Annotated in this window: 46 protein-coding genes and 1 riboswitch (2 of these 47 only partly in view); of the genes, 23 read left to right on the top strand and 23 right to left on the bottom strand. The window is 69.0% G+C overall.

Annotated elements, in window-relative coordinates:
• Positions 1 to 108, bottom strand: partial view of an AAA family ATPase gene (locus tag LY12_RS10740; RefSeq protein WP_253855607.1) — the 5' portion only. The gene continues 1065 nt to the left of window position 1, outside the view; the window shows 108 of its 1173 coding nt (coding positions 1–108); its start codon is at positions 106 to 108; the stop codon falls past the left edge of the window.
• 188 nt (positions 109 to 296) lie between these two features.
• Between LY12_RS10740 and LY12_RS10735 the strand changes: the two genes are divergently transcribed.
• Positions 297 to 1448, top strand: coding sequence for a putative hexosyltransferase (locus LY12_RS10735; protein ID WP_253855605.1), 1152 nt, complete (start codon positions 297 to 299; stop codon positions 1446 to 1448).
• A gap of 67 nt (positions 1449 to 1515) precedes the next feature.
• Here the strand turns inward: LY12_RS10735 and LY12_RS10730 are convergent, their stop codons facing one another.
• The gene (locus LY12_RS10730; RefSeq protein ID WP_253855603.1) at positions 1516 to 1659 is read right to left on the bottom strand and encodes a hypothetical protein; all 144 of its coding nucleotides are present in this window, start codon (positions 1657 to 1659) and stop codon (positions 1516 to 1518) included.
• A gap of 19 nt (positions 1660 to 1678) precedes the next feature.
• Complete coding sequence (locus LY12_RS10725) at positions 1679 to 3637, bottom strand: aconitate hydratase (RefSeq protein WP_253855601.1); 1959 nt, start codon at positions 3635 to 3637, stop codon at positions 1679 to 1681.
• Between the two features lie 126 nt (positions 3638 to 3763).
• A riboswitch (cobalamin riboswitch) is annotated at positions 3764 to 3944 on the top strand.
• Positions 3945 to 4229: 285 nt separating this feature from the next.
• On the opposite strand from LY12_RS10725, the gene LY12_RS10720 reads away from it, so the two are divergent.
• The 4 genes from LY12_RS10720 (at position 4230) to LY12_RS10705 (ending at position 8215) form a co-directional block, all read left to right on the top strand.
• Positions 4230 to 5123, top strand: a complete 894-nt coding sequence (locus LY12_RS10720) for an ABC transporter substrate-binding protein (protein WP_253855599.1) — start codon at positions 4230 to 4232, stop codon at positions 5121 to 5123.
• Between the two features lie 196 nt (positions 5124 to 5319).
• Positions 5320 to 6282 carry a FecCD family ABC transporter permease gene (locus LY12_RS10715; RefSeq protein ID WP_253855597.1) on the top strand — a complete coding sequence of 321 codons (963 nt, stop codon included), beginning with the start codon at positions 5320 to 5322 and terminating at the stop codon, positions 6280 to 6282.
• Positions 6279 to 7328: a FecCD family ABC transporter permease gene (locus LY12_RS10710; RefSeq protein ID WP_253855595.1), complete on the top strand. Its 1050-nt coding sequence runs from the start codon at positions 6279 to 6281 to the stop codon at positions 7326 to 7328. The genes LY12_RS10715 and LY12_RS10710 overlap by 4 nt, the downstream gene beginning before the upstream one ends.
• The gene (locus tag LY12_RS10705; protein WP_253855593.1) at positions 7325 to 8215 is read left to right on the top strand and encodes an ABC transporter ATP-binding protein; all 891 of its coding nucleotides are present in this window, start codon (positions 7325 to 7327) and stop codon (positions 8213 to 8215) included. Before LY12_RS10710 ends, LY12_RS10705 begins: the two co-directional genes overlap by 4 nt.
• A 178-nt stretch (positions 8216 to 8393) precedes the next feature.
• Here LY12_RS10705 and LY12_RS10700 read toward each other — a convergent pair whose 3' ends face one another.
• Positions 8394 to 9668 (bottom strand): helix-turn-helix transcriptional regulator, encoded by a 1275-nt coding sequence (locus tag LY12_RS10700; protein WP_253855592.1) that lies wholly within the window; start codon positions 9666 to 9668, stop codon positions 8394 to 8396.
• A gap of 137 nt (positions 9669 to 9805) precedes the next feature.
• On the opposite strand from LY12_RS10700, the gene LY12_RS10695 reads away from it, so the two are divergent.
• Together LY12_RS10695 and LY12_RS10690 are read left to right on the top strand one after the other, a co-directional pair.
• A complete protein-coding gene (locus tag LY12_RS10695; RefSeq protein ID WP_253855590.1) occupies positions 9806 to 10891 on the top strand; it encodes an S-(hydroxymethyl)mycothiol dehydrogenase in 1086 nt (361 codons plus the stop codon).
• Complete coding sequence (locus LY12_RS10690; protein ID WP_253855588.1) at positions 10888 to 11514, top strand: MBL fold metallo-hydrolase; 627 nt, start codon at positions 10888 to 10890, stop codon at positions 11512 to 11514. The genes LY12_RS10695 and LY12_RS10690 overlap by 4 nt, the downstream gene beginning before the upstream one ends.
• A gap of 75 nt (positions 11515 to 11589) precedes the next feature.
• Here the strand turns inward: LY12_RS10690 and LY12_RS10685 are convergent, their stop codons facing one another.
• Positions 11590 to 12273, bottom strand: coding sequence for a TetR/AcrR family transcriptional regulator (locus LY12_RS10685; protein WP_253855586.1), 684 nt, complete (start codon positions 12271 to 12273; stop codon positions 11590 to 11592).
• Positions 12274 to 12413: 140 nt separating this feature from the next.
• Here LY12_RS10685 and LY12_RS10680 point away from each other — a divergent pair, with 140 nt between their 5' ends.
• From LY12_RS10680 to LY12_RS10665, 4 genes are all read left to right on the top strand, one after another.
• A complete protein-coding gene (locus LY12_RS10680) occupies positions 12414 to 13640 on the top strand; it encodes an oxygenase MpaB family protein (RefSeq protein ID WP_253855584.1) in 1227 nt (408 codons plus the stop codon).
• A gap of 92 nt (positions 13641 to 13732) precedes the next feature.
• Entirely contained in the window at positions 13733 to 14965 is a 1233-nt protein-coding gene (locus LY12_RS10675) for an oxygenase MpaB family protein (RefSeq protein WP_253855582.1), read from the top strand.
• Between the two features lie 6 nt (positions 14966 to 14971).
• Positions 14972 to 17269, top strand: coding sequence for a molybdopterin cofactor-binding domain-containing protein (locus tag LY12_RS10670; protein WP_253855580.1), 2298 nt, complete (start codon positions 14972 to 14974; stop codon positions 17267 to 17269).
• Between the two features lie 11 nt (positions 17270 to 17280).
• Positions 17281 to 17757 (top strand): (2Fe-2S)-binding protein, encoded by a 477-nt coding sequence (locus tag LY12_RS10665; protein WP_253855578.1) that lies wholly within the window; start codon positions 17281 to 17283, stop codon positions 17755 to 17757.
• A gap of 78 nt (positions 17758 to 17835) precedes the next feature.
• Here the strand turns inward: LY12_RS10665 and LY12_RS10660 are convergent, their stop codons facing one another.
• A complete protein-coding gene (locus tag LY12_RS10660) occupies positions 17836 to 18228 on the bottom strand; it encodes a DUF5997 family protein (RefSeq protein WP_253855576.1) in 393 nt (130 codons plus the stop codon).
• Positions 18229 to 18369: 141 nt separating this feature from the next.
• On the opposite strand from LY12_RS10660, the gene LY12_RS10655 reads away from it, so the two are divergent.
• Entirely contained in the window at positions 18370 to 19077 is a 708-nt protein-coding gene (locus LY12_RS10655) for a LysR substrate-binding domain-containing protein (protein ID WP_253857286.1), read from the top strand.
• Between the two features lie 32 nt (positions 19078 to 19109).
• Here the strand turns inward: LY12_RS10655 and LY12_RS10650 are convergent, their stop codons facing one another.
• The 6 genes from LY12_RS10650 to LY12_RS10625 all read right to left on the bottom strand — a co-directional run bounded on the left by LY12_RS10650 (position 19110) and on the right by LY12_RS10625 (position 25411).
• Positions 19110 to 19484: an allophanate hydrolase-related protein gene (locus LY12_RS10650; protein ID WP_253855574.1), complete on the bottom strand. Its 375-nt coding sequence runs from the start codon at positions 19482 to 19484 to the stop codon at positions 19110 to 19112.
• Between the two features lie 32 nt (positions 19485 to 19516).
• Positions 19517 to 20983, bottom strand: a complete 1467-nt coding sequence (locus LY12_RS10645; protein ID WP_253855572.1) for an NCS2 family permease — start codon at positions 20981 to 20983, stop codon at positions 19517 to 19519.
• 209 nt (positions 20984 to 21192) lie between these two features.
• A complete protein-coding gene (locus tag LY12_RS10640) occupies positions 21193 to 21687 on the bottom strand; it encodes a nucleoside deaminase (RefSeq protein WP_253855570.1) in 495 nt (164 codons plus the stop codon).
• Positions 21688 to 21729: 42 nt separating this feature from the next.
• On the bottom strand, positions 21730 to 24072 hold the full coding sequence (locus LY12_RS10635) for a xanthine dehydrogenase family protein molybdopterin-binding subunit (RefSeq protein ID WP_253855568.1): 2343 nt from the start codon (positions 24070 to 24072) through the stop codon (positions 21730 to 21732).
• On the bottom strand, positions 24069 to 24539 hold the full coding sequence (locus LY12_RS10630; protein ID WP_253855566.1) for a (2Fe-2S)-binding protein: 471 nt from the start codon (positions 24537 to 24539) through the stop codon (positions 24069 to 24071). Before LY12_RS10630 ends, LY12_RS10635 begins: the two co-directional genes overlap by 4 nt.
• Entirely contained in the window at positions 24530 to 25411 is an 882-nt protein-coding gene (locus LY12_RS10625) for an FAD binding domain-containing protein (protein WP_253855564.1), read from the bottom strand. Before LY12_RS10625 ends, LY12_RS10630 begins: the two co-directional genes overlap by 10 nt.
• 160 nt (positions 25412 to 25571) lie before the next feature.
• Here LY12_RS10625 and LY12_RS10620 point away from each other — a divergent pair, with 160 nt between their 5' ends.
• Positions 25572 to 27143 carry a PucR family transcriptional regulator gene (locus tag LY12_RS10620; protein ID WP_253855563.1) on the top strand — a complete coding sequence of 524 codons (1572 nt, stop codon included), beginning with the start codon at positions 25572 to 25574 and terminating at the stop codon, positions 27141 to 27143.
• A gap of 94 nt (positions 27144 to 27237) precedes the next feature.
• Here LY12_RS10620 and LY12_RS10615 read toward each other — a convergent pair whose 3' ends face one another.
• From LY12_RS10615 to edd, 4 genes are all read right to left on the bottom strand, one after another.
• Positions 27238 to 27918, bottom strand: coding sequence for a CPBP family intramembrane glutamic endopeptidase (locus LY12_RS10615; protein ID WP_253855561.1), 681 nt, complete (start codon positions 27916 to 27918; stop codon positions 27238 to 27240).
• 91 nt (positions 27919 to 28009) lie between these two features.
• Positions 28010 to 28615: a hypothetical protein gene (locus LY12_RS10610; protein ID WP_253855559.1), complete on the bottom strand. Its 606-nt coding sequence runs from the start codon at positions 28613 to 28615 to the stop codon at positions 28010 to 28012.
• A 128-nt stretch (positions 28616 to 28743) separates the two neighbouring features.
• The gene (gene eda / locus LY12_RS10605) at positions 28744 to 29370 is read right to left on the bottom strand and encodes a bifunctional 4-hydroxy-2-oxoglutarate aldolase/2-dehydro-3-deoxy-phosphogluconate aldolase (RefSeq protein ID WP_308292097.1); all 627 of its coding nucleotides are present in this window, start codon (positions 29368 to 29370) and stop codon (positions 28744 to 28746) included.
• Positions 29367 to 31271: a phosphogluconate dehydratase gene (edd, locus tag LY12_RS10600; RefSeq protein WP_253855557.1), complete on the bottom strand. Its 1905-nt coding sequence runs from the start codon at positions 31269 to 31271 to the stop codon at positions 29367 to 29369. Before edd ends, eda begins: the two co-directional genes overlap by 4 nt.
• Before the next feature lie 259 nt (positions 31272 to 31530).
• Between edd and LY12_RS10595 the strand changes: the two genes are divergently transcribed.
• From LY12_RS10595 to LY12_RS10580, 4 genes are read left to right on the top strand one after another with little or no spacing between them, the layout of a single operon-like run.
• Positions 31531 to 31833, top strand: coding sequence for an Rv0250c family protein (locus tag LY12_RS10595; RefSeq protein WP_253855556.1), 303 nt, complete (start codon positions 31531 to 31533; stop codon positions 31831 to 31833).
• A gap of 18 nt (positions 31834 to 31851) precedes the next feature.
• The gene (sdhC, locus tag LY12_RS10590; RefSeq protein WP_372493493.1) at positions 31852 to 32670 is read left to right on the top strand and encodes a succinate dehydrogenase subunit SdhC; all 819 of its coding nucleotides are present in this window, start codon (positions 31852 to 31854) and stop codon (positions 32668 to 32670) included.
• Between the two features lie 24 nt (positions 32671 to 32694).
• Entirely contained in the window at positions 32695 to 34608 is a 1914-nt protein-coding gene (locus LY12_RS10585) for a fumarate reductase/succinate dehydrogenase flavoprotein subunit (protein WP_253855554.1), read from the top strand.
• A gap of 1 nt (position 34609) precedes the next feature.
• Positions 34610 to 35365, top strand: a complete 756-nt coding sequence (locus LY12_RS10580; protein ID WP_253855552.1) for a succinate dehydrogenase/fumarate reductase iron-sulfur subunit — start codon at positions 34610 to 34612, stop codon at positions 35363 to 35365.
• Between the two features lie 131 nt (positions 35366 to 35496).
• Here LY12_RS10580 and LY12_RS10575 read toward each other — a convergent pair whose 3' ends face one another.
• Entirely contained in the window at positions 35497 to 37221 is a 1725-nt protein-coding gene (locus LY12_RS10575; protein WP_253855550.1) for an AfsR/SARP family transcriptional regulator, read from the bottom strand.
• A gap of 1652 nt (positions 37222 to 38873) precedes the next feature.
• Here LY12_RS10575 and LY12_RS10570 point away from each other — a divergent pair.
• The 6 genes from LY12_RS10570 (at position 38874) to LY12_RS10545 (ending at position 50955) form a co-directional block, all read left to right on the top strand.
• The gene (locus tag LY12_RS10570) at positions 38874 to 39812 is read left to right on the top strand and encodes a TauD/TfdA family dioxygenase (protein ID WP_253855548.1); all 939 of its coding nucleotides are present in this window, start codon (positions 38874 to 38876) and stop codon (positions 39810 to 39812) included.
• 56 nt (positions 39813 to 39868) lie between these two features.
• Complete coding sequence (locus LY12_RS10565; protein WP_253855546.1) at positions 39869 to 40801, top strand: TauD/TfdA family dioxygenase; 933 nt, start codon at positions 39869 to 39871, stop codon at positions 40799 to 40801.
• The gene (locus LY12_RS10560) at positions 40798 to 41559 is read left to right on the top strand and encodes a thioesterase II family protein (protein WP_253855544.1); all 762 of its coding nucleotides are present in this window, start codon (positions 40798 to 40800) and stop codon (positions 41557 to 41559) included. Before LY12_RS10565 ends, LY12_RS10560 begins: the two co-directional genes overlap by 4 nt.
• Before the next feature lie 35 nt (positions 41560 to 41594).
• Entirely contained in the window at positions 41595 to 48158 is a 6564-nt protein-coding gene (locus LY12_RS10555) for a non-ribosomal peptide synthetase (protein ID WP_253855542.1), read from the top strand.
• Between the two features lie 55 nt (positions 48159 to 48213).
• Positions 48214 to 49467 carry an MFS transporter gene (locus tag LY12_RS10550; protein ID WP_253855540.1) on the top strand — a complete coding sequence of 418 codons (1254 nt, stop codon included), beginning with the start codon at positions 48214 to 48216 and terminating at the stop codon, positions 49465 to 49467.
• Positions 49468 to 49686: 219 nt separating this feature from the next.
• The gene (locus LY12_RS10545; RefSeq protein WP_253855538.1) at positions 49687 to 50955 is read left to right on the top strand and encodes an HNH endonuclease signature motif containing protein; all 1269 of its coding nucleotides are present in this window, start codon (positions 49687 to 49689) and stop codon (positions 50953 to 50955) included.
• Between the two features lie 237 nt (positions 50956 to 51192).
• Here the strand turns inward: LY12_RS10545 and LY12_RS10540 are convergent, their stop codons facing one another.
• The 6 genes in view from LY12_RS10540 to LY12_RS10515 are tightly spaced (at most 41 nt apart) and all read right to left on the bottom strand, a layout consistent with a single transcriptional unit that may run on beyond the window.
• A complete protein-coding gene (locus tag LY12_RS10540; protein ID WP_253855536.1) occupies positions 51193 to 51405 on the bottom strand; it encodes an MbtH family protein in 213 nt (70 codons plus the stop codon).
• Between the two features lie 41 nt (positions 51406 to 51446).
• Positions 51447 to 52790, bottom strand: coding sequence for an NAD(P)/FAD-dependent oxidoreductase (locus tag LY12_RS10535; protein ID WP_253855534.1), 1344 nt, complete (start codon positions 52788 to 52790; stop codon positions 51447 to 51449).
• A gap of 11 nt (positions 52791 to 52801) precedes the next feature.
• Positions 52802 to 53080 carry an acyl carrier protein gene (locus tag LY12_RS10530; protein ID WP_253855532.1) on the bottom strand — a complete coding sequence of 93 codons (279 nt, stop codon included), beginning with the start codon at positions 53078 to 53080 and terminating at the stop codon, positions 52802 to 52804.
• Positions 53077 to 54657: an amino acid adenylation domain-containing protein gene (locus LY12_RS10525; RefSeq protein WP_253855531.1), complete on the bottom strand. Its 1581-nt coding sequence runs from the start codon at positions 54655 to 54657 to the stop codon at positions 53077 to 53079. The genes LY12_RS10530 and LY12_RS10525 overlap by 4 nt, the downstream gene beginning before the upstream one ends.
• Positions 54654 to 55796 carry an acyl-CoA dehydrogenase family protein gene (locus tag LY12_RS10520; protein ID WP_253855529.1) on the bottom strand — a complete coding sequence of 381 codons (1143 nt, stop codon included), beginning with the start codon at positions 55794 to 55796 and terminating at the stop codon, positions 54654 to 54656. Before LY12_RS10520 ends, LY12_RS10525 begins: the two co-directional genes overlap by 4 nt.
• Positions 55786 to 57671: the final stretch of a non-ribosomal peptide synthetase gene (locus LY12_RS10515; protein WP_253855527.1), read on the bottom strand. Its footprint extends 3109 nt past the window's final position; only the last 1886 of its 4995 coding nucleotides appear in the window; its start codon lies off the right edge, out of view; it ends in the stop codon at positions 55786 to 55788. Before LY12_RS10515 ends, LY12_RS10520 begins: the two co-directional genes overlap by 11 nt.

The raw sequence follows: 57671 nt of genomic DNA, 5'->3' as shown, positions 1-57671 counted from the left end.
ATTCGACTTGCCGCTGCCGTTGGCGCCCGTCACTACGGTCAGCTGCGCCAACGGCAGCACGAGATCCCGCAGCGAACGGTAGTTCTGCACGGCCAGCGTCGTCAGCATGCAACCGACCGTAGCCGTGGCCACCGACACGAGCGCGCGCACGAGACGTCCGGGCGGCGTCCTCACCCCGTACGGCCGAGCGCCGACGCCGGCTTCACGCGCATAACGGATGAATGTCCCCGTTAACCCCGGGCCGATCACCGACGAATGTGCGGACGATCCCGACGAAGACGAGGACTGGACCGCACGTGACCCACATCGGCAGCAGATCGGCGAACACGGCCGCCGCCCGCATTCGCCGCGCCGCACCGCCCGTGCTCGTGTATCTCGCGCTGCGGCTCGTCGGCGTCGCAGTACTCGCCGCGATGTCCGCCGTCCACGACGCGAGTCTGTTTGACCGGATGACGGCGTGGGACGGCCAGTGGTACCTCGGCATCGCCGAACACGGCTACGCCGGTCACGGCGAATTCAGCCTCGACATCGACGGCGAGCCGTACCCCGACGCTCCGTACGCGTTCTTCCCGATGTACCCCGCGGCGATGTCGATCGTCGCCACGTTCGGCATCTCCCTCGACGCGGCGGGTCTCGTGGTGTCGACCCTCGCGGGCGTCGCTGCCGTGCCCGCCGTGATGCGCATCGCCGGCCACGTCGACCCGCGACGCCGCGTCGGGCTGCTGCTCGTCGCGCTGTGGGCGGGCGCCCCCATGTCGGGCGTGCTGTCGATGGTCTACACCGAGGCCACGTTCACCGCACTCGCACTGTGGGCGCTGGTCGGCGTCCTCGAGCGGCGTTGGCTGCTCGCCGGCGGTTGTACGCTGGCCGCCGGGCTGACCCGGTCGTCGGCGGCCGTGCTGATCGTCATCGTCGTCGTGGCCGCACTGCACGCGGCATGGACCCGGCGTGACAGGTGGCGGGCAGCCGCGGGTGCCATGCTCGCACCGCTGGGCCTGCTCGGCTGGTGGCTGGCCGTGTACCTGGCGACCGGGCACACGTGGCAGGAGATTCAACTCCGGGGATGGGGCGTGTCCTGGGACTGGGGCGTGGACACGCTCGACTGGATCACGGGCGCGTTCGGCGGCGAAGTGCATCCGTACGACCTGATCGGTGCGGCCGTGACCGTCGGCGCCGCTGTCCTCGCCGCCGTACTGGCGGCGCGGCCCGCCCCGTGGCCACTGACCGCCTTCGCCGCCGGAAGCGTCGTCCTCGCCGCCGGGTCGGGCGGGCTGGTGATCAGCACACCACGCCTGCTGCTCGTCGCCGTGCCCGTGCTGCTGTTGCCGGTCGCGGCAGGGCTCGCCGACAGGCGTACCGGTACGGCCCTCGTCGTGACGGGCGTGGCCGCGGCGGCAGGTTGTTGGTTCTCGGCCTACGCGCTCACCGTGTGGCCGTACGCGATCTGAGGTGCGGTCGTGAGACGTATCCGCCGCACCCTGCGCGTCCTCGCCGACTTCGCCGTCGCCGTCGCGGTCACCGTCGCACCGTGGCTGTTTCCCGGAGCCCTCGACGAACCATCCGCACGGCGACGAACCGTGCGACGTCGCCACCGTCGTCACCGCCGAGCGCGACACCGCCCCAGGCGGCGCCGCCGTGGCCGATGATGAACGAGGACATCCACCAACGAACCAGCCGCTCACGACACGGTCGCCGACCCCTGCGCCAACAACGGGATCTTCCCACCGGCGAGTACGGCGTCGCGTTGGCGTTGCGACAGGGTGTGCCGCACCTCGTAGCGCTGGTTCTTCGTGGCGTTCAACACCGACAGCGTGGCATCCGGCTCGCCCAGTAGCCGGCGCAGGTCTTCGACGACCAGCGTGTCGTCGGCGTCGATGCGGGCGTAGTCGTCCGGGCCGGCGAATTCGACCGGCAGGATGCCGAAGTTCGCCAGGTTCTGCCAGTGGATCCGCGCGAACGACACCGCGATCACCATGCGCAGGCCCAGATGCCGTGGCGTGATCGCCGCGTGCTCCCGTGACGAACCCTGGCCGTAGTTGCGGCCACCCACGATCACGTGCCCCGAACCGCCGGCCGTCTCCTGCGCCCGCGCCGGATAATCGGCGTCGATCCGCGTGAACGTGAACTCCGCCAGCGCGGGCACGTTCGACCGGTACGGCAACGCGGCGGCCCCGGCGGGGGAGATCTCGTCGGTCGACACGTCGTCGCCCACCTTCAGCAGCACCGGCGCCTCGACCCGATCCGGCAACGGCGGGAACTCCGGCAGCGACGAGATGTTCGGACCCTTTGTCAGCTCCGCGCGGCGCGACACCTCGGGTGGAGGCGGCTCCTCCAGCATGTCCGGGTTGATCGTCGCGTGCTCGGGAAGCGCCAGCGCGGGCTCCTCGATCCCCAGATCGCGCGGATCGGTGATCACACCCTTGAGCGCACTCGCCGCGGCCGTCTCCGGCGAGCACAGCCACACCGAATCCTCCGGCGTGCCCGAACGACCGGGGAAATTCCGCGGGAACGTGCGCAGCGAATTGTGCCCCACCGCGGGAGCCTGTCCCATCCCGATGCACCCCATGCACCCCGCCTGGTGGATCCGCGCACCCGCCGACACCAGATCGAACGTGGCGCCCATCTTCGTCAGATCCGCGAAGATCTCCCGCGACGTCGGGTTGATGTCGAAGCTGACCCCACCGGCCGTCTGCTTGCCGCGCACCATCGCGGCGGCGATCGCGAAGTCGCGCAACCCCGGGTTGGCCGACGAGCCGATGATCGCCTGCCCCAACGGCGTACCGGCCACCTCGCGCACCTCGACGACGTTGTCCGGCGCCGACGGCTTCGCGACCAGCGGCACCAGTGTCGACAGGTCGATCTCGTCGGTGACGTCGTACTCTGCCGCCTCGTCGGCGGCGACCTCCACGAAGTCCCGTTCCCGGCCCTCGGTGCGCAGGAATCGCCGCACCGCGTCGTCGGCGGGGAAGACCGTCGTCGTGGCACCCAGCTCGGCGCCCATGTTCGCGATCACGTGCCGGTCCATCGCCGACAACGTGTCCAGACCGGGTCCGTGGTACTCGATGATCCGGTTCACCGCCCCGGACACCGTGTGCCTGCGCAGCATCTCCAGGATCACGTCCTTGGCCGACACCCACGGCGGAAGCTCACCGGTCAGCCGCACGCCCCAGATCTCCGGCATCCGCACGTACAACGGCTCACCGGCGATTGCCGTGGCCACGTCCAGTCCACCGACCCCGATCGCCAGCATCCCGAGCGAGCCGGCCGCCGGGGTGTGCGAGTCCGAACCGACCATGCTCGCGCCCGGCACGCCGAACCGCTGCATGTGCGTCGGGTGTGACACGCCGTTGCCCGGCTTCGAGTACCAGATGCCGTACCGGCGGCACGCCGAACGGAGGAACGCGTGATCCTCGGCGTTGCGCTCGTCGGCCTGCAACAGGTTGTGGTCGACGTACTGGACACTCACGTCGGCGCGGGTCCGGTCCAGGTCGAGGGCCTCCAGCTCCTGCATGACCAGCGTGCCGGTCGCGTCCTGGGTCAGCGTCTGATCGATCCGGAGCGCGATCTCCTCGCCCGGCGTCATCGTGCCGGCCACGAGATGATCGGCGATCAGCTTCTGTGCAACGTTGCGGGGCATCCGTCCGCTTCTTTCACCCGGGGACTCTGCAGGGTGGAGGTTGCCGGTGCGGGGCCGGTCGAAACCTCGACCAGGGCATTCTGCGCCGTGTGGGTGCCGACACACCCCGGGTGGCGTGTGGGTCTGTTAGGTTCACACCGCCGTGGTGCACGGGAATCCGGTGGAAAACCGGAGCGGCCCTCGCCACTGTGATTCGGGAAGTGCTGTGCCGTTCAGCATGCAAGCCACTGGAACGAACGTTCCGGGAAGGCAGGCGCAGCGCGTACGACCCGTCAGCCAGGAGACCGGCCACGGCACCGTGCGACCCGCTCGCACACCGATGACCCGATCCACGAGGACCTGGAGGGGCGGGCTGACGATGTCATTGCCGCTGCGCCGAAGGCGCGATTCGTTCACTCTGCGCCGGAGGCGCACAATCACCCTGCGCCGGAGACGCCATCCTGTACTGCGCCGGAGGCGTAACCCTGGCGCGATCGTTTCCCTGTTCGCCGCGGTCCTGGTCGCCGCGACTGCCTGCGCGCCGCCACCACCGGACTCCGCCTCGGCCGAGGGGGGTGCGATCAGCAGGACCAACTGCGGCATCGACGTCTCCGTGGCCGATCCGCCGCAGCGCATCTACGCCGCCTACCAACCCGCCATCGAACTGGCCCACGCCCTCGGTGTGAGCGACCGGATCGTGGGCACGGCGTTCCTGGACGCGAAGGTGCTGCCGGAGTACGCCGACCGTCAGGCCGATGTGGACTACGTTCCCAGTCTTCCCAGCAGAGAAGCGCTGTTGCAGAAGAAACCGGACTTCGTGCTGTCGGGTTTCAACGGATTCTTCGCGGAACAGAGCGCGGACAGCTCGGTCGGCACACGTGCCAGTCTGCGGGGGGTCGGCGTGCAGAGCTGGATCCTCTCGCCGCTCTGCCCCAGCGAGGACGGCCTCACCGACCAGTCGATCGACCCGGCCACGGTGAAGGTCGAGAACATCTACCGCGACCTGCGCGACCTCGGCGCCCTGTTCGGCGTCGAGGACAAGGCGGACGCCGTGATCGCCGACATGCGGCAGCGGATCGCCGCCGTCGAGAAGCAGGTCGCCGACGCCGAGCGGCCGTCGGTCGCCATCGTGTCCCCGAACGAGGACGGCAGCTACAGCATCGCGAGCGGCATCGACTTCGGCTCGCACATCATCGAACGGGCAGGCGGCACGAACGCCTTCGCCGACCTGTCTAGGAAGCGCAACATCGACGTCGGCGCCGAGGAACTGGTCAAGCGTGACCCCGACGTCATCCTCACCGACGCGTGCTGCGACGCGAGCATGACCGAACAGGACGCCCGCCCCGAGGTCGACGCCATCCTGCGCGACCCGGCCCTCTCCGGCGTCACCGCCGTGCAGGACAGGGCGGTGCACCCGTTCCTGTTCGCCGACCGCAGCGCCGGAGTCCGCGCCGCCCACAGCATCGAACTGGTGGCGTCCGTGCTGCACCCCGCTCTCGTCGACTGAGGGAAACCCGGTGAACAAGGGGAGCTCCGCGACCGAGGCGGCGCGGCCGGTAGACAGCCCGTCGCCCGCCGCCGGGGACGCGTCGCCGAGCGGTGGCGTGCCCGGGACGGCGCCGGAACCACAAGCAGCGCCGGCACCGCAGGCAACACGGGTGCAGGGGCGCAGCTCCGGGCGTTGGTCCACAGTGGCCTGGGCGGTGTCGACGGTGGCACTGCTCGCCGCTGCGTGCGCACTGTCCCTTGTGGTCGGAAACTATCCGGTTTCGCCGGCGGGCGTGTTGTCGGCGCTCGTCTCGCCGGGACACGGGGACGTCGAGACGGTCGTGTGGCACGTGCGAATCCCGCGGACCGTCTCGGGCCTGCTGGCCGGTAGTGCACTGGGCGTAGCCGGTGCGGTGATGCAGGGCCTCACCCGCAACCCGTTGGCGGGCCCGGGAATCCTGGGCATCAACGCGGGCGCGTCGTTGGCCGTGGTGACCGCGATCGCACTGGGGGTGACCGCGGCCGGCGGCCACCTGTGGTTCGCGTTCGCCGGGGCCGGAGCCGCCGCCCTTTTCGTCTACGTCCTCGGATCGCTCGGCCGGGGCGGAGCGACGCCGGTCAAACTGGCGCTGGCAGGGGCGGCGCTCACCGCCATGGTCGGCTCGATGACCACCATCATCACCCTGCTCGACGCGGCCACGCTGGACGAGTACCGGTTCTGGGCCGTCGGCTCGCTCACCCGTGCCGGGGCGGAGGCCACAGCCGTCGGACCGGTCCTGGCGATCGGCCTCGTGCTGGCGCTGGCGGTCGGTGGCAGTCTCAACACGATCGCGCTGGGCGAGGACATGGCGCGCAGCCTGGGGACACGCTTGGTGGCGGTCCGCGTGCTCGCGGCGGTATCGGTGCTGCTCCTCGCCGGTGCGGCGACCGTGATCGCCGGGCCCATCGCGTTCGTCGGCCTGGCGGTTCCGCACATCGCACGCCTGCTGGTCGGCCCCGACTACCGGTGGATCATGCCGCTGTCGGCTCTGCTGGGCCCGGCCCTGCTGCTCCTCGCCGACGTCGCGGGCCGGTTGCTGGTGCAGCCCGAGCAACTGCAGGTGGGCATCGTGACCGGGCTCGCGGGCGGGCCGCTGTTCCTCTACCTGGTGCGCCGCCGGAAGGTGGCGCAGCTGTGACGGCCCGGGACACCGTCGTCGTGCACGCCGCCCGCGGAACCGTCGCGTTGCGGCTGAGCAGGCGCTCGGCGCTGTTGACGTCGGCGCTGTGGCTGGCTGCGCTGGCGCTCGCCGTGGCCTCGCTCGGCCTCGGCGAGTTCGACCTGCGGCTCGCCGACACACTGCGGGTGCTCGGCGGGGGAGGCACGCTCATCGAGTACGACGTGGTGGTCCGGGACCGGCTGCCCCGCACGGTGACCGGTCTCGGGGTCGGCGCGGCCTTCGCCTTGTCGGGCGCGATCCTGCAACGGATCGCGGCGAACCCGCTGGTGAGCCCCGACGTGATCGGGGTGAACGCAGGCGCGTCCTTCGGTGCACTGCTCGTGATGACCGTCGTCGGCGGCGCCGGGGCGTCGCTGGTGTTCGGGGCGCTGGCCGGGGCGATGCTGACGTCCGCGGCGATCGTGCTCGTCGCACTCAATCGCGGGCTGAACGGCTACCGGCTCGTGCTGGTGGGCATCGGCATCGCGGCGATGCTCTCGTCGGCGATCTCCTACCTCCTCGTGCGGGCCGAGTATCACCAGGTGCTCAGCGCCGCGTCGTGGCTCACCGGCAGCCTCGCCAACCGTGGCGCCCTGCACGTCACGATCATCGTCGCCACCCTGGCGGCGGCCGTTCCCGTGCTGCTGGTGCTGGGCAGGCACCTCCGCGTCCTCGAACTCGGCGACGACCTGGCCAGGACACTCATCGGCGGGGCACATCGGATCCGGCTCGCCCTGATCATCACCGCAGTGGCCCTCGCGGCCATGGCCACTGCGGCGGCGGGGCCGATCGGGTTCATCGCCCTCGTCGCCCCGCAGATCACGCGGCGGCTGCTGGCGGGCAGGTCGGCGGCGCTCGGCCCTGCGGCCGCGACGGGTGCACTGCTCGTGACCGGCGCCGACCTCGTCGCGCGGCTGCTGTTCGCACCCACCGAACTGCCCGTCGGCGCCGTGACCGGAGTCCTCGGCGCCCCCGTCCTGCTCTACCTGCTCGCTCGCGCCAACCGGATCGGACACACCGGATGAACCCGGACACGACCACAACCACGACCTCGACAACGCCCCCGACCTCGACCGCGTGCCCGGCGGAACAGCCGGCCACGACGCAGCCGGCCACGGAACTGTCGGCCGAGGGGCTCACCCTCGGCTACGACGCGGCGCCCGTCGTGCAGGACGTCTCCGTCGCCGTCCCACCCGGCCGGATCACGGTCATCGTCGGCGCCAACGGCAGCGGCAAGTCGACGCTGCTGCGCGGGCTGGCGCGGCTGATGACCCCGCGCCGCGGAACCGTCCTGCTCGACGGGCAGGACATCGCGCGGCTCGCCACCAAAACGCTCGCCCGGCGCCTCGGTCTGCTTCCCCAGCAGCCCCTCGCACCCGACGGCATCACCGTCGCCGACCTCGTCGGCCGCGGGCGGCACCCGCACCAGCGCTGGTTCCGCCACCACACCGACGCCGACGACACCGCGATCACGGCGGCGATGGCGGCCACCGGCATCACCGACCTCGCCGAACGGCCGGTCGACGAACTGTCCGGCGGTCAGCGGCAACGGGCATGGCTCGCGCTCGCACTCGCCCAGGACCCCGACGTCATGCTGCTCGACGAGCCCACCGCCCACCTCGACCTGACTCACCAGGTCGACCTGCTCGAACTGCTCACCGACCTGAACGCCACGCTCGGCCGCACCACCGTGCTCGTCCTGCACGACCTGAACCTCGCGGGCCGCTACGCCCACCACCTCGTGGCGGTCAAGGACGGCCGCATCGCCGCCGAGGGTCCGCCCGCCGACGTCCTGCAGCCCGGCACGATCGAATCCGTGTTCTCGCTCAGCTGCGCCGTCATCGACGACCCGCTCACCGGCACGCCGATCGTCCTGCCCCGGCCACCGTCGGGCGGCCGCCGGGCCGGCTGACTCCCGTTCGGCTGTCGGAAGACCGCGTGCCGGCCGCGCGCCTTCCTGGCGATGCTGATGCCGGTGACCGTGGGCGGATGCACGACGGTTCCGTGCTGGTTGCCGCGTTCGGGGCGCCGAGTGGCGAACCGGTGTCGCTGCTGACCGACCGTGGCCGGCGTAGCGCCGTGCGCGGGCGTTACGCGCGTACCGCTGAGTCGGCGCCCGCGGTGAGGGCCAGCGCGGCCGCCTCGCCGCGGGTGCTGACGTCGAGTTTGTGCAGCACCCGCGTGACGTGGAACTTGACGGTGCTCTCGGTGACGCCCAGGTCCGCGGCGATCGCCTTGTTGCGCTTGCCCTGCGCGAGCAGGTCCAGTACCTCGCGTTCCCGCCGGTTGAGGTCGGTCAGCCGGGTCTCCACACCGGTGTCGGCCGGTGGGTCGAGCGGTAGTTCGATCGTGACGCGGCTGCCCCAGCCCGGTGTGGCGTCGACGCCGACCGTGGCGCCGAGCGTCCGCGCGCGGCCCTGGAGCTGCCGATGCAGTCCCTCGGCGTCGAGGTTGCCCGTGCTCTGATCTCGCACGTCGACCAGCAGCGTCGCGTCGTCGCAGGTCCACGCGATGCGCAGCCGCGCCAACTCGGGATCGGCCGTGAGCGCCAGCACCGCCGTGCGGGTCATCGCGCGGGCGGCGTGCGCGATGTCGCCGGGCAGAGTTCTGCTGCCCGTGCCGGTCGGCGCGGCGAACTCGATCGGCGCCTGGTGGTGCCGCAATATCTGCCGGATCTCGTTGCGCAGCGCGGTGAACGCGGCCGAGGTGGCCTCATTGGACAGTGCCTGTTCGGATCGCTGCGCGGTGCGCAGCGAGACCAGGGCCGACGATGCGGCGTCCGTCGCCGCCACCCGCGCACGGGTGTCGTCCAGCTCGGTCGAGCGCAACGTCGTCAGCAGCCCGACCAGCGTGGACTCGTGCGCGGTGGCCAGTTCGGTGATGGTGCGTTCACGTTCGAGCGCGGCCGCGCGGGACTCGGCGAGGTAGTCGGGGCTGGCCTGGGCCACCTGCTGGCGGATCGACGTGGCGACGATGCCGAACAGCGCGGTGAGCAGGCCGGGCTGGGGCAGCGGGTGGCCGGGGGAGCGGGGAACCAGGACGAGCAGCATGTCCGACGGGTCGCGCACCGTCCACACCGTCCGTCGCTGACCCGCGATCGCGAACGTCGAGCAGACGGGAATGCCGGGGTCGAGTTCCTGTTTGATCTGTTCGAGCTCGCTGATGGTGACCTTGTTGAGCATGTCGACGTCGCCGGCGACCTTGCGCGGACGGCCCGCGCACTCGCGGGTGAATACGATCAGGGCGGTGTGCGGCCACCGGCTCGCGATGAGGTGGGAGAGGCGGCGGGCGATGTCGTGCAGCGGCCCGTCGAGGACCTCTCGCAGCCCGGTCAGGGCGGTGGCGGGGTCCGGTTCGTTCGACATCTGCCCAGCCTAACTCGTCGGAGGTCGAGGTATTGCTGTCCGTCCGGACAGGTTGTGCGCGTGGTCCGGCGCACTACCGTCGGCAAGGCATGCGGTGATGCGCATGTCTTGTTCGCCGATCCGAAGGAACTGCCCCGATGCCACAACACGTTCGCGGCGTGATCGCCCGCGCCGAGGGAGCTCCGGTCGAGCTCACCGACATCGTCATCCCCGACCCCGGACCCGGTGAGGTCGTCGTCGCGATCGCCGCGTGCGGCGTGTGCCATACCGACTTGACCTACCGCGACGGCGGGATCAACGACGAGTTCCCGTTCCTGCTGGGCCACGAGGCCGCCGGCACGGTCGAGAGCGTCGGTGAGGGCGTGGACTCCGTGCAGCCGGGCGACTTCGTCGTGCTCAACTGGCGCGCCGTGTGCGGACAGTGCCGGGCCTGCAAGCGCGGCCGCCCGCAGTACTGCTTCGACACGTTCAACGCCACGCAGAAGATGACCCTCCCCGACGGCACCGAACTGTCCCCGGCGCTGGGGATCGGCGCGTTCGCCGACAAGACCCTGGTGCACGCGGGGCAGTGCACCAAGGTCGATCCCGACACCGATCCCGCGGTGGCAGGCCTGCTCGGCTGCGGTGTCATGGCCGGCATCGGTTCGGCCGTGAACACCGGCGGCGTCGGGCGCGGGGACTCGGTCGCCGTGATCGGCTGCGGCGGTGTCGGTGACGCCGCCATCGCGGGCGCGCGCCTGGCCGGTGCGTCGCCGATCATCGCGGTCGACCGTGACCCCAAGAAGCTCGACTGGGCCGTCGACCTCGGGGCCACCCACACCGTCAACGCCGCCGAGACCGACACCGTCGAGGCCATCCAGGCCCTGACCGGCGGTTTCGGCGCCGACGTCGTCATCGACGCCGTCGGGAGGCCCGAGACGTGGACCCAGGCGTTCTACGCCCGTGACCTCGCGGGCACCGCCGTGCTGGTCGGCGTGCCCACCCCGGACATGCGCCTGGAGCTGCCGCTGATCGACGTGTTCGCCCACGGCGGCTCGCTCAAGTCGTCCTGGTACGGCGACTGCCTGCCCGAGCGGGACTTCCCGATGCTGGTCAACCTGTACCGGGAGGGCAGGCTGCCGCTCGACAAGTTCGTCACGGAGCGGATCGCGCTCGACGACGTCGAGAAGGCCTTCCACACCATGCACGCCGGTGAGGTGCTGCGTTCGGTGGTGGTCGTGTGACTGCGCGCATCGACCAGGTCGTCACCAGCGGGGTCTTCGAACTCGACGGCGGCAGCTGGGAGGTCGACAACAACGTCTGGCTGATCGGTGACGACAACGAGGTGGTGATCGTCGACGCCGCGCACGACGCCGACAAGATCACCGAGGCCGTCGCGGGCCGTAACGTCGTCGCCGTGCTGTGCACCCACGGGCACAACGACCACATCACCCACGCTCCGCAGCTCGGCGAGAAGTTCGACGCGCCGGTGCTGCTGCACCCCGCGGACCGCCAGCTGTGGGAGATGACCCACCCCGGCGCGCCGTTCAGCGAGCTGGAGGAGGGCAGGCGGATCTCGGTCGCCGGCACCGACATCGAGACGATCCACACGCCTGGACACTCGCCCGGGTCGATGTGCCTGCACCTGCCGGAGGCCAAGGCGCTGTTCTCCGGTGACACGCTGTTCTCCGGAGGGCCGGGCGCCACCGGCAAGTCGTTCTCGGACTTCCCGACGATCATCGGCTCCATCCGGGACCGGCTCTTCAGCCTGCCCGCCGACACTCGTGTCCACACCGGACACGGTGACGGCACCACGATCGGCACCGAAGCGCCCCACCTCGAAGAATGGATCGCCCGCGGCTACTGAGCGGACGGAGTCCCAGGGCCCTCGGCCGGAGCATCACGTTCCGGCCGAGGGCCCTGTCTTGTCCCGAGCGCGGTGTTACCGCGCCGTCGCAGGCGGGTCCAGCATGGGGACCAGGAATCGCCTGGCGATCGCGCGGACCTGTCCGTCGTCGTCCAGGTCGACGAGTCCGCTCGGGGTGACGAGGAACGATGCCGACATGCGGACCATCATCTCGGCCGCGAGGTCCACGTCCACCTCACCGGAGACCGTGCCCGCATGCTGCTCCGTGCGCAGGCGGTCGGCGACGAACCGGGACACCGTCGCCATCGTCCGGCCGTCGGCGCCGAGTAATGAGGGCACTACGAGGTCCGGGTCGACCTCGAGGAGACCGCCGATGAGGGGGTTGTGCCGGATAGAGCGCAGCGCGCTGGCGAAACCCAGCTCGACCCGTTCGGCTGCGCTGCGCGCGGGCCTGATGTCGAGCAGGAACTGGTCGAAGTAACGCCGGAACTCGCGCCGGACCACGTGTTCGACCAGCGCGTCCTTCGTCGAGAACCGCCGGTACACGGTGATCCGTGAGATGCCCGCTCGCCGTGCGACGTCGTCCATCGTCGAGCGGCGGATCCCCGTCCGGCAGAACTGCTCGTAGGCCGCGTCGAGCACCCGCGTGGTAGCGGCGTCCTCGACGTCGTTCTCGCTGGTCTCGCTGAATACGCGTTCGAGCAGCGACGCGGGTAGGCCAGTGCCGGACGCGACAGCGCCGGGCAGGGTCGGTTCCACGGATCACCTTTCGTCGACGGCAGGTCTGGTGTTCTGAGCAACCATATGCTCTCATGATACGCGGAATCGCAGTTTGTATCACCGTATCAATCGGCACGGTATCTGTCCGGTCATCGGCAACTCAACGAGGAGTGCGGACCATGGAAGAACTGAGCAGACGAAAGGCGCTGGTCGCAGGCGGGGCACTGGGGGCGTTGGGTGCGTTGGGTGTTGCGGCGCCCGCCCAGGCGAAAGCGCTGTGGACGTGGTCACCGGCGGGCTCTGTGGCAGGAGCGGGCGCCGGCACAGACCCCCGCACGGTGTGGGATCCGCAGGTCGACCGGGTGATCTCGGCACTGCTGGACCGGGGTGATGTCTCGCGTGTCAACGAGCTGCTCCGTACCTGGACCACGAACGATCAGCAGCTGCCGAGCGGACTTCCCGCCGACGTGCGTGAACTGATGGAAAGCGCCCGCAGACTGCCGTCGTGGGTCGATCACGACAAGTTGGAACAGTCCTTCGACTTCACCAAGCGGCGCGGACTGTACCTCGGCGTGTTGTACGCGATGGCGAGCGGGATGATGAGCACCGTCATCCCGAAGGAGGCGCGCGCGGTCTATTATTCCTACGGCGGCGCGAACATGAAGGACCGCATCTCCAAGACCGCCAAGCTCGGCTACGACATCGGCACCCGCGACGCCTACGCCCCTGGCGGGGAGATGACCGTTACCTGCGTGAAGACGCGCATGGTGCACTCGGCGGTCCGGCACCTGCTGCCGCAGTCTCCACAGTGGAACCAGGCCGCTCCCGAGGATGTTCCGATCAGTCAGGCCGACATCATGGTCACCTGGCACAGCCTGGCCACTACGGTCATGCAGAAGATGCGTGAGTGGGAGATCCCGATCTCCGACGACGACGCCGAAGCGTACCTGCACTCGTGGCAGGTCACGGCTCACATGCTCGGGGTGCGGGACGAATACATCCCGGCGTCGTGGCACGAGGCCGACCGTCAGGCCGAGCAGGTCTTGGATCCCATCCTGTCTCCCACTCCGGAAGGCCGCGATCTTGCGCGGATCCTGTTGGAACTAGGGTCCGAACTGGACGGAAGCGTGCTCAGCAAGCCGTTGCTCGGCGCATTCACGCGTTACACGCTCGGCGACCGGGTCGCGGACTGGCTGGACATCGACAGGGAACCGGTGTTCGGCCCGATGATCGAGACGTTCTGGCCGCCGTTCATCGCCGCACGGGAGTTCGGCCTCAACTTCCCCGGGTCGGACGAGACGTACTGGCTCTTCGACGAACTCATCCGGCAGGTCGTCCTGCTGTATCTGTCCGAGGCCGACTATCCGATCAGCATCGAGATCCCACAGGGCAACCGCCCGTCCTGACGCGAGCACTTCCGCGCCTCGATCTCGCCGCCGGCGTATGTGCAGGCGCGTTCCCTCACGAAGATCCCTGAGCTTCGAAAGGAATACACGCAATGGCGGACTTCAACCGACGCCGGGCACTCATTTCCGGTGGAGGGTTGGCTGCGCTCGGCGCCATCGTCGCTGCCTCCCCCGCACAAGCACGCTCCCTGGTCGGCTGGAACTGGTCGCCCGCCCGCTCCGTGGCCGGGAACGGGAACGGCACCGATCCGCACTGGGTGTGGGACAGCGAGGCCGATCCGTTGCTCGAGTCGCTGTTCAAGCGTGGCGTCATCCCCAAGGTCAACGAGGCGTTGTGGAACTGGGAACGTAACGAGCAGCCCTTGCCGAGCGGATTGCCCTCCGACCTGCGGGACTTCATGGAGCACGCACGCCAGCTTCCGCAATGGGCCGACCGCGACAAGCTCGAACGGGCTGCCGAGTTCAACAAGAGCCGCGGGATCTACCTGAACCTGTGCAACGGACCCGGTGGCGGAATCCTCGCGACCGCGATCCCCAAGGAAGCCCGCTCGGTGTACTACTCGGCCGGCGGTGCGGACATGGAGGACCGCGTGGCCAAGACGAGTCTGTTCGGATTCGCGGTCGGTTCACTGGACGCCTACCGGCCCGAGGGTACGTGCGTGGTCGAGTGCGTGAAGACTCGCCTGGTGCACGCGGCGGTCCGGCATCTGCTGCCGCAGTCCCCGCATTGGCGCAACGGCGCTGAGGAGGAGATCCCGATCAGTCAGGAGGACATGCTCGTCACCTGGCATACGTTGCCGACCTTCGCGATGCGCAAGATGCGGGAATGGGAGGTGCCGATGTCCGATGACGACGCGGAAGCCTACCTTCACGTGTGGCAGGTGACCGCGCACATGCTCGGCATCTCCGACGAGTACATCCCGGCTACCTGGGACGCCGCGTATGCGCAGTCGGACCAGATCATGGCCAGGAACATGGGGCCGACACCCGAAGGGGTCAAGCTCACCGACGTCCTGCTCAGTCAGCTGGCCGAACAGACGAGTCCGCTGAGTCTGAGCCGACCGCTGTGCAACGCGCTCGCGCGCTACCTGGTCGGCGACGAGGTGGCCGACTGGGACGGCATACAGCGCGAACCCGTGTGGGACAACGTCATCTCCGAGGCGTGGCCGATGCTGGTGAAGTTCCGTGAAGGCCTCGTTCCGCTGCCGATGGTGCCGGAGGTCGCGTGGACCATCGACGAGGCACTGCGGAAGTACATCCTCTTCTACCTCACCAAGGGTGAGGAGACGAAGATCGAGATCCCGACCCACAACCGGCCGGAGTGACCCGCGGTGCATGATGCGATCGGTCGGCGGCGGTTTCTCGGCTATGTGCTGGCAGCACCGACCCTGGTCACCGCCGCCGAACTCGGCCGTACGCCCACCGCGTCGGCCGGCCAGCACTCACCGGCGCCCGCTCAGTTGCCGTCGCCGGAGATCACCGAGATCGTCGACCTCAACGACATGATGACCGTCGCTGCGGCCCCGACGGCCAACCTGATCTCCGTCGAGGTGGGCCCCGACGGCTCGGTCTCGTTCGCGCTGCCGCGGGCCGAGGTCGGGCAGGGCATCACCACCTCCACGGCCATGCTGATCGCCGAGGAGCTCGGTGTGCCGCTCGAACGGGTGCGCGTCACCTTGGCCGATGCGCGGCCCGAGTTGGTGTTCAACCAGCTCACCGGTGGTTCCAACACGACCTTCTCGACCTACACCCCGGTACGGGTTGCCGCGGCGGTGGCCCGCACGAGGCTGCTCGACGCCGCCGCGGCGGACTTCGGCGTGCCCGCAACTCGCCTCACTCTCGACGGTGGGACCGTCTCCGGTCCCGGCCGCCGCGGGGTGGACATCGGAAAGCTCGCGGCGAAGGCGTCGAGCGTCCGGGCCGAGAATGTCGCCGTGGAGCTGCGTAAGCGTGAGTCGTTCAAGGTCATCGGGACCCCGCGCAGCAGAATCGACGCACTCGAGGCGGTGACCGGTAAGAAGAAGTTCGCCGTCGACCTCGACGTCCCGAACGCACTGCCGACGATGGTGTGCCGCGCGCCGACCGTCAACGGCGTGGTCGGCTCGGTCGCCAATCTCGGCGAGGTTCGCGGGATGCCGGGCATCACCGACGTCGCGCGGATCTCCACCGGCGTGGCGGTGCGCGGCGAGACCTTCGGTCAGTGCATCGACGCGGTGCGTGCGCTCCGCGTGTCGTGGCGGCCCGGCACGGCGGAGGGCAAGTCCGACGACGACGTTCGCGAGGAGTTGCGGGCGGCGGAGCTGCCGCTGGTCCGGAAACCACCGCTGACCGACACGGTGGACGAGACGTTCACGTTCCACTTCCGCAGCAACAGTGCACTCGAACCCAACTGCGCGATCGCCGACGTCCGTGCCGACCGGGCCGAGATCTGGTCGTCGTTGAAATCGCCCATCGTGGCCAAGCAGACGGTCGCGGCGCGACTGGGACTTCCGCAGCGTGCGGTGACCGTCCACGTCACCGAGGGCGGCGGGTCGTTCGGCCGCAAGCTGTTCTTCGATGGTGCGCTCGAGGCCGCGGAAGCCTCCCAGCGGTTCGGCAAGCCCGTCCGCTTGATGTGGCACCGGGCAGACGATTCCCGGCAGGGCCGGACCCATCCCATGGCCACCTCCCGCGTCCGCATCTCGTACAAGGGCGACACGGTGCTGCGCTACGACCAGCGGCACACCAGCGTCTCCACCGATCTCGGGCACGGGCTCGGCGAGATCATCACGGCGACGGCAGCTCAGTTGCCGGTGGGCGACATCGGGTTCGCGGAGACGTTCTTCCAGCTGTCGCAGACCATGTCGTACGACTTCGGCTTCAACAGCCGATTGCTAACCGAAACGGACAAGGGATTCAACACCGGCAGCATGCGCAACGTGTACTCCCCGGACGTGACGTGCGCACGGGAGCTCATGGTCGACGAACTCGCCACGAGGATGGACCGGGACCCCTACGAGCTACGGCGGGCATTCCTGCGAGACGACCGGTCCCGGAGGGCCCTGGAGAAAGTCGCCCGGGCCGGTGACTGGGGGCGGCAGATGCCCGACGGCCTGGCCCAGGGCATCGCCTTCCACGCCGAGTACAAGGCCGTCAGCGCATGCCTGGTCGAACTGGACTGCCGCCGCGAGACGGTCGAACGGCCGATCCGCAACGCAGTAGCCGGACCGCGGGTCACGAAGGTCGTGTTCGCTGTCGACGTCGGGCTCGCCGTGAATCCCCGCGGCCTGGAGGCCCAGATGATGGGCTGCATCAACGACGGCATCGCGCTGGCACTGACCTCGAGCTTGCATCTGCGTGACGGCAGTTTCCTCGAGGCCAGCTGGGATAACTACTTCTACACACGGCAGTGGAACACCCCGCCCGAACTGCAGATCATCGTGCTGCCCGACAGCAGCGACGAGCCGGGAGGCGCCGGTGAACTCGGCGTGGCGGCCTCGGTCTCGGCCGTGGCCTGCGCCTATCGTCGCGCGACCGGAACGATGCCGACCAGCTTCCCCATCAACCACGACACATTGTCGTTCGAACCGAAACCGACCGTTCCGCCCGTCCCGCAGTCGCCCACCGACGGCAGGGATCATGCCTGGTGAAGGAGACCTACTTGCCTGAGCACACCTTCCGCGTCAACGGCGAGCAGATGACCGTCGACGTGGCCCCGGATGTCCGGCTGCTGTGGGTGTTACGCGACATCCTCGGCATCACCGGCCCGAAATACGGCTGTGGGATCAACGTCTGCAAAGCATGCACCAGCCATCTCAACGGCCAGGCGTTCAACCCCTGCTCGGTGCCGGTCGGCGACGTCGGCCCCGAGGACGAGATCACTACCATCGAAGGGCTACCCGCCACGGTCGGCCGGGAGCTGCATCCCATGCAGGAGGCGTGGCTGGACCACGACGTCGCGCAGTGCGGATACTGCCAACCCGGTCAGATCATGGCCGCGGTCGCCCTCGTGCGCCGCGTCCGGTCCGAGGGGCGCGCCGTCACCGACGCCGACCTCGACACCCTCCGAAACATCTGCCGCTGCGGCACCTATCCCCGGATCCGGAAGGCCGTCGCCGAAGCCGAGGCCCACATGTAGGACGGGGGTGACGCCAGGCTCACACCGGCCAGGTGCTCCGGGACCGGTGTGAGCGACGAGGCCGACCCACTGCTCGCCTCAGGAACGCCGCTGGTCGGACTCGGAGCTCTTCTCCTTCGCCCTGGCAGCTTCCTTCTTCACCTCGGCTTGGGTGGCGCGTTCGCGCTGGAGCCACTCCGGGTTCTCGTCCTTGATCGCGTTGATCTGCTCGGTCGTGAGCGGGTCCATCAGACCGGCGCGGGCGAGCCCGCCGATCGAGATGCCGAGTTTGGCGGCGACGACCTGGCGCGGGTGCGGGCCGTTGCGGCGCAGGTCCCGCAGCCATTCCGGCGGACTGGTCTGCAGTGCGTTCAGCTCGTCGCGGGAGACCACGCCCTCCTGGAACTCGGCGGGCGTTGCTTCGAGGTAGACGCCCAGCTTCTTCGCCGCGGTGGCGGGCTTCATCGTCTGGGTGGTCTTGCGCGACGTCATGTCGACCAGCGTATCCGGCCGACCGTGCGAGGCGACCGCACCCGGTAATCTGACGCCGTGAGCACCACCGACGAGCGTGACGAGCCCCGGGCGTTCCGGCTCGCCTATGTCCCGGGGGTGACCCCGGACAAGTGGGTGCGGATGTGGCGTGAGCGCGTGCCCGACGTGCCGCTCGAACTGGCCGGCGTTGCGGCGGCCGACGCCGCCGACCTGGTACGCGACGGCCACGCCGACGCCGTCCTGCTCCGCCTGCCCACCGACCGCACCGGTCTGCACGCGATTCCCCTCTACACCGAGACGACCGTCGTGGTGGTCGAGAAGGAGCATCTGCTCACCGTCGCCGACGAGCTGTCCGTCGACGACCTCGCCGACGACGTCGTGCTGCACCCCCACGACGACACGCTCACCTGGGAACAGCTGCCGGGGCAACCGGCGATCGCCCGCCCCGACACCACGGCGGGCGCCATCGAACTGGTGTCGGCCGGCGTGGGAGTCCTGGTCGTGCCGCAGTCGCTGGCCCGGCTGCACCATCGCAAGAGCCTCACGTACCGGCCGTTGACCGGCACCGAGCGGTTTCCGGTGCCGCAGTCCCAGGTCGCCCTGTCGTGGCCCGAGGACGAGACGTCGGACCTGATGGAAGAGTTCATCGGGATCGTCCGCGGCAGGACCGTCAACAGCACCCGCGGCCGCGGTCCGACACCCAAGCAGCCGAAACCCGCAGCCGAACAGTCGACGTCGCCCGGCGGGAAACAACGAATCCGTACCGGAAAACCCGGAAAGCCGGGAAAGTCCGGAAAGCCGGGGAAGCGCGGTAGCGGCGGCAGGGGTGGAAAACCCCGCCGCCGCTGATCGCGTGCGGTGAGTTCGCCGCGCTCGGCGGGTCACTCCCATCCGCGGTAGCGGCGCCAGTCACCGATGTCCGAGATGTCGACCAGGTCGTCGCCCCGGTACGGCTTGCGCAGCACCGTCGCCAGGCACGAGGCGCCGTCGGCGAGCTCGATCAGGCCGATCTCCAGCTCCGGCGGCTCCGCCGGGATCAGGTGCTCACGCAACACCTCGAGCGAGATGTCGTAGACCTCGCCCACCACGGCGCGCCCCTCCGACTCCGTTTCGTCCATTGCAGGAAACCGGTCGCCGACGGAGTAGAATCGGTACTTCGGTGCCGACGTCGCCCTGCCCACGAGCGGGGCGTCCTGTAACTGGTGGTTCAGCGGTCCTCCGCGCATGCCGCCGCCGTTGAGGAACAGCAAAGCCATCTATCGCTCCTTTCCGTGTCCGATGTGCATGGTCACTCAGCCACTCCGAACAGGGATTCGATCGCGTCGATGCCGAAGTAGATCGCGAACACGATCGCCAGGATCCCGACCAGCCAGCCGATTTCCCTGAACTTCCCCCTCGCCAGCTTGATCACCGCGAAGGCGATGATGCCGGCCCCGACGCCGTTGGTGATCACGTACGTGTACGGGATCAGCGCGATGGTCACGAACATCGGAATGGTGTAGTCCGGGTCGTCCCATGGCAGTTTCGTGCACTGGGCCATCATCATCCCGCCGACGATGACGAGAGCGGGCGCGGCCGCCTGCGCTGGCACCACCGACACGAACGGCGTGAACAACAGCGCGACCAGGAACAGGCCGCCCGTCACTACGCTGGCCAATCCGGTGCGCGCTCCCTCGCCCACGCCCGCGGCGGATTCGATGAACACCGTGTTCGGCGACGAACCCGTGATGCCGCCTGCCGTAGCGGCGATCCCGTCCGAGGTGAGAATGCGGCCCATGCCGATCACCTTGCCGTCGGAGACCAGTCCCGCCTGGTTGCCCACACTGGTGATCGTGCCCATGGCGTCGAAGAATCCGGAAAGCACCAGTGTGAACAGGAACATCGTGGCTGCGATACCGCCCGCTGCGGCGAAGCCGCCGAAGAGGTCGACATCGCCGAAGAGCCCGAAGTCGGGTGCAGCCACCAGGGTGTCCGGCAGGTTCGGTTGAATCAACCCCCAGTCCCGCTCGGTGAGCCCGAACGCGTAGTTGACCACGACGCCGAGCACCGTCCCGGTCGCGATGCTGATCAGGATGGCTCCGGAAACCTTGCGCGCCACCAGGACGACCATCAGCAGCAGCGTCACGCAGAACACGGTGATGGGCCAGCCCTGCAGGGTGCCGCCGTTACCCATGCCGACAGGCACCGTCGTGTTCGCCGCGTCCGGGTTGCGCGTCACGAAACCGGCCTGCACCAGGCCGATCAGCGCGATATAGAGTCCGATCCCGACGGTCAGCGACGTCTTCAGCGCGTCCGGGATGGCATCGATGATCTTCTGCCGCAGCCCGCTGGCCGCCATGATGATGATGCAGATGCCCTCCAGCACCACCAAACCGAAGGCCTGCTCCCAGGTCATCGCCGGCGCGATCGTGAACGCCACGATCGCGTTCACCCCGAGACCTGAAGCCAGTGCCAGGGGTGCGTTACCCACGACGCCCATCAGGATCGTCGCGAACGCCGCCGTGAAGGCGGTGGCTGTGGTCAGCTCCGCAGTGGACAGTTCTCGCCCGGTGATGTCGGCGGACGAGCCGAGAATCAGCGGGTTGAGGATGACGATGTACGCCATCGCGACGAACGTCGTGAGTCCGCCCCGCAGCTCACGGGACACCGTGGAGCCGCGGGCTGATATCTTGAAGAATCGGTCGAGCGGGGACCGGGCCTCGGGCGAATCGCCGGGCCCTCCGGATCCCGCAGTATCCGTGCGCAGTTGAGTCATGAGTTCTCCCATGCCGGTGGGCGCCCTCCGACAGGCGCGTTCGGCCTGTCAGGACTGCTGGGCGTTTCGAAGTGCGGATCGGTGCTGGCGAGACTCACCGTCCGTCGATTGGCCGTGGTTCTCCCGCCCAGCGGCGATCGCCGCTCGGCACGGGGTCGGCCTGTCGGGTAGTGGCGCGGCCCGGTCGCGGCGCCACTACCCGAAGCGGATCAGTACTCGATCCGGTCCGGCTTGGTCAGCCAGGTGTCGAAGGGTTCGGTGCGGTTGGGCATCTCGATCCGGTCCATCGTGATCGGCCAGGTGCCTTCGGGGTTCTTCTCGAAGAGCTGGTAGAAGGCCCTGTCGTCGAAGCCGCCCGCGGCGGCGTCGTCGCGGTCCGCGGCGAACACGATTCGGTCGAACCGCGCCCAGAGAGCCGAGGAAAGGCACATCGGGCACGGTTCGCACGAGGTCACCAGGACGCAGCCGGCGAGACTGAAGGTGCCGAGTTCACGGCAGGCGTTACGCATCGCCGTCACCTCGGCGTGCGCCGTGGGATCCAATGTGGCGGTCACCTGGTTGTTTCCGGTCGCGACGATCTCGCGTTCCCGAACGACGACGGCTCCGAAGGGCCCTCCGCCGTTTCTCACGCTGTCGGTGGCGAGCCGGATCGCCTCGGTCATCCAGGCGCGTTCGAGATCCAGGTCCGGTGTGGACAGGGTCATGCGTGGTTCGTCCTTTCGTCCGTGCCGGAAGGCCGGCGGCGATCAACCCGCAGTGCCGGTGATGTGGTCAGGGCCGGCAGGGGCGTGGGTCAGGTCGAGGCCGGTGGCCGCCCTGATCGCGGCGAGCACCGCGGGACCTGCGGAGATGGTCGGGGGCTCACCGACGCCGCGGACGCCGTACGGGGCGTGCGGATCCCCGCGCTCGAGGATGTCGACCTTCATCGGCGGGGTGTCGAGAATGGTCGGGATGAGGTAATCGGTGAACGAGGGATTGCGGATGAGGCCGTCGGAAACCTGGATCTCCTCCATCACGGCGAGCCCCATCCCTTGGGTGGCGCCTCCCTGGATCTGGCCGACGATCGCATCCGGGTTGACCGCCTTGCCGACATCCTGCACGCAGTCCAACGCCACGACCTTGACCAGGCCGAGTTGGGTGTCCACGTCCACCACGGCGCGGTGGACGGAGAAAGCGTGCTGCACGTGTACCAGTTCGCTCTGCCCTGTCTCCGGGTCGAGCGGGTAGGTCGGGCGGTGGTGATACTCCCTCGTGCACTCGATGACCTCGTCGCCGAGGATCTCCACCACGTCCGCGAGCACGCCGTGCGAGTCGGAGACGAGCTTCCCGTCGACGACCGCGAGATCCGGCGGGGTGTGACCGAGCTTGGCCGCGGCCCGCTCGAACAGCGTCTCCCGCACCGCTTCGCACGCGGCCTTGACCGCGCCACCGGTGATGTAGGTCTGGCGGGACGCCGAGCTGGACCCGGCTTCGCCGACGCTGGTGTCGTTCGGGTGGATGTTCACCCTCTCGACCCCCAGTTCGGTTCGGGCGATCTGCTGCTGCACGGTGACCAGGCCCTGGCCGACCTCCGCGGCAGCGGTGTGCACCATCGCCACCGCCTCGCCGCCGACAGCCTGCAGGCTCGCCCTCGCGGTCGAGTAGTCGTCGGCTCCCTCCGCATACGAAACGTTCTTGATGATCGCGGCATAACCGACCCCGCGTGCGATGTCCTCGCCGTGCGTGGTGTTGGCAGCGCCACCGGGAAGGTCCCGGATGTCCGGCTCGGCAGCCGGGTCCCGTTCCGGGGGCATCGGCAGCTTCCGAGCGCGCTCGAGCAGCTCGCCCACCGGTGCCGGATAGTCCAGTTGCTGCCCCGTGTGCAGCACGGAGCCCTGTTCCACGGCGTTACGTTGCCGCAACTCCACCGGATCCATGTCGAGGGCCCTGGCCAGCTTGTCCATCTGCGCCTCGTAGGCGAACGCCGGCTGGACGGCGCCGAGCCCGCGCATCGCCCCGCACGGTGGATTGTTCGTGTACACGCCCCACCCCGCGATGTCCACATTGGGGACCTCGTACGGGCCGGTTCCCAGGGTCGTGGCGTTGCCGACGACGACCGGGGTCTTGGACGCGTAGGCACCGCCGTCGAAGTACATCCGGGCCTTGACGTAGACCAGCTCGCCGTCGCGGGTGGCACCGTGCTCGAAGTACATCTCCGCCGGGTGCCGGTGCACATGGCCGTAGAACGATTCCTCCCGGTTGTACACCATCTTCACCGGCTTGCCGGTGTGCATAGCCAGCATGCACACGTGGGCCTGGATCGAGAGGTCCTCCCGACCGCCGAAGGCGCCGCCGACACCGGACATCGTCATCCGGACCTTGTCCGGCGGCAGGCCGAGGGCCCGCGCGGTCTGCTTCCGGTCCGAATGCAGGTCCTGGGTCGCGAGGAACACCTCGACCCCGCCGTCCTCGGCCGGGATCGCCAAGCCCGATTCCGGCCCGAGGAACGCCTGGTCCTGCATGCCGAGCGTGTAGGTGCCGGACACGACGACGTCCGCACGCACGTCCTGCCGGCCTCGGACGATCGGCTGGTAACGGACCAGATTGTTCTCGCACCCCGAGTCGGGGTGCAGCTTCGGCAGTGCCGGGTCGTGCGCAGCGCGTTTCGGATCGGTGACCGGTTCGAGCACCTGGTAGTCGACCGCGATCAACTCCAGCGCCCGGCGAGCGGTCTCCGGATCGTCGGCGGCCACCAGTGCGACCGGCTCGCCCCGGAACCGCACGACGTCCTCGGCGAGCACCGGCTGGTCGACGATCTTGAGTCCGTAGCGGTTGTCACCGGGTACGTCCTCGTGGGTGAGCACCGCGTACACGCCGGGATGTGCGAGCGCCGGCCCGACGTCGATACCGGTGATCCGCGCGTACGGGTGCGGGCTGCGCAGGGTCGCGCCCCACAACATGTCCTCGGCCCCGAGGTCCGAGGAGTAGGCGTAGTCGCCGCGTACCTTCAGGTTGCCGTCCGGGCGGGACGGGGACTCACCGACCCCGCCGGTGATCGACTCGCTGAGGTCCTGAGATGTCCTGCTCGGTGCGTTGACGTGAGCGCTCATGACACCGCCTTCCGCTGCGCGGCGAGCCGCACCGCGTCCATGATCTTCTCGTAGCCGGTGCAGCGGCAGAGATTGCCGGCCAGCGATTCGCGGATCTCCGCGTCGGTCGGCTCCGGGTTGCGTTCGATGAGGTCGTGGGCCTGCACCAGCAGGCCGGGCGTGCAGAATCCACATTGCACGGCGCCGGCATCCAGAAAGGACTGCTGGACGGTGTCGAGCCGCTCACCGTCGGCCAGCCCCTCGACCGTGCGCACCGAACACCCCTCCGCCTGCCCGGCGGCGACCATGCACGAGCACACCGGCACGTCGTCCAGGTACACGGTGCACGAACCGCATTCCCCCTGCTCACACGCGTTCTTCGAACCGGGGAGGCCGAGTCGCTCGCGCAGGGTGTGGAGCAGACTCTCCCCTTCCCACACCTCGTCCGTCTCGTAGAGCTTGCCGTTCACGGTCAGGTTCAGGCGCATGTCTGCCTCCCGGTCAAGTACTCGTCCCAGGTCCAGCCGGCCGTGCGCCGTGCGAGGACGCCGAGTGCGTGCCTGCGATAGGACGCCGTGCCCCGCACGTCGTCGATCGGTGCGGCGGCCGCCGCGACCAGCTCTCCGAACCTCGTGATCACCGTGTCCGGCAACGGTCGCGGGTCGTCCCACATCCCCCGTGAGGTCAGTTCGCCGGAGAGGAACTCCTCGGCGTCGGCGGCCCTGCGCGGAGTCGGTGCTGCGGATCCGAAACCCGTGCCGACCTCGGCGCGTTCGGGGTGCAGCGCCACGGAGAACGCGCACACCGAGATCACCATCGCGTTGCGGGTGCCGACCTTCGCGAACTGCTGCGGGCCGGTGGCACGGGCGAGGTGCACCGCGGTGACCAGCTCGTCCGGCTCGGCCGCGTTGCGCTTGACGCTGGTGAAGAACTCGGCGACCGGCATCCGCCTGGTGCCGCGGACCGATGCCAGCTCGACTTCTGCGCCACAGGCCAGCAGGGCCGGGTGGGCGTCGCCGGACGGAGACGCGGTCGCGAGATTGCCGCCGACCGTGCCACGGTTGCGGATCTGTGGCGACGCGACCGTTCGCGCGGCCATCGCGAGGCCCGGCAGGTGCTCGCCGAGTTCGCTGATGATTCGCGCGTAGGGCACCCCCGCGCCGAGGCGGATCACGCCGCTCGATTCGGACCACTCGGCCAGCTCGGGCACCGAGGTCAGGTCGAGCAGCCCGCTCGGGCGGGTGTGGTCGAAGTTGATCCCCACCATGAGATCGGTGCCGCCTGCGATCGGGGTGATGTCCGGTCGCTGCGCCTTGATGGCCAGCGCATCGTCCAATGATGCGGCGCGGATAAAGTCCACGTCCTGCGCCTCCTAGCGTTCGGATTGCTGTGACCCAGTACACAGCCGACGAGAGGCGCGGCGATAGCGGTTGATCCGACGAAAACATCGGCCACGGGCGACCTGGCTATCGTAGATTCCTACAGGCGCAGCCTGCGCGACCTGCCCAGGGAGGTGCTCGATGCTGCTTCGCACTCTTCTCGACGACCCCGATCTGCGGCTGGAGCTGCTGACCGGGGAGGCCGGGCTCGACCGCGTCGTCCGCTGGGTGTACACGACCGACCTGCGCGACCCACGGCGCTACCTGTCCGGTGGCGAGGTTGTGCTGACCGGGCTGATGTGGCACGAGTCGGCCTCCGATTCGGAAACCTTCGTCGCCGCGCTCGTCGATGCCGGGGTCGCCGGTCTGATCTCCGGAACCGCTCGGCTCGGGGCCGCTCCACCCGACCTGATCGAGGCGTGCGGACGGCACGATCTTCCCCTGATCGAGGTCCCGCTGGACGTGAGCTTCGCGGAGATCTCCGACCGCGTGGTGCTCGGCGTGACCGCGGAACGCACCGGCATGCTCGGACGGTCGCGGCGCCTCGTCGCGGACGTGGCAGAGGGCGCGGATCTCGGGGAGGTACTGCGCTCCGCGGCGGCCGAACTCGGCACCGAGTGCTGGGTGCTGTCCACGACGGGCCGGAGCATCGCGGCGGCGAGCCCGGGCGGACAGGACGTCGACGACCTGCCGGAGCCCGCCCGGCGCGACGCGGTACGCCGCTTCATCCGGACCGAGCGAGTACCCGCGAGCTTCACCGTCGGTGACGGTGGCACCACCTACTCGGTCACCGCTGCCGGACCGGACACCGGCAGCAGGGCAGCGCAGTGGTTCGTCGTGCTCGGCGCCGACCACCGCGGGTTCTCCGCCGGACAGGAGGCGGTGGTCGGTGAGCTCGGGACGGCCGTCGCGCTACTTCGCGCCCGGCTGGACGAGGGCCGCCGGGTCGCCCGCCAGGGAACCGACATGCTCCTGCGGATGGTGCTCGACACCTCGGCACCGCCCGCCGAGATCGCTTCTCGGCTCGGGACCCTCGGACACGATCCCGCGGTGCCGGTGTGGGTGCTCGCCTGTCGGGCAGGGGAGGACGCGGGGCTGGCCGCCGCACTGCTGGCCGAGATCGGCGATGAACTGGCGCCCACGACGCTGATCGGCTCCGCGGGTGCGGACACGGTGGCCCTGCTGGCCGCCCACGCATCCGCCCAGCAGGAGATCGTCGACGCGCTGCGGGCCAAGCTCGCCGCCGTCGAACCGGCACTCGGCCAGCGACGGTTGACGCTCGGGGTGAGCAGTGTGGCGCCCGCCGATCGGCTTCGTTCGACGATCGAGGAAGCCCGGCACGCCCGTTTGCTCGCCGAGCACCGGCTCGGGCGCGAGCCCGGCTCCGGCGGCGGCGTCCGGGTAGTGGCGGGCGACGAGGTGTCCTCGCACGCGCTGCTGCTCGCGGCGTTGCCCGACGAGCTGCGCAGTTCCTTCCACGAACGGCTGCTGCGGGACCTGCGTGCCTACGATGCGCGGCACCAGTCGGACCTCGTGCACACCCTGTGGCTGTTCCTGGAGACCTCGGGTTCCTGGGCCAAAGCGGCTGCGCAGCTGCACATCCATGTCAACACGCTGCGGTACCGCATCGGCCGGATCGAGGAGATCACGGGCAAGGACCTGGCACGCTTCGCGGACCGCGTCGACCTCTACCTCGCCCTCCAACTCGGCTAGGAGGCGTCCGTGCCCTGCGCCGGCACGGTCCCGCCGGCATCCGTGACGGCAGCGGGCGACACGCGTGTCCGGACGGACCGTGGTTTCGGACGGGTCAGCCGGCACCGTGGTAGACGAAGCGGCCGAGTCCGACGGTGAACAGCAGGACACCGTAGAGTCCGTGCTCGATCGAGACGGCCAGCAGTGAGCGGGTGCGCGCGTACCGCCACGCGAACAGCACGCCGCCTGCGGTCGTCGCGAGCACGGCGAACAGATTGCCGAAGATGATGTGGGCGAAGCCGAACGCGGCGGCGCTCGCCACGATCATCCCTGCGCCCGAGCCGAACACGGGCCGGTAGCGGCGGAACAGGAACGCACGGAAGATCAATTCCTGCGGGTACACGCTCAGCACGGGATAGCCCACCGCGACGATCGCCCACGTGACGGGCTCCTCGCGCGGCAGCGAGAACAGGTCGCCCGGCAGGAACACCGCCACCCCGGCCACGGCGACCACGCACGCGACCGCCCACAGGCCGAGGATCGACGGGAGGTGAGTGCGCACCGCCGAGGCCCGCCACAGGTCACGGCGGTCGAACTCACCCACGCGCAGCAGATAGGCCACGCCGGCGACACCGAGCACGACCAGGAACGGAACGGGGCTGACACCGCCGGCCAGCATCGCGAACGCGGCGACGACACCGAAGAACAGCGCCAGGAACTCCGACGCCAGGTAGGCCCGATACGCCGCGGACGGCGAGTCGCGGCGGGCGACCGGCATCGCATCGTCGGTCAGCACGCGTGCGAGCGTACCGGCGGACACCGTCCCGCCGGGCTCGCTCGCAGCATTGCCGGTGAGGGGATCTGCTCGTCCGCGCCACCCGCCGTGGTCATGTGCCGGTCGTCGTCGCGCGGGACCGCTTGCGTCGCTGTTCGCGGCGTTTCTCCCGGGCACGGCGGCGGCGTCCCATCAGCCGGATCTGTTCCCACTTCAACCTGTCGAAGCCGTCGATCGCATAGGTGCGGACCTCGTCACCGGGGAAGAACACGACCGACTGGTGCTGTGCATAGTCACCCTGCGCCCAGCGAGCGGCGGTGATCTCGTAGCCCGACACGTGTGCGCACAGGTTCAGCAGCAACGGCGGCATCTCGTCGTCCAGCAGCAGGTCGGCGTGGGTGACGACCAGATCGCGCATGGCCTGCACGTTGGGCAGGAACACGGTGGTCACCCACAACCGCCAGTCGCGGAGTTCGGCCTCCGTCGGAGGCGTGTCGGCCTCGAAGATCGACACGCCTCCCGGCCGGGCGTTCTGTTCCACGAACGCCTCGAAGATCCGCTTGTTCGACTCGGTGAGCGCCACGAGGGGTCCGTAGAAATCGCTCAGCTGGCGGTTCACCCTGGCCAGTCGCTCGTTGCGTTGTGCCAACCGCACGCCGTTGAGGTAGGTGGCCAGGTATCCGATGAACGCGAGAGCGACGGTGACGATCACGGTCATGGGCGGCGATGCTATCGAGCACCGCGCCCGGCGGATGGCCGAAGCCGGTTTCCACTACCGGGAACCGGTGCGCACGGCCGACGGTTCCGGCCGTGCGCACCACACCGTTCCCGAGGCCGGCCGGTTGCTCACGCCGCGAGCGCCGAGCACTCCTTCGCCAGGGCTTCGATCCTCTCGAAGTCGCGGGCAGCCACCGCGTCCCCCGGCGTCAACCAACTTCCCCCGACACAGCCCACATTGGACAGGGCGAGGTAGTCCGGTGCGTTGGCCACGCTGACGCCGCCGGTGGGGCAGAACGTCAGCTGCGGCAGGGGGCCTGCGAACGCCTTCAACGCGGCAGGACCGCCGCTGGCCGCCGCGGGGAAGAACTTCAGCGTGTCGAGGCCGCGTTCGGTCAGTCGCATCGCCTCCGACACCGTCGCCGCGCCGGGCAGGAACGGCAGTCCGGTCGCGGTGACCGCGTCGAGCAGCGATTCCGTGGTCCCTGGCGTGACCAGGAACGCCGCGCCCGCGTCGGCGGCGTCGGCTGCCTGCCGGGGTGTGGTCACCGTGCCGGCGCCGACCACGATGTCCGGCACCTGTGAGGCGACCTTCTCGATGGCCGCCAACGCCGCGGGGGTGCGCAGTGTCAGCTCGATCGTCCGGATTCCGCCCGCAAGCAAGGCGCGGGCGACGTCCGGTGCGACCTCCGCCTCGTCGAGCACCACGACCGGCATGACCGGCGACAGGTCGAGCAGTTCCGAACTGGTCGTCACGACGTTCCTCCCACACTGGCTCCGGTTTTCGGTGCGGTCATGCCGACGTGTCCGGGTGTCACCGGGCCGAAGACGCTCGCGCCGGCGTCGGCGGGTCCGACGCTGCGGCGCAGCGCCGCGAACAGTTCGCGTCCCGTCCCCGTCCACTGAGCCTCGTCCGGAGCCGCGTCGACCGGCTCCCTGGCGTCGAACTCCGCAGGGTCGAGCTGCACGTCCAGCGTTCCGGCCTCGGTGTCCAGCCGCACCACGTCGCCGTCGGCGATGCGCGCGAGCGGCCCACCCGCGGCGGCTTCGGGAGTGAGGTGGATCGCCGCGGGGATCTTGCCGGAAGCACCGGACATCCGGCCGTCGGTCAGCAGCGCGACCCGGTACCCGCGGTCCATGAGCACGCCGAGCGCCGGTGTGAGGCCGTGCAGTTCGGGCATGCCGTTGGCGTGCGGGCCCTGGTTGCGGAACACCACGACGACGTCGCGCTCCAGTTCGCCCGCCTTGAAAGCCGTGTCGAACTCGGCCTGTGTGCTGAACACCCGTACGGGCGCCTCCACGACGCGGTTCTCCGGTGCGACCGCGGACACCTTGATGACGGCCCGGCCGAGGTTGCCCTCGACCATGCGCAGCCCGCCGTTGTCGGCCATCGGCCGGTCCACCGGGCGCAACACCGACTCGTCCAGGCTGTGGTCGGTCGCCTCCCGCCACCGCAGCTCGTCGCCGTCGAGGATGGGCTCCTGCCGGTACCGGTCGAGGCCGGGGCCTGCCACCGTCTTCACGTCACGGTGCAGTAGGCCGGCGTCGAGCAGGGTGCCGACGAGGAACTGCACGCCTCCCGCTGCGTGGAAGTGGTTGATGTCGGCGCTGCCGTTGGGGTACACGCTGGCCAACAACGGAACGATCGCGGACAGGTCGGCGAAGTCGTCCCACGTCAGCTGGATCCCGGCCGCCGCGGCGATAGCGACGAGGTGCAGCGTGTGGTTGGTCGACCCGCCCGTGGCCAGCAGGGCGATCAGTCCGTTCACCACGGATCGTTCGTCGATGACCTCGCCGAGGGGCGTGTACTCGTCGCCGTGGGAGATCTCGACGATGCGGCGGCCCGCCTCCTCGGTGAGGGCCTTGCGCAGCGGCGTTCCGGGGTGCACGAAGCTGGCTCCCGGCAGATGCAGGCCCATGACCTCGACGACGAGCTGGTTGGAGTTCGCCGTGCCGTAGAACGTGCAGGTGCCGGGGGAGTGGTACGACGCGGACTCGGCTTCGAGCAGGTCCTCCCTGGTCGCCTTGCCCTCCGCGTACAGCTGGCGGATGCGCACCTTCTCCTTGTTGGGCAGTCCGGACGTCATCGGGCCGGCCGGGACGAGCATCGCGGGCAGGTGGCCGAACGACAGGGCGCCGATGAGCAGCCCTGGCACGATCTTGTCGCACACGCCGAGCAGCAGGGTGCCGTCGAACATGTCGTGGGAGAGCGCGACGCCCGTGGCCATCGCGATCACGTCCCTGCTGAACAGTGACAGTTCCATGCCGGTGCGGCCCTGCGTGATGCCGTCGCACATGGCGGGCACGCCGCCCGCGAACTGGGCGACGCCGCCGGCTTCCCGGGCCGCGTCCTTGATCCACTCGGGGAACTCGTGGAGCGGCTGATGTGCCGAGAGCAGGTCGTTGTAGGCGGACACGATGGCGATGCCGGGCTTGCGGACTCCGCGCATCGCGAGCCGGTCGTCGCCCGCGCAGGCGGCGAAACCGTGTGCCAGGTTGCCGCAGCCCATGGCGGCCCTGGCCGGCGTCCCGGACGCGGCCGATGTGGCGGCCGAGATGCGGGCGAGGTACTCGGCCCGGCTGTCGCGACTGCGTTCCGCGATGCGGTCGGTGACCTCGGCGACGACGGGGTGGACGTGTTGTGGCGCTTGATTCACGAGCGTCTCCGGTCGGTTGGGCGCTGTCCTCCGTGGAGACTGACACGATACAGAAGCGCAGCGCTGGAATCAAAATCGATTCAGTTGCCACTCGAAAACGCTGGTGAGACGGGGTGAACTCCACAGTGTTGAGTGATCCGCATCACGAGAACACGTCACAGTGTGGTAGTTGTCACAGTGAACATCGACAGGGCAGAGTTGGCGGTGCGTCACCACACGGCAGCGCCGCCGACCGAACTGAATCCGGAGGGGTGCGCAGATGTCCGCCACAGAGATGAACGAACTCCGCAGTACGATCAGCAGACTCAAGCAGTGCGTCGGTGACCTGCGCTCGCGCTACGGCGAGGTTCCGGCCGTGCACCGGCTGGCCAACGACGTCGAACGCCTCGGCATCGATGCCGCCGAGTTGGACGACGGCTCGCCTGTGCCCTCACAGGGACGCGGCGCCCCGGCCATCGACCGGAGCGAGGTCGTGCCCGTGCCCGACACCCCGTACGACCCGGCGCTGTGGGACGACGCCGACGACGAGGGCGTGGGCGGCTACCACGGCCACCGGCACTGAGGGGCCGGTGGCTTCGACGTGGCAAGCCCTGCCGGAACTTCTCCCGCCGACAACCCGACCCCCTCCCGCGCGAGTATCGCGCCGCGAACGCTCCGCACCGATCGTTGGTGGCTGCAGCCGCTGCTGACCACCCTCGGATTGGCGACGTTCGTCGTCTACGCGACGGTGCGCTCGTTCATGCGCACCGACTACTGGGCCGCCGAGCACCATTACCTGACGCCGTTCTACTCGCCGTGCCTCAGTGATTCCTGCGTGGCGGGGTCGAGCCACTTCGGCACGCCGATCGGCGAACTGCCGGCCTTCATCCCGCTGGCGTTCCTGTCGCTGCCGTTCCTGCTGGGCTTCCGCCTGACCTGCTACTACTACCGCAAGGCCTACTACCGCTCGATCTGGATGGCGCCGCCCGCGTGCGCCGTCGGCGAGCCGCACGAGCGCTACACCGGTGAGACGCGCCTGCCGTTGATCCTGCAGAACGTGCACCGCTACTTCTTCTACGTGGCACTGGTGATCACGCTCATCAACACCTACGACGCGATTCTCGCCTTCGGCGGTGAGAACGGTTTCGGCATCGGGCTCGGCAACGTGATCCTGTTGCTCAACGTGGTGCTGCTGTGGTGCTACACGCTGTCCTGCCACTCGTGCCGGCACGTCACCGGCGGGCGGCTCAAGCACTTCTCGCGCAACCCGGTGCGGTACCGGATCTGGACGCAGGTCAGCAAGCTCAACACCCGGCACATGGAATTCGCATGGCTGACGCTGGGCACGCTCGTACTCACCGATCTGTATGTGTGGCTCGTGTCCAGCGGGGCGATCGCCGATCTGCGTTTCATCAACTGAACAATTTTCGAAGGTGGCAATTTCATGACCGAGGTCGAACGGCACAACTACGACGTGGTGGTGATCGGTGCCGGCGGCGCCGGTCTGCGTGCCGTGATCGAGGCGCGGCAGCGCGGCCTGAGCGTCGCGGTGGTGTGCAAGTCGCTGTTCGGCAAGGCGCACACCGTGATGGCCGAGGGCGGCTGTGCGGCGTCGATGGGCAACGCGAACTCCCACGACAACTGGCAGGTGCATTTCCGCGACACCATGCGCGGCGGGAAGTTCCTCAACAACTGGCGGATGGCCGAGCTGCACGCCAGGGAGGCGCCCGACCGGGTGTGGGAACTGGAGACCTACGGCGCGCTGTTCGACCGCACCGCGGACGGGCGGATCAGCCAGCGCAACTTCGGCGGACACACCTACCCGCGGCTGGCGCACGTCGGCGACCGCACCGGGCTCGAGCTGATCCGCACCATGCAGCAGAAGATCGTGTCGTTGCAGCAGGAGGATTACCGGCGGTACGGCGACTACGAGGCGAAGCTCAGGGTGTTCGCCGAGTGCACCGTCACCGAACTGCTCAAAGAGGACGGACGCATCGCCGGAGCGTTCGGGTACTGGCGGGAGAGTGGTCGGTTCGTACTGTTCGAGACGCCCGCCGTGGTACTCGCGACGGGCGGCATCGGCAAATCGTTCAAGGTCACCTCCAACTCGTGGGAGTACACCGGTGACGGCCACGCGCTCGCGCTACGTGCCGGGGCGGGGCTGATCAACATGGAGTTCGTCCAGTTCCATCCCACCGGCATGGTGTGGCCGCCGAGCGTGAAGGGCATCCTCGTCACCGAGGGAGTCCGGGGTGACGGCGGCGTCCTGAAGAACGCCGAGGGGGAGCGGTTCATGTTCCGCTACATCCCGGATGTCTTCAAAGGACAGTACGCGGACAGCGAGGAGGAAGCCGATCGCTGGTACTCCGATCAGGAAGGCAACCGGCGCACCCCGGACCTGCTGCCCCGCGACGAAGTGGCGCGGGCGATCAACACCGAGGTCAAGGAAGGCCGGGGTTCCCAGCACGGCGGGATGTTCCTCGACATCGCCAGCAGGCTGCCGACCGAGGAGATCCGCAAGCGACTGCCGTCCATGTATCACCAGTTCCGGGAACTGGCCGACGTCGACATCACCGCGGAACCGATGGAGGTCGGCCCCACGTGCCACTACGTGATGGGCGGCATCGAGGTCGACCCGGACACCGCGGCCGCGGCCGTTCCCGGGATCTTCGCCGCGGGAGAGTGCTCGGGTGGCATGCACGGCTCCAACCGGCTCGGCGGGAACTCGCTGTCGGACCTGCTCGTGTTCGGCCGCCGCGCCGGACTGGGGGCCGCGGAGTACGTCGAGTCCCTCGACGCGCGGCCGGCCGTGGCGGACGCGGACGTCACCGAGGCCGCGCAACGCGCGCTGGCCCCGTTCGACGGTCCGGAGGAGGGGGCGAGCGAGGAGAACCCGTACACGCTGCACACCGAGCTCCAGCAGACGATGAACGAACTCGTCGGCATCATCCGCAAGGCCGACGAGATCGAGAAGGCGATCGACAAGCTCGCGGAGATCCGCCGCCGCATCCGCGGGGTGACGGTCGAGGGAAACCGGCAGTACAACCCCGGCTGGCACCTCGCCGTCGACCTGCGCAACATGCTGCTGGTCAGTGAATGCGTCGCGCGTGCGGCGCTGCAGCGCACCGAGAGCAGGGGTGGGCACACCCGCGACGACTACCCGCAGATGGACTCGCAGTGGCGCAACCGGCTGCTCGTGTGCTCGACGCAGGATGATCAGCCGGTGCCCGAGATCGGTGTCGAGGCGAAGCAGCAGCGGCCGCTGCGGGCCGATCTGCTGGAGTTGTTCGAACTGTCCGAACTGGAGAAGTACTACACCGAGGACGAACTCGCCGGCCACCCGGAAAGGACCGCGTGAGATGGCATACCAGGCGAAACTGCGCGTGTGGCGCGGCGACGCGACCTCCGGCGAGCTGCAGGACTTCGAGGTTGAGGCCAATGAGGGGGAGGTCGTCCTCGACCTGATTCACCGTTTGCAGGCCACGCAGACCCCCGACCTGGCCGTGCGCTGGAACTGCAAGGCCGGCAAGTGCGGTTCGTGTTCGGCGGAGGTCAACGGCAGGCCGAAACTGCTGTGCATGACCAGGATGTCGACCTTCGACGAGGACGAGGTCATCACCGTCACGCCGATGCGCACGTTCCCCGTGATCCGCGACCTCGTCACCGACGTGTCGTACAACTACGAGAAGGCCCGTGAGATCCCGTCGTTCACCCCGCCCGAAGGACTCGAGCCCGGCGAGTACCGGATGCAGCAGGTCGACGTCGAACGTTCGCAGGAGTTCCGCAAGTGCATCGAGTGCTTTCTGTGCCAGGACACCTGCCACGTGATCCGTGACCACGAGGAGAACAAGGAGTCCTTCGCAGGGCCACGGTTCCTCATGCGCGTGGCCGAACTGGAGATGCACCCGCTCGACGACGCCGATCGGGTCGAGGCGGTCCAGTCGGCGCACGGACTGGGCTTCTGCAACATCACGAAGTGCTGCACGGAAGTGTGCCCCGAGGGCATCCACATCACCGACAACGCGCTCATCCCGATGAAGGAGCGGGTCGCCGACAGGCGTTACGACCCCATCGTCTGGCTCGGCAACAAGATCTTCAAACGCAACGGCGCCTGAACGCACGACTGCCAGAGCGGAACGGCCGCTGTGCACAAGACGCCCGAGTGACCGAACGACGTCTGCGTATTCGAATGAGGTCTGCGTAACCGAACGGCGCCGGCCAGCCAGGTCCCGGCGCCGGGGTCCTGCTAGCTGGTCCGCTGGAGCGTGGGCCGGCTTGCGGCGAGCGCCACCACCAGCTCGGGAATCCGGTAGTGGCCCGGCGCCGCGTGATGAACGGTGAGAAGGTGCGCGGCGATGAGCTCGTCGATGACGTCGAGCGTCGCCGATACCGACCGGTTGAGCAGGCCGGCGGCGGTCGCGCAGGTGAACGGCCGGGTTCCGAGAGTGGCCAGTACGTCCAGTGCGTCGCCGACATGATCGGGTAGCCGATCGTGGGCGGGGGCGAGGAAGCTTCGGATGTCGAGGTCGCCGATTCGGAGCTCGTCGAGTCTTCGCTCCGGGTCGGCGAGCCGGTCGGCGAGCTGTGCCAGGCTCCAGTGTGCTCGCGCCGCGAGGATGGCGCCGCAGATCCGCACCGCCACAGGCAGGTGCCCGCACAGCTGGGTGATCCGTAGGGCGGCATCCCGGTCGGCGGTCACCCGGGCGGAGCCCGCGATCTTCGCCAACAGCTCGACCGATTCGTCGGGCGAGAACGTGTCCAACGGGAGCCGAGTCGTTCCCTCCAATGTGGCGAGTGCGAAACGACTCGTGACGAGTACGCCGCAACCTGCCGATCCGGGGTCGAGCGCCCGCACCTGCTGTTCGTTCGCGGCGTCGTCGAGTACTACGAGGGACCTCGCCTCCGCGAGGATACTCCGGTAAGCCGCGATCCGACCGTCGAGCGTGTCCGGCTGCTGACGGGCGGACAGTCCCAGTGCGTTCAGCGCAGTGCCGAGGGCGTCGACGGGGGTGGGCGGGTTGGTGGTCTTGCCGCCGAGCTGGAGCAGCAGCTGGTGATCGGGGAACCGGTTCCGCAGCAGTCGTCCGGTTCGCAGTGCGAGTGTCGTCTTTCCGACGCCGCTCGGGCCGTTGACGACGCACATGGTCGCGGGGCCGTCCTGGGCGGCCGAGTCGGCCAGCACGTGATAGGTGGTGGTGAGCTCGTCGTCCCGGCCGACGAAATCACTCGGTTCGTGCTGCAGGGAACGCGTCGACGGGGGCAAGCGGGGCGTCGGCACCGTGGCGGGTGCGGTCGTGGGGATGGTGGGCTCGGACGTGAGGATCGACTGGTGCAACCGCTGCATGTCGACGGAAGGGTCGATTCCGAGCGAATCGATCAGGTTGTTCCGGAAACTCCGATAGACGGCGAGCGCGTCCGCCGTGCGACCGCATCGGTGGAGTCCCGTCATCAGCTGCATCGCCGGCCGCTCGCGGGTGGGTTCCGCGGCGACCAGTGCGGTCAGTTCGGCGATCAACGCTTCGTGCTTGCCCAGTGCCAGTTCCGCGTCGATGCACTTCTCCACGGTGAGCAGGCGTGACTCCTCGAGCCCCGGCTGTTCGACGGTGGCGAGATGGGGTGTTACGCCGGCGAGGGCCTGGCCGTTCCACTTCGTCAACGCCGCCCGCAACAGATTCGACGCGTCCTGGTGTCGCCCGTCGGCCAGCGCCTCCCGGCCCTGGCGGGACAACTGCTCGAACTCGACGAGGTCGAACTGGGTTTGACTGTCGGAGGTGAAACGCAGTCGATATCCCGGAGGCTGACGTTCGATGCTGACGGCGGTGCCGAGCAGCCCCCGGAGCCTCGACGCATAGGTCTGGATCTGTGCTTGCGTGGTGGTCGGTAACTGGTCGTCCCACAGGTTTCCCATCAGTCTGCTGTCGGAGACGACGCGTCCGTGCGCCAGCAACAGCGAAGCCAGGACTGTGCGCATCTTCGGCCCACGGAGTTTGATGGGAACCCCTTCGGACCAAGCGCTAACCGGACCGAGAACCTGAAAGCGCATGGAATCCCCCAGTCGATTCACTGCAATTGATGAATGCGCGGTTGATCACGTCGGAGGCTAGCAGTGGACGAAATGTCCCGCAATGGACTTAAGGTGCATCCCCTAGGGGGTTCCCCGGGTTGGCGGTAGGCCCTCGAAAATCGCGGGGCACGGTACCCCTTAACCCACATGCGCAAGGATGATGGTTACCCGCCGATCGGCGGATCGTTCTACTGCGATTGCCATGCACAACGCAAGATCAATTGTTGTTCGCCGTGCCCATCATTGTCACGTCGAGTCGTCAATGTGGTCACTTCTGGTCATTGTCCAGTACACGTAGTGGTCACAAGTCGACACACCGCACTCGTGGCGGCATTGTATGCTCGTACCGTAGGTGTCCGATCACATGGCGAAGCCGTTGGTTGAGTGCTTGTCGGGCGCCGCCGGAGGGTCCTCCGTCAGGCCTGGCGGGTCGGCGCGGGCGCGGTTCCCGGAAGATGATCATTCGTGTCTCGCGTTGTCACGCCGGCCGTGGAAAACAGTGCCGACGGCGGGTTCATGATTCTTCCGATCGGATTGTGTCGGGTGGAATAAATGTGGCAGCCGGATCCCCGGTGGGAATTTGAGAAAAGTTTGCAAGGGAGAGTCATCGCAACCCTCGGGGTGGTCTCGTGTGCGAATCCTGTGATGCTTCCGACGTGTTCCACAAGGGTCGGTTCGCCGAATTCCGGTAGGTTTCGCATGGCGCGGTTCATTTCTCGTCATGGTCTGAACCACAGACGATCCGAGGCGAATCCTGCCCCGGGTTTCACGGTCGGCGAATGTGTGGTTTTTCCGGACAGCACAAGGGCGCGGAAAATCGCCAACCAGATCGCGGATCGTCGCGATCGAGGGCGACTCTTCACGCTGCGTGCCCGGCTGTGTCCTGCGAGGTCGCGGCGGATCGCAGGGCGCTGCGTGCGGCGATGGATCCGACGGCGGAGGGTTGTGTGGAAAGTGTGGCCGAAGGTCGGCGCAAGCCCGTTGGAAGCCGGCGCGAGGGGCGAATCCCGAAACTGATCCGCTGTCCACGGGACGGCCGAGGTCGTTCGCGACGGCGTCCCCGACAGGTGTTCGCGACGAAGCCGATTCTGGAGCGGTGAGTGGTGTCGAGCCGGCCGGATCCTGTGCGGAGGAACGTGACCCGTCCCGAAACCGACCGAAAATATTCCGACGATCCTCGATGGTGTCGGGAAAACATCGCGTTGTGCGTGCGTCCGGGGATCGCGGTTCGCGTTTCGGACACGGCGGCACGCACCGGAGTCACGAGCCGGCAGTGCCACGCTCGGCAGTGCCACGGCCCTGCAGCATCACGGCCCTGCAGTGTCACAGACCGGCAGTGTCACGGCCCGGTAGCTGAACGCCGGCCTCGGGTGACCGGATCGCTTCGAGGTCGGTGACGGCGCCTCCGGCCGGAGTCACCGGCGGATATTGGTTCCGTATTGCTCGTTCTTGCATCGTTCGGCCCAGCCCGTCCACGAAACGGTCCTCGCGGGTGTGCCCAGCCCTCCGGGCGCCGCCACGCGGAGAACAACGACCCGTCCCAGAGGAGATTCGAGGCGATGACGACTGCAGCGCCATGGGCGCCGACGGTGTTCCGCCCGCGTGAGATCGACGTCGAACCGAGCGCCGCCGGACTGAAGGGTCATCTTGGTTCGCTCGACATCGAGGCGATGCTCGTCGAACGGAAGGCGTTGGTCTGGCGGGGATTCGACGTCGGCCGAGTCGACTTCGAGGCGATGGTCGACATGTTGCTGCCCACGCGATGGTCGTACCGGCACGGCAACTCGCCCCGAACCAAGGTCGGCGACAACATCTACACCTCGACCGAGTACCCGGCCGAGTACACGATCTCGATGCACAACGAACTCTCCTACGCCGCGCGGTATCCCAGCAGGCTGTTGTTCTACTGCGAGCAGGCGCCGGCGAGCGGCGGAGCGACGCCCGTGGTGAACGGTGCGGCCTGGCTCGCCGCGCTCGATGCGGACGTCAGGGAAGCATTCGCCGGTGGGCTGCGGTACCGGCAGAACCTGCACGGTGGTGTCGGACTCGGCAAGAGCTGGCAGGCCACGTTCGAGACCGAGAGCCGCGACGAGGTCGAACAGTTCCTCGGCGCGACCGGTGCGGAGTGGCACTGGCGACAGGACGGCGGGCTGCGTGTGGAACAGCCGGGTCCTTCGACGGTCGTCGACGAGCGAACGGGCCAGGAGGTGTGGTTCAACCAGGCGGACCAGTGGCATGCCGCGGGCCTCGGTGACGAGACCGCGGTAGCGCTCGCCGCGATCATGTCCGAAGAGGACATGCCTCAGTCGGTCGTGTTCGCGGACGGCGGCGCCATCCCGGTCGAGTACGTGACGCAGGTGCGCGAGCGCGGGTTGGCCCAGGCCGTCGACGTCGAATGGTCGCCAGGGGATCTGATGCTGATCGACAACGTGCTCGTCGGCCACGGCAGGCGACCGTTCACCGGTCAGCGCCGCGTGCTGGTCTCGATGGCGGGATGATGGGAGAACTCGAGTTGCTGGAAACTGTCGCTGCAGAACGGACCCTGCCTTACGTCGTGACGCACGAACAGGCCGGTGCCGGTATCGAGGAACTGATCGGAGCCGAGCGGGGCCGGCTGCGCAGGCTGCTCGTCACACACGGTGCACTGCTGTTCCGGGGGTTCGACGTGCCCGACGTCGCGGCCTTCGAATCCGCGGTGCGGGCCATGTCCGGTGAGCCGATGACCTACAACGAGCGTTCCTCGCCGCGCCACTCGATCAAGGGCAACGTGTACACCTCGACCGACTATCCGGCCGACGAGGAGATCTTCCTGCACAACGAGAGCTCCTACCAGGCCGCGTGGCCGCGCTTGCTGTATTTCTACTGCGACCGTGAGCCGTCGTCGCGCGGCGCGACCCCGCTGGCGGACGTGCGGCGCGTGGTGCAGACCATCGACCCGGACGTGCGTGAGGAGTTCACCCGCCGGGGCTGGATGCTGGCGCGTAACTACCGCGGCAAGGTGGGCATTCCCTGGCCGGAGGTCTACGGGACCAGCGACCCGGCGGAGGTCGACCGGTACTGCGCCGACCGCGGTATCGGCACCGAGTGGTTCGGCTCCGACCATCTCCGCACGACCGCGGTGCGGCGGCCGATCCACGAACACCCTGACACGGGCGAGGACGTCTGGTTCAACCACATCACCTTCTTCCACATCAGCACACACCAGGACGACGTGCGTGAGGGACTGCTGGCGATGTTCGGGCAGGACGGTCTGCCGATCAACACCTACTACGGCGACGGTGCTCCGATCCCGGACGAGGTGGTGGCGCACCTGCGGGACTGCTACCGGGCCGAATGGCGCCGGTTCGACTGGCAGCGAGGTGACGTGCTCGTCGTGGACAACATGATGACCGCCCACGGCCGCGAACCGTTCGAGGGTCCGCGCAGCATCGCGGTGGCCATGTGCGAGGCGCACGTCTCGGACTATCTGAAGGTTACGGACGGATGACCGCAGGAACATCGGTGTCCCGGCGGTCCGACTGGTGCCGGGTGTTCCGGCCGAGACCGGCGGCGGACCTGAGGCTCCTCTGTTTCCCGCAGGCGGGCGGTGCCGCGAGCGTCTTCCACGACTGGGCGTCCAGAATGCCCCGTTCGGTCGAACTGGTGGCCGTGCAGTACGCGGGAAGGCAGGATCGCGGCGACGAGGAACCGATCGCCGACATCGGGACCATGGCGTCGCTGGTGGCCGCCGACATCGAGCCGTTGTTCGACCGTCCCGTCGCCTTCTTCGGCCACAGCCTCGGTGCCACCGTCGCCTTCGAGGTGGCGAGGAGACTCAGGCCCAGATTCCCGACGCCGCTCACCCGACTGATCGCGTCGGCACGCACGCCGCCCGCCCAGTGCCGGCCGCGTCGCGACGACGTGCGCAGTGACGCGGACATCCGCCGTTACCTGGCCAGGGCGGGTACCCGGTCCGCGGCGGTGATCGACAGCGACGAGCTGTGGCGGCTCACTGTTCCCGCGCTGCGGAGCGACCTGCGCATGGCCGATTCGTACTCCTATGTCGAAGGTCCGCCACTCACCTGTCCGATCACCGTCGTCGCCGCGGCGGACGACCCCGGCTGCGGGCTCGAGGACATGCGCGGGTGGTCGGCACACACCATCGGCGGGCTGGACGAACACGTCGTGCCCGGCGACCACTACTACGTCAACGCCCCACCCGACGAGTTGTTCACCGTACTGGTCGATGTCCTCGAAAGCCGTTGACCACGTCGCAGATCGGTAGCGGAATGGAGAGCCGAATGGCCCGGACTGCCAATGTGGAGAGCCGGCTGCACCGGCGTCGAGGGCGCCGCGCAGCAACGGCGGGAATCGACAGAGTCGAGCGCGACGGCCCGTTGCCGATGTCGTTCGGCCAGGAACAGATGTGGTTCCTCGATCAGCTCGTCGACGACAGCGTCGAGTACCTGGTTCCTTTCGCCCTGCGGATCCGCGGTGAGCTGGATGCGAGGGCGCTGGCACAGGCGTGGGACGCGCTCGTGGCACGGCACGAGATCCTGCGGACGAGGCACGTGCTCGACGACGGCCTGCCGCGGCAGGTGATCGACGAACCGGTGTCCGGCGGGCTGTCGATGGTTTCGGTCGCGGACTCGCCCGAATCCGGGCGCGGCACCCGCGTGAACGACCTCGTCGCGGCGCAGACCGCGACGCCGTTCGACCTCGACCGCCAATGGCCCGCGAGGGCGACGTTGGTGGAGGTCACCGATTCCGAACACGTCCTCGTGGTCGTGTTCCATCACATCGCCTGCGACGCGTGGTCGTCGCGGCTCGCACTGTCCGATCTGTGGGCGCTGTACACGGCGGCGAAGGACGGCACCGAGGCCGCACTGCCGGAGCTCGCGGTGCAGTACGCCGATTTCGCGTCATGGCAGCGGCAACAGCTGACCGGTGGCGAGGAGGAACGGCAGCTCGCGTACTGGCAGGAGGTGCTGTCCGGGACGCCGCAGCTGGACCTGCCCACGGACTTCCCCCGGCCGCCGGTACGCGGTTACGCGGGCGGCGAGGTCGAGTTCACGTTGCCCGCGGACGTCGGAGCGGCCGTGGCCGGACTCGCCCGCGATGCGGGCACCACGCCGTTCGCCGTGCTGCTCACCGCGTTCCAGGCGATGCTCGCGCGCTACACCGGAACCGCCGATGTTCCGGTCGGCACGATCGTCTCGGGCAGGACGAGGCCCGAGCTGCAGCACCTCGTCGGCAACGGCATCAACACCGTGGTGATCCGTACGCACTGGGACACGAGCGTGACGTTCCGGGAACTGCTCAGGAAGGTCCGCGGCTCCGTACTGGACGCGTTCGACCACAGTGCCGTCCCGTTCGCCAGCGTCGTCGACAAGGTCCAGCCGCAGCGCGACGCGTCCCGAACCCCGCTGTACCAGACGGTGTTCACCTGGCACGAGGCGAAGGCGTCGCCCGCCGAACCGGCGGAAGGGCTGGTGGTGGAACCGATCGAAGCCGGTGGCGGGGTGGCCCGCTGCGACGTGGAACTGCAGGTCGGGCAGGCCGAGGGCGGCGGGCTCGACGCCAGGCTGATCTACGCGACCGACCTGTTCGAACGGGACACGGTCGAGCGGATGGCCGCACACCTGACCCGGCTGCTCTCCGGTGCGGTGAGCGAACCCGACACGCCGCTGCACGCGGTCGCGATGCTCGGGGAAACGGAACTGGCCTCGCTCACGGTGCCGGCAGAGCCGATGCCCGACGGCGCACTCGCCGACCATGCGCTGGGGCGTTTCGATCGGCAGGTCACACGCACCCCGGATGCCGCGGCGGTGGTGACCGACGAGGGCACGGTGACGTTCGCCGAGCTGGGCACGCGGGTGAACGGCATCGCTCACCGATTGCGGGAAGCCGGCGCCGGGGAGGGCGACGTCGTCGGCATCCTGCACGAGCGCGGCGTCGGCCTGCTGGCCTCGATGCTGGCCAGTTGGCGTGTCGGAGCGGCCTACCTCGCCCTCGACCCGGAACTTCCGCAGCAACGGTGGGGATGGCTGCTGACCGACAGTGCGGCGAGAGTCGTGGTCACCGACGGGGAATCCGACCGGAACGCCGCGCTCGGTGAGGTGTTCGACGGCACGATACTGTCGGCGTGCGAGGTCACCGACGGCGCGGGCCCCGAGTTCCCTCCGCCGCGGACGTGTGACCCGGAAGCCCTGGCCTACGTGGTCTACACCTCCGGTTCGACGGGGCGTCCCAAGGGTGTCGGTACGACCCATCGAGGTCTCCTCACACACCTGAACTGGGTGATCGACAACTACATCGGCGACCACGAGGGCGGCGCGCCGCTCTTCTCCACGGTCGCCGGTGACGTCGTCGTCCCCACGCTGTTCGCCCCGTTGCTCGCCGGCAGGCCGGTCCACATGCTGCCGCAGGACATCGACCTGTCCGAGCTCGGCCCGCGGCTCGCCGTGGCCAAGCCGTTCGCGTTCATCAAGCTCACCCCCGGCCATCTCGAGATGCTGTCGCACCAGCTCGATCCGGCGGACATCGACGGCCTTGCGGGAACGGTCGTCACCGGCGGGGACGTGCTGCTCGACAGCGTGGCGAGACAGTGGGACGACTGGCTCGGCGACGGCAGGCTGGTGAACGAGTACGGCCCGACCGAGATCACCGTCGGCAACTCCACGTACCTGCCGGGCAGCGGGTCGCGACGGGAGGTCGTGCCGATCGGAAAGCCGATACCGCACACCAGCATGTACGTGCTGGACGAAACGTTGCGGCCTGCGGCTCCCGGGGTGATCGGGGAGATCTGCGTCGGCGGGGACGGGCTCGCACGCGGCTATCTGAACCGGCCCTCCCAGACCGCCGACACGTTCGTGCCGGATCCGTACGGCCCGCCAGGGGCACGGTTGTACCGCACCGGAGACCTGGGACGGGTCGTGCGCGGCGGGGACGTCGAGTTCGCCGGCCGGGTCGACGACCAGGTCAAGATCCGGGGGCACCGGGTGGAACTCGGCGAGGTCGAAGGTCTCCTCTCCGGGCGCAGCGAGGTCGCCGAATGCCGGGTGGTGCTGCGGGGTGAGCGGGATCAGCCCACGCTGGTCGCCTACGCGGTGGGCGCGGACGCGGACGAGCGGGAGCTGTCGGCGTGGCTGACGGAGCGGCTGCCCGAGTACATGGTGCCGCAGGTCGTCCTGCTCGACCGGATTCCGTTGACCGCCAACGGAAAACTCGACGTCGACTCCCTGCCGGAACGCACCGGGCCCGTGGTCGACTTCGTGGCCCCGCGGAACGCGATCGAACAGCGGATCGCCGACGTGTGGTCCGAAGCGCTCCAGCTCGAACGGGTCGGCGTGCACGACGGGTTCTTCGACGTCGGAGGTGACTCCATTCGTGCGGTGGCCGTGGTCGGTGCGTTGCGGCACGCGGGGCATGACCTGACGGTCGCGGACGTGTTCGCCAACGGCACCGTCGCCAGGCTCGCGGAACTGCTCGACGGTCGCGGAGGACTCGTCGAGGACCGTGGCGTCGCTCCGTTCGCCCTGATCGGCGAAGCCGACCGGGCGGCCGTTCCCGGCGGCGTCGAGGACGCCTATCCGCTCTCCCGCAACCAGGTGGGCATGATCTTCGAGATGCTCGCCGATGAGCAGAACCCGTATCACTGCACCACGACGTTCTGGATCAGGGACGGTGCGCCGTTCTCGCTGGACGCGATGACCGAGTCGGCGCGACTGCTGAGCAGGCGGCACGAGGTGCTGCGCACTTCGCTGCACCTGTCCGGCTTCTCGGTCCCGATGCAGCTGGTGCACACCGACGCCCGAATGGCGGTCTCGATGCGCGACATGCGTGGCATGTCGTCCGACGAGATCGACCTGGCCGTCAAGGAGCACGTCGCGCACGAGCGGGCCAACCTTTTCGACATGACCGTGCCCGGGCTGATGCGCTTCGTCGCGTTCCCCACCGATCACGACGGGTACTGGCTGTCGATCACCGAATGCCATCCCGTGCAGGAGGGGTGGGGCTACCACTCCATGGTGATGGAGCTGCTCAACTGCTACGGCGCGTTGCGCAGGGGAGAGGAGCCGCCGCCCTACGAGAAACCGGAGGTGCGGTTCGCCGACTTCGTCGCCGGGGAACTCGCCTCGATCGAATCGGAGGAGGACGCCGGGTACTGGCGGGACATCGTCACCGAGTACGTCCCGTTCGCGTTGCCCGAGGAATGGCACGACCGGACGGCCCTGTTGTCGAAACACCAGGCCATGGCCGACTGGCGTGACCTCAAACCGCGGCTGCGCGAAGCGGCCGCGAACGCGGGCGTGTCGATGAAGTGCGTCATGGTCTCGGCCTTCACCAAGGTGCTCTCGCAGCTGACCGACGAGGATGCGTTCCATTTCGGACTGATCACCGACGCCCGCCCGGAACGGCTCGGTGCGGACACGGTGTACGGCATGTATCTGAATACGTTGCCGTTCGCCGTTCGGCGGCCCTCCGGCACGTGGCGGGATCTGCTGCGCGCCACGTTCGACCGTGAGGTCGAGCTGTGGCCGCACCGGCGATACCCGTATCCGGAGATCGTGCGCACGGCCGACCACCGTCGACGGCTCGTCGAAGTGATGTTCAACTATCACGACTTCAACCAGGTGGACAAGGAACTGGTCGCCGAGAGGGTCGGGCTCGACGACAGTCCGACGGACTTCGGCCTCACGGTGTCGACCAGGGTCGACCTGGTCATGGTGACGGCCGATTACCGCTATCTCGGTCCGGAACAGGCCGAGCTGATCGCCCGCGCGTTCCGCCGCGTCCTCGAGGCCATCGCCGAGGACATCGACACCGACGCGACGATCTCGGTGTTGCCCGAACCGCACCGCCGGTGGCTGCTCGACCAGGCGCAGGAGCCCGCCGACCCCGCGGGACGGGCCGAACCGGTGCGGCATGCGCTCGAGGCGTTCGACCGGCAGGTGGAGCGCACTCCGCAGGCCACGGCCGTGCGGTGCGGCGACGAGGAGCTGACCTTCGCCGAACTCGACCGGTGGGCGTGCCGGATCGCGGAGCGACTGCGGCGCCACGGGTTCACCCCGGGGTCGGTGGCCGGAGTTCTCGTGGGCCGGGACCTGAACCTGTTGCCCTCGCTGCTGGCGACGTGGAAGGCGGGTGGAGCGTACGTCCCCCTCGACGCCGCGCTGCCCGCCGACCGGCTCTCCTACGCGCTCGCCGACTCGGGTGCGTGTTGTGTGCTTGCGGCACCGGCGCTGGCAGCTGCGGTCCCGGCCACGTTCGACGGCTCGACCGTGCTCGTCGCGGCCGACTCCCGGGAAGCCGATGCCGAAACAGCAGACGCCGGAGCAGCAGACGCCGGAGCAGCAGACGCCGGAGCAGCAGACGCCGGAGCAGCAGACGCCGGAGCGTTCGATGCCGGGGCGTCCGAGAGCCGTGCGTTCGATGCCGGAGCGGCGGGCGGGGAAGCCCGCGTACCTGAGCAGGCGGCGTCACCGGAGGGCGGCGACGGGGCCGCCTACGTGATCTACACGTCGGGTTCGACGGGACGGCCGAAAGGTGTCCGCGTCAGCCACCGCAGCCTGGCGAACTACCTGAGCTGGGCGGTCGCCGACTATGTGGCGGCCGGTGACGGCGGGGCGCCGCTGCTGTCCACGGTGGCGTCCGACCTTCCGGTGACGACACTGTTCGCGCCGCTGCTCGCCGGCCAGCCCGTGCACGTGCTGTCCGACGACCTCGACCTGTCGGAACTCGGTGCGGCGCTGCGCGCCGGAGGGCCGTACAGCTTCATCAAGCTCACCCCCGGGCACCTGGAAGTGCTCGGACAGCAACTCGACACCCCGGTCGCGGAGACGATCGTCGTCGGGGGTGAGGCGTTGCACCGGCCGGTCGTCCGGCGTTGGGCGGAGCGGCTCTGCGAGGGACGAGTGATCAACGAGTACGGGCTCACGGAGACCACGGTCGGCAACTCCGTGGCGGTGGTCGGTGACGGTGAGCGGCCCGTGGTCCCGATCGGCAAGCCGATTCCGAACACCTCGATCCACGTGCTCGATGCGAGGCTGGAGTTGTTGCCGAGAGGTGCCGTCGGCGAGGTGTGTGTCGCGGGGGAGGGATTGGCGACGGGGTACGAGAACCGGCCGGCCATGACCGCCGAGCGATTCGTCCCCAACCCGTACGGCCCGCCAGGGTCGCGGCTGTATCGCACCGGCGATCTCGGGCGTGTGCTGGCGGACGGCTCGGTCGACCTGCTCGGGCGGCGTGACGGCCAGGTGAAGATCCGTGGTTACCGGGTGGAGCTCGGCGAGATCGAATCCGTGCTCGGCGAGCACCCGTTGATCGCCGAGGCGCGCGTGCTGCTGCGGACCGGATCCGGCGACGACCGGCGGCTGGTGGCCTACGTCGTGCCGGAAAGCGGCGACGAGGCGGTGGCGGCCGAGCCGGTGCGGGCGTGGCTGGCGGACCGGCTGCCGGAGTACATGGTTCCGGCCGTCGTCGTGCAGCTCGACCGCCTTCCGCTGACGGCCAACGGGAAACTCGACACCGATGCCCTCCCCGAGACGGGCGAGGAGGAACCGGGGGACAGCTACATTCCACCCGAAGGACCCCTCGAGCAGCGGATCGCCGAGATCTGGGGCGAGGTACTCGGCAAGCGGGTCGGCGCGGCCGACGAGTTCGGTGCGCTGGGCGGGGATTCGATCCGAGCCGTTGCACTGACGGGAGCGCTCACCAACGCGGGATACTCCGTGTCCGTACGAGAACTGTTCACCCATCCCACGGTTTCGCGACTGGCCCGGTTGCTCGCCGATCGGCACGGCCACACTCCGGCACCGAAGCTCGACGAGGGCGCCCCTGCCGCGGCCGAACTCGACCACTGATGGCGGCAGGCAGAGCCGGCCACCGCACGATGGTCGCTACCGGAAGGTGCGTGCCGTGAGCACTACGTCGTCCGCGCCGGACGAGCACAAGGAACGGCCACTGCGCAGGAACACCGACTTCCTGTTGCTGTGGACGGGGGCCGGTGCCTCCGAGTTCGGCGCCAAGATGAGCGTGATCGCGTTCCCGCTGCTGATCATCTGGCACACGGGATCGCCGATCGGGGCCGGGTTGGTTTCGTTCGCCGGACTGCTGCCCGTGCTGCTGCTGCAACTGCCCGCGGGCGTGCTGGTGGACCGCTGGGATCGGCGCAGGCTGATGATGGTCTGCGACGCGATCGCCGCGGTCGGCATGCTGAGCGTGGTGCTGGCGCTGCTCCTCGGCGTGGCGTGGTTGCCGCACCTGCTGGTGGTGTGCTTCGTCGAAGGCGCCTGCATGGTCTTCTACCGGCTCGCCGAGCGGACCGCGGTACGCAATGTCGTGGCGCCGACGCAGCTCGCGGCCGCGATGTCGCAGAACGAGGCGCGATCGCGGGCCGCGGGCCTGCTCGGCCAGCCCGCGGGCAGCTCGCTGTACGCGGTGCTGTGGTGGCTCCCGTTCCTCGCCGCCGCGGTGGGACACCTGATCGCCCTGGGCAACCTGACCGGCGTCAAGCGTCCGCTGCAGACCGAGCGAGTGAAACGACGCGGTGAACTGCGTGCCGAGGTCAAGGAAGGTTTCCGCTGGCTGTGGAACCAGCGCTTCCTCCGCGCCGCGACGCTCGTCGTCGCGGTGACCAACTTCGTCGGGCAGATCGTGACCATGGCGCCGTTGGTGGTGTTCAAGAACACCGGGGTGTCGGCCGCCGTCGCGGGACTCGTCGGACTGCTCGGCGGGGTCGGCGGCGTGCTCGGGGCGCTGATCGCCTCCCGCGTGTTGCGCAGGTTCTCGCTCGGCAGCCTGATCCGGCTCGACCTGCTCGTGCGATGCGTGCTGATCCCGATGATGGCGTTCACGACGGCCGTACCGCTGTTGCTCGCGCCGTTCGCCTTCATGTCACTGACCGGAGCCATGCTGAACGTCGGCGCCGGCGCCTACATGGCGCGGACCGTGCCGGACGAGAAACACGGCAGGGCGATGAGCGTGATGCTGCTGACCGCAGGCGGTGCCAACTCGGCCGGCGCACTCACCGCCGGCATGCTGTTGGGATTCCTCGGGCCCGCGACGACCTTGCTCGCCGTGGGCGGCGTGCTGATCGCGGTCACGGTGGCAGCCCTGCTCACGCCGGCCGTCCGCAACGGACCCGAGTGGGACGAGGCGAACCCGGCCTGACCTTCCCGCATTCCGGCCGTTGCGGCGACGGGCGTTCTTCGGCTCGCCGGTGGGGCTATCGTTCGACCCGTCACGGTTTGCGGGTCTCGGGGGCTTTTCGCCTCGCCGGCGGGGCAGGTCGACGGGAGGGCACTTTGCTGCAGGTGCACACCTGAGGGGCTGCAGGTGTGCACCTGTGGGTGATGTCATTTCGAACTGTAGTTCGGTACTATACGTGGTGTGACTGGTTCCGGGGATAGTGCTGCTGTGGCCGTGTCGCTGCGATGCCGGCGGGCGCAGATCGATGCCGAGGAGATGGTGCTGCTCGCCTCGCTGGCGTCGGGTGAGCGCGAGTGGCGCGAGATCGCCGACGAACTGGCCCCGGAGCTTCGTGTGTCACCTGTGGAGGTCGAGCGGCGAATCCGGAATGCGGTTGATCTGACCCGGCGCATGCCGCAGGTGTTGCGTGCGATGCGCGGCGGGCAGGTCGAGCACTACGGCGCCCGCCGCGTGCTGGCCGTGACCGAACCCCTGGCCGACGAGCACGCCCGCCAGGTCGACTCCCTACTGGCTGGCAAGCTTGCTGCGGCGCCGGACACTGCGTGGCAGCCGCGCAACCTCGCCCGGCATGCCGCCCGCCTGGTCGAACACGTCGACCCCGGTGGGCGGGCCGCCCGGGCCCGCATGGCCCGCCACGGCCGTCGGGTCGAGTTGGATCACGGGCCGAACGCCGCATCCCGCATTACGGCCGACCTGCCGTCGGAGGTGGCGGCCGCCTGCTATGCCCGGGTGGACGCGATGGCCCGGGCACTGCGTAAGCACGGTGAGCAGCGCACGCTCGACCAACTCCGCGCCGACATCACCGCCGACCTACTACTCGGCCGCGACCCCGGCGCACACGTGCCCGAAGCGGCGGCGATGGTGTATCTGCACCTGCCCATCGACACCGCCCTGTCGATCTCCAACTCGGGCTGCGAACTCGACGGCTACGGACCCATCCCCGCCGCCATCGCACGGGAGATCATGACCAACACCGACAGCACCTGGCGCGCCGTGCTCTGCGACCCCGCCACCGGCCGGCCCACCGACCTCGGCAGAACACGACGCCGCCCCACCGCCACCATCCGCGACCTGGTCCGCGTGCGCGACCGCGAATGCATCATCCCCTGGTGCCACCGACCCGCCCGCCACTGCGACCTCGACCACCAACACGAATGGACCGCCCACCACGGCCCCACCTCGGCCACCAACACCGCACCACGCTGCCGCCGACACCACCGCACGAAAAACGCACCCGGCTGGACCACCCACCACCACCCCACCCACAGCACCACCACCGTCACCACACCCAACGGCACCACCCACACCGGACACCAAGAAACCGTCCTCACACCACGACCACCACGCCAGCCGACACCACCACCGCCACCATTGCCACCGCCACCACTGCCCGACGAACCACCCTTCTCAGCAGCACGAGGTCACAGCGCCACCAGCCAGCAGGAGTGATGCCCCGGCTCACCAGGTGCCGTCCTGGTTCGTCCACGTTCTCCTCGACGTCTCCCGGAGTGAGCTCGTAGCGGGCGAACGGGATACCGCACGACCACACGATCCGGACGCGCGAACGTGTCGGGTACGTCGAGCGTGGAACGTGGCGAGCGTGGAAGGCGGCGAAAAGAAGCCTCCGGCGCCCGCCCCTCGCACGGACGCCGGAGGGACGGACGCCGGAGGCCGGCGCGGGTTGGGTCAGGCCTGCTGTTCGGCCAGTCGTTTCCGTAGGCTCAACGGCCGCATGTCCGTCCAGATCTTCTCGATGTGGGCGAGGCACTCCTCCCTGGTTCCCTCGGTTCCCTCGTGGTGCCAGCCCTCCGGCGTCTCACGCCCGGCCCACCAGACCGAGTACTGCTCTTCGTCGTTGTAGACGACCCGGTACGTTTCGCCGCTGGATTCGTTCGCCATCAGAACCTCCATCTTGTCGGGGTTTCTCGTGTCCTTCTCGGTCAGAAACTCGGTGCGGACGTCGGCGCGCGCAGCGTGCCGAGATATGGGTGCCACAGGTGGTCGGGGTCGTTCTCCACCGCGGTGACCACCTCGCGCATGGCGGCGAGTGCCTTGGGCTCCTCGCCGTCGTAGACATCGCCCTGCAGCATCTTGAGAACGTCGATCCGGTAGCGGGGATCCTGGACGAAAGCGGTGAAGAGAACGTTCAACCGGTAGTAGATCGAAATGAACTCGTACCAGTACTTGACCGCTCGGCGGAGTTTGTCCTCGTAGGTGCCGAAACGCTCTTTGCCGTACTCGCCCGCCTTTCCGGCCGCGATGATGTCCTGACTGGCGATTCGCGCACTGTTCAGGGCGACGCTCACGCCGCTGGAGAAGATCGGGTCGACGAACCGTGCGGCGTCCCCGATCATGACGAACCGGTCCCCGCAGATCTGCTTCATCGAGTAGCTGTAGTCGCCTTCGGCCTTGAACGGCCGGATCCGCTCGGCCTTGGTCAGGGCTTCGCGGAGTTCGGGCCGACTGGACACGAACTCCCAGAAGAAGGCATCGCGATCGGCGGCGGCGTCGGCGAACCGCTGCTTCTGCGTGACGACGCCGACGCTGGTGATGGTGTCGGTGATGGGGATCTGCCACACCCACGTGTCCTTGATCGGCAGGAAGTGCACGAAGATGTGGTCTGCCATGGCCGTGCTCGGGCTGAGCGACTCGCGGTCCAGGCCGTCGAACCACGTGTGCACCGCGTACTGGTCGAAGACCGGGTCGTTGACCTTCACCTTCAGCTTGCGTCCCAGCATCGTCTGCCGCCCGGACGCGTCCACGACCATGCGCGCGGAGAACCGGGTGCTGTGCGGCCCGAACCGGACGGTCAACCGCACCGCGTCCCGATCGTCGAAGTCGACGTCCAGCACCCGTGCCCCGTTGAACACCGTGGCGCCCTGCTCCTGCGCATGGCGGAGCAGAATCGCGTCGAACCGGCCGCGGTCGACGTGGTACGTGTAGTCCCGGTCGACGCCGGGCTGGTTGCGTTCGACGAACTGGACCTCCGCCGACCAGTCGTGACTGAGACCCTGGTATCCCATCGTCGGGATCGACCGTGACTCGGAGGAGCTCCAGGACGCCCCGTACTTCTTCGGGAAACCCGCTTCGTCGATCTTGTCGATCGCGCCGATCTCGACGAGCACCGGCGTGGTCGCAGGGACCAGCGACTCGCCGACATGCGGCCGGGGGAATGTCTCGCTCTCGAAAACCACGACCGACATGCCCGCCCTGGCGAGATAGGACGCCGTCGTCGAGCCTGCCGGTCCGCCGCCGATGATCGCGACGTCGAAATCGGGTGCCATCGGTCGTCCTCTCAGGAATGCTCGCCCGCGGCGGCGGTGGCGGACTCGGCACGGACCAGTCCGGCGATCGCTCGGACATCGCGGAAGTTGTCGGCCTGGACCTTCGCAGGCGAGATGTTCACGCCGTAGCGCTCGCGCACGTGTCCCAGCAGCAACGCGGTACGCAACGAATCGAGTATTCCCCATTCCAGCAGCGGGGTCGTCGTATCCAACTCCTCGTCCTCGTCGCCGAACAGGAACTCCGAGCGGATGTAGCCGAGCAGCTCCGTCTCCAGTTCTCCGGTGTTCACTCTGGGCTCCCTTCTCGAGCGAGCACGGCCGTGTCGGCCGCGTTTCGCGACTGGTTACCGCCCGGCGCCACGGGCTGCTGCAGTGCGCGCCGGTCGACCTTGCCGTTGCCGGTCCGCGGCAGTTCGTGGACGAACCGCACCCGGTCGACGACGGCGTAGGACGGCAGCGTGGCCGCGCAGTGCGCCTTGAGCGCCAGCCGGCCGGGCGGCCCGCCGTCGACGGAGACGACGAACGCGACCAGCCGGGCGTCGATGCCGTCGCCGGTGAGAGCCACCGCGACGTCGGCGACCTCCGGGTGGGCGGCGATGGCCGCTTCGACTTCCTCGAGGCCGATCCGGTGGCCGCGCACTTTCACGGTCTGGTCGCGCCTGCCGATGTAGTCGAACGCGCCGTCGTCGAGAACGCGCACGATGTCGCCGGTGCGGTAAGGACCACTGTGGGGCGCGCCGCCCCAGTACCCCATGAGCACGGTCGGTCCCTCGACGACCAGCTCACCTTCCTGGCCGGGAGCTGCGCTGCCGCCGTCGGCCCGCCGGGCCCACACCGTGTCGCCGCTGCATTGGCGGCCGATGGGCGCCGGCCGGTCCCGTTCGAGGTCGGACGCGGTGACCTCCCGGAAGGTGCACACGTTCGTCTCGGTCGGACCGTACAGGTTGAGCAGCCGGGCCCCGGTCCATTCGGCCAGTGCGCGGACGCCCGCGATGGGGAAAGGCTCACCCGCGAAGCAGACGGCCCGCAGACCGGGCGGTGGCGGTTCGTCCAACAGGCCGCCGTGCCGCATCATCAGCACCAGTGCGGACGGTACGGAGTACCACACCGTGATCCGTTGCGCGCGGAGGAAACGGACGAGTTCGCTCGGGCTGTAGGCCAGCTCGGCCGGCAGTAGATGGACGGACGCCCCAGCCGCGAACGCGGCGTAGAGGTCCATGACGGAGAGGTCGAACACGAGCGGTGCGTGGTTCGCGAGCCGGTCGGCCGGCCCGACGGCCAACTCCTCCATCGCCCACCGAACGAACGCCAGTGCGTTGCGATGGCTGATGCACACGCCCTTCGGGGCGCCGGTCGAACCGGAGGTGTAGAGGATGTAGGCGAGCTCGTCGGGGTGGACGGCAGCGGCCACCGGCTCCGCAGCAGGACCTCCGGCGTCGGGTCGACCTCCGACGTCGGGGTGGGTTCCGGCATCGGGGTGGGTTCCGGCGCCGCCGAGGCCGATGACGCGAGTCGTCGGCAGTTCGCGGTCGATCGCGCCGAGTCTGCCGTCATCGGTGCAGACCACACGTGGCGAGCAGTCGGCGGCCAGGGCAGTCACCCGCCGCAGCGGTGCCGTGCCGTCGGCAGGGACATACGCCGCGCCGAGCCGGAGCACGGCCTGCATGGCGACCACGACGTGCACCGACTTGTCCGACCACAGCAACACCCGGTCACCACGGCCCACACCCAGCTGGGCGAGCACCGAGGCGAACGCCGACGCCCTGCGGTCGAGCTCGCCGTAGGTGAGAGCGTCAGCGCCGCACGTGACCGCGAGCCGGTCCGGATCGCGGGCGGCCGTGCCGATGACCAGTTCGTGCAGCCTCACAGGCCCATCCCTCTCGCGACGATGTTGCGGTGCACCTCCGAGGTGCCGGAGAACACGGTGCTCGGCAGGCAGTCCCGCAGCTGGGCCTCGATGCCGGTGCCGACGAGGTAGCCGCTGCCGGCGAACAACTGCATCGCGGCGACACTGTTGGCCACCGCCGCCTCGGACACGGCGAGCTTGGCCATCGACGTCGCGGCGACGTCGGCCCGCCCCTGATCCATGAGCCAACAGGCTCGGTACAGCAGCAGCCGCGCACCGTCGATGCGCTGGCGCATCTCGGCGAGCGGATGCGAGACGGCCTGGAACTCGCCGATGGGCCTGCCGAACTGCCTGCGTCGTCTGGCGTGGGTGACGCAGCGGTGCAGCTGCTCCTCCATCAGGCCGAGGTAGAGCGCGAACAGGCAGGCCCGTTCCCACCCCATCGAATGCTGGAAGATCAGCGCGCCCTGCCCCGGCTCGCCCAGCACGTGGCACTGCGGTACCTCGGCGTCGTCGAGACCGACCCTGCCGGCGGGACAGCCGTGCAGCCCCAGCTTCGCCATCGCGGGGCCGACCGTGAGCCCCGCGGTCTCGCGCGGGACGACGAATCCCGTGGTGCCGAGGAAACCGTCTGACGGGTCGGTGACGGCGTAGACGACGAACACGTCGGCGACCGGTGCATTGCTGGAGAACGACTTCTCTCCGCTCAGGCGGTAACCGTCGGCCGTTGCCGTGCCTTTCATCGCCAGGGCCCCGACGTCCGAACCGGCGCCGTCCTCGGTGATCGCGTTGGCCGCGATCAGCTCGCCCTTCGCGAGGCCGGGCAGGAGACGAGCCGCCGTCGATTCGGTGGCGAAGTCACGGATGGCGACGCAGCAGGCCAGCAGATGCGCCGCCACCCCGAACGCCAGACCCGTGTCGGGACAGGCACGGCCGAACGCTTCGAGGCACAGCGCGGTGTCGAGTGCGCCGAGGCCACCGCCGCCGTACTCGCCGGGCAGGCACAGACCGGTGAGCCCGAGCTCGCCCGCGACCCGCCAGCGACGTCTGGTGTGCTCGGTGTCCGGAGTGGATGGTGGGGTGTCGCCGAGCCGTTCGCGTACCGACGCGGTGAGTTCGGCACACCGGTCGCGCTGGCCGTCGGTGAGCTCAAAATCCACTGGCACGCTCCGATACCGCATCGCCCGCCGGCACGTCGCCCCGGCCGGGCGCGTGGTCGAGTTCGGCCCGGATCCGCGTGTCGACGGCGGCGGCAAGGCCCGCGACCGTCGGATCCTCGAAGACGACCCGGATGGGCAGTTCGATGTCGAACGTCTCCTGGATCCCGGCGATCAGCCGGATCGCGAGAATCGAGTTGCCGCCGGCGGCGAAGAAGTCGCTGTCGGCGCCGACGTGATGGCCCAGCAGTTCGGCGAACAACTCCGCGACGCCGGTTTCGACGTCGCCTTCCGGAGCTCGCAGACTGGTCTCGCCCGACGCGGTGAGCGCGACGAGCCTGGTGCGGTCGAGCTTGCCGTTCGCCGTCAGCGGGAACCGATCCACGAGGGTGTAGGAACTCGGCACCATGTAGGAGGGGAGCCGGCGTGCGCAGTCGCCGAGCAGCTGCTCGGCGAGCCCGTCACCGGCCGAGGCTTCCGGAACCGCGAACGCGCGCAGCCGGACCTCACCCGCACCGTCGGCGTCGGTGAGCAACACGGCTTCACGGACCGAGGCGTGCGCGGTGAGCACGGCCGTGACCTCGCCGATCTCGACCCGGTGGCCGCGGATCTTCACCTGGTCGTCGTTGCGCCCGACGAAGCAGACGTCGCCGGACGGGAGCACCTTCGCCAGATCGCCGGTCCGGTACAGCCGGGAACCGTCGGCCGAGAACGGGTCCGGCAGAAAACGTTCGGCGGTCAGTGCCGGTGCGCCGGCGTAGCAGCGCGCCAGTCCGGTCCCGCCCACGTACAGTTCGCCGACCACGCCGACGGGTGCCGGGCGCAGCAGCGGGTCGAGGACACGCATGACCACACCGGGCAGCGGCCGGCCGATCGGCACGTTGTCGCCGGTCACCGGTGCCGTGACGGGGTGGATGCACGTGCCTACGGTCGCCTCCGACGGCCCGTACTCGTTGATCAACCGTCCGGGGCCGAGCGTGGCGGCCCAGTGCTCGGCGAGGCGCACGGGCAGTTCCTGACCTGCCACCACGATCACGTCGGCGAGATCGCCGATCCAACTCGGGTCGAGCTGCTGGGAGAGGATCTCGAGGTGCCCGGGGGTGAGCTTGAGGAAGCTGAACGGTGCTCTCTCCCTGAGCAGGGCGCCGAGCTCGGTGAGGTCCATGTCGGGCGGCAGCAGGTGCACCGGTTGCCCGGCGAGCAACGGGGCCCACAGGTTGGGGACCACGAGGTCGAAGGCCACCGAGGAGAACACGGCCGCACCGCCCGAACCGCGGGACGTCAACTCGGCGGTGGCCCAGCGCAGGTGGTTGGCGAGCCCGCGATGCGTGATCTGGACTCCCTTCGGCTTCCCCGTCGATCCGGATGTGTAGATCACGTAGGCCAGCAGGTCCGGATCGGTGAGCCGCTCGGGCCCGGTCCCTGCCTCGCCGGGGTCGATCTCGTCGACCAGCAGTACGCCCGGGCGATCGTCGGTGAGCCGGTCCCGGAACTCGCCGGTCGTGATCACGGCGGGCGCCCCGGCGTCCGCCAGCACGAGTTCGGTGCGCTCGGCGGGCGCGTCGACATCGAGCGGTAGATACGCCGCACCCGCCTTCCACACCCCGAGGAACGCTGCCAGCAGGTTCGTCCCGCGTTCGAGCAGGACACCGACGACGGTGTCGGGCCCGGCGCCCATGGCCTGCAACCGATGCGCCAGCGCGCCGGCCTTCGCGTCGAGTTCGGCGTAGGTCAGCCGGTCCGTCCCGCACATCAGGGCGGTCGCGTCCGGTGTTGCGCGAGCCTGCCGTTCGAACAGCTCCAGGGTGGTGCCGGGGTCGCCGCCGGGCACCGCTTCCCGGTAGGTCGCGGTGTCGAGCAATTCGCGCTCGTCGGACG

This window comes from Prauserella alba (assembly GCF_024171735.1).
Taxonomy (GTDB): domain Bacteria; phylum Actinomycetota; class Actinomycetes; order Mycobacteriales; family Pseudonocardiaceae; genus Prauserella; species Prauserella alba.
Note: the sequence above shows the minus strand (reverse complement) of the source record. Positions and strands in the feature narration are given on the sequence as shown.

Coding starts and splice junctions, on each gene's coding strand:
- LY12_RS10730 (WP_253855603.1), bottom strand. CDS start 1,659: ATGTCCTCGTTCATCATCGGCCACGGCGGCGCCGCCTGGGGCGGTGTC.
- LY12_RS10725 (WP_253855601.1), bottom strand. CDS start 3,637: ATGCCCCGCAACGTTGCACAGAAGCTGATCGCCGATCATCTCGTGGCC.
- LY12_RS10705 (WP_253855593.1), top strand. CDS start 7,325: ATGAACCCGGACACGACCACAACCACGACCTCGACAACGCCCCCGACC.
- LY12_RS10700 (WP_253855592.1), bottom strand. CDS start 9,668: ATGTCGAACGAACCGGACCCCGCCACCGCCCTGACCGGGCTGCGAGAG.
- LY12_RS10695 (WP_253855590.1), top strand. CDS start 9,806: ATGCCACAACACGTTCGCGGCGTGATCGCCCGCGCCGAGGGAGCTCCG.
- LY12_RS10680 (WP_253855584.1), top strand. CDS start 12,414: ATGGAAGAACTGAGCAGACGAAAGGCGCTGGTCGCAGGCGGGGCACTG.
- LY12_RS10675 (WP_253855582.1), top strand. CDS start 13,733: ATGGCGGACTTCAACCGACGCCGGGCACTCATTTCCGGTGGAGGGTTG.
- LY12_RS10660 (WP_253855576.1), bottom strand. CDS start 18,228: ATGACGTCGCGCAAGACCACCCAGACGATGAAGCCCGCCACCGCGGCG.
- LY12_RS10655 (WP_253857286.1), top strand. CDS start 18,370: ATGTGGCGTGAGCGCGTGCCCGACGTGCCGCTCGAACTGGCCGGCGTT.
- LY12_RS10650 (WP_253855574.1), bottom strand. CDS start 19,484: ATGGCTTTGCTGTTCCTCAACGGCGGCGGCATGCGCGGAGGACCGCTG.
- LY12_RS10645 (WP_253855572.1), bottom strand. CDS start 20,983: ATGACTCAACTGCGCACGGATACTGCGGGATCCGGAGGGCCCGGCGAT.
- LY12_RS10640 (WP_253855570.1), bottom strand. CDS start 21,687: ATGACCCTGTCCACACCGGACCTGGATCTCGAACGCGCCTGGATGACC.
- LY12_RS10635 (WP_253855568.1), bottom strand. CDS start 24,072: ATGAGCGCTCACGTCAACGCACCGAGCAGGACATCTCAGGACCTCAGC.
- LY12_RS10630 (WP_253855566.1), bottom strand. CDS start 24,539: ATGCGCCTGAACCTGACCGTGAACGGCAAGCTCTACGAGACGGACGAG.
- LY12_RS10620 (WP_253855563.1), top strand. CDS start 25,572: ATGCTGCTTCGCACTCTTCTCGACGACCCCGATCTGCGGCTGGAGCTG.
- LY12_RS10610 (WP_253855559.1), bottom strand. CDS start 28,615: ATGACCGTGATCGTCACCGTCGCTCTCGCGTTCATCGGATACCTGGCC.
- LY12_RS10595 (WP_253855556.1), top strand. CDS start 31,531: ATGTCCGCCACAGAGATGAACGAACTCCGCAGTACGATCAGCAGACTC.
- LY12_RS10585 (WP_253855554.1), top strand. CDS start 32,695: ATGACCGAGGTCGAACGGCACAACTACGACGTGGTGGTGATCGGTGCC.
- LY12_RS10580 (WP_253855552.1), top strand. CDS start 34,610: ATGGCATACCAGGCGAAACTGCGCGTGTGGCGCGGCGACGCGACCTCC.
- LY12_RS10575 (WP_253855550.1), bottom strand. CDS start 37,221: ATGCGCACAGTCCTGGCTTCGCTGTTGCTGGCGCACGGACGCGTCGTC.
- LY12_RS10570 (WP_253855548.1), top strand. CDS start 38,874: ATGACGACTGCAGCGCCATGGGCGCCGACGGTGTTCCGCCCGCGTGAG.
- LY12_RS10560 (WP_253855544.1), top strand. CDS start 40,798: ATGACCGCAGGAACATCGGTGTCCCGGCGGTCCGACTGGTGCCGGGTG.
- LY12_RS10555 (WP_253855542.1), top strand. CDS start 41,595: ATGGCCCGGACTGCCAATGTGGAGAGCCGGCTGCACCGGCGTCGAGGG.
- LY12_RS10540 (WP_253855536.1), bottom strand. CDS start 51,405: ATGGCGAACGAATCCAGCGGCGAAACGTACCGGGTCGTCTACAACGAC.
- LY12_RS10535 (WP_253855534.1), bottom strand. CDS start 52,790: ATGGCACCCGATTTCGACGTCGCGATCATCGGCGGCGGACCGGCAGGC.